Source organism: Streptomyces sp. SID12501 (genome assembly GCF_010550245.1).
Lineage (GTDB): Bacteria > Actinomycetota > Actinomycetes > Streptomycetales > Streptomycetaceae > Streptomyces.
Map to the genome: position 1 here is coordinate 115,343 of NZ_JAAGLU010000022.1, position 57,671 is coordinate 173,013.

General features: G+C 71.2%; 41 protein-coding genes (2 of these 41 running past the window's edge). 14 read left to right on the forward strand and 27 right to left on the reverse strand.

Annotated features, from left to right (window positions below):
• Both G3I71_RS26075 and G3I71_RS26080 read right to left on the reverse strand, forming a co-directional pair.
• A protein-coding gene (locus tag G3I71_RS26075) for a helix-turn-helix transcriptional regulator (RefSeq protein ID WP_164317965.1) crosses the window boundary here: on the reverse strand, positions 1–466 show its 5' portion. The gene continues 260 nt to the left of window position 1, outside the view; 466 of the gene's 726 nt are visible here — the first part of the coding sequence; it begins with the start codon at positions 464–466; its stop codon lies off the left edge, out of view.
• 67 nt (positions 467–533) lie between these two features.
• Positions 534–1,211 carry a TetR/AcrR family transcriptional regulator gene (locus G3I71_RS26080; RefSeq protein WP_164317867.1) on the reverse strand — a complete coding sequence of 226 codons (678 nt, stop codon included), beginning with the start codon at positions 1,209–1,211 and terminating at the stop codon, positions 534–536.
• Positions 1,212–1,316: 105 nt separating this feature from the next.
• Here G3I71_RS26080 and G3I71_RS26085 point away from each other — a divergent pair, with 105 nt between their 5' ends.
• From G3I71_RS26085 to G3I71_RS26095, 3 genes are all read left to right on the forward strand, one after another.
• A complete protein-coding gene (locus G3I71_RS26085) occupies positions 1,317–2,468 on the forward strand; it encodes an acyl-CoA dehydrogenase family protein (RefSeq protein WP_164317869.1) in 1,152 nt (383 codons plus the stop codon).
• A gap of 86 nt (positions 2,469–2,554) precedes the next feature.
• Entirely contained in the window at positions 2,555–2,842 is a 288-nt protein-coding gene (locus tag G3I71_RS26090; RefSeq protein ID WP_164317871.1) for a YiaA/YiaB family inner membrane protein, read from the forward strand.
• Between the two features lie 132 nt (positions 2,843–2,974).
• Positions 2,975–3,622 carry a TetR/AcrR family transcriptional regulator gene (locus G3I71_RS26095; protein ID WP_164317873.1) on the forward strand — a complete coding sequence of 216 codons (648 nt, stop codon included), beginning with the start codon at positions 2,975–2,977 and terminating at the stop codon, positions 3,620–3,622.
• Here G3I71_RS26095 and G3I71_RS26100 read toward each other — a convergent pair.
• A complete protein-coding gene (locus tag G3I71_RS26100) occupies positions 3,613–4,074 on the reverse strand; it encodes a MaoC family dehydratase (protein WP_164317875.1) in 462 nt (153 codons plus the stop codon). The genes G3I71_RS26095 and G3I71_RS26100 overlap by 10 nt on opposite strands.
• Before the next feature lie 134 nt (positions 4,075–4,208).
• Between G3I71_RS26100 and soxR the strand changes: the two genes are divergently transcribed.
• Positions 4,209–4,724 (forward strand): redox-sensitive transcriptional activator SoxR, encoded by a 516-nt coding sequence (gene soxR / locus G3I71_RS26105; RefSeq protein ID WP_164317877.1) that lies wholly within the window; start codon positions 4,209–4,211, stop codon positions 4,722–4,724.
• Here the strand turns inward: soxR and G3I71_RS26110 are convergent.
• From G3I71_RS26110 to G3I71_RS26120, 3 genes are all read right to left on the reverse strand, one after another.
• The gene (locus G3I71_RS26110) at positions 4,678–5,745 is read right to left on the reverse strand and encodes an RNA ligase (ATP) (RefSeq protein WP_164317879.1); all 1,068 of its coding nucleotides are present in this window, start codon (positions 5,743–5,745) and stop codon (positions 4,678–4,680) included. The genes soxR and G3I71_RS26110 overlap by 47 nt on opposite strands.
• A gap of 210 nt (positions 5,746–5,955) precedes the next feature.
• Positions 5,956–6,123, reverse strand: coding sequence for a hypothetical protein (locus G3I71_RS26115; RefSeq protein WP_164317676.1), 168 nt, complete (start codon positions 6,121–6,123; stop codon positions 5,956–5,958).
• A gap of 84 nt (positions 6,124–6,207) precedes the next feature.
• Positions 6,208–6,813 carry a hypothetical protein gene (locus G3I71_RS26120; protein ID WP_164317881.1) on the reverse strand — a complete coding sequence of 202 codons (606 nt, stop codon included), beginning with the start codon at positions 6,811–6,813 and terminating at the stop codon, positions 6,208–6,210.
• A 417-nt stretch (positions 6,814–7,230) separates the two neighbouring features.
• Here G3I71_RS26120 and G3I71_RS26125 point away from each other — a divergent pair, with 417 nt between their 5' ends.
• Positions 7,231–10,035 carry a penicillin acylase family protein gene (locus G3I71_RS26125; RefSeq protein WP_164317883.1) on the forward strand — a complete coding sequence of 935 codons (2,805 nt, stop codon included), beginning with the start codon at positions 7,231–7,233 and terminating at the stop codon, positions 10,033–10,035.
• 44 nt (positions 10,036–10,079) lie between these two features.
• On the opposite strand, the gene G3I71_RS26130 is transcribed toward G3I71_RS26125, so the two are convergent.
• Positions 10,080–11,447 (reverse strand): serine-threonine protein kinase, encoded by a 1,368-nt coding sequence (locus G3I71_RS26130; RefSeq protein ID WP_164317885.1) that lies wholly within the window; start codon positions 11,445–11,447, stop codon positions 10,080–10,082.
• A gap of 78 nt (positions 11,448–11,525) precedes the next feature.
• Positions 11,526–12,764, reverse strand: a complete 1,239-nt coding sequence (locus tag G3I71_RS26135) for an exo-beta-N-acetylmuramidase NamZ domain-containing protein (RefSeq protein ID WP_164317887.1) — start codon at positions 12,762–12,764, stop codon at positions 11,526–11,528.
• Between the two features lie 196 nt (positions 12,765–12,960).
• On the opposite strand from G3I71_RS26135, the gene G3I71_RS26140 reads away from it, so the two are divergent.
• From G3I71_RS26140 to G3I71_RS26150, 3 genes are all read left to right on the forward strand, one after another.
• Positions 12,961–13,725, forward strand: coding sequence for an SDR family oxidoreductase (locus tag G3I71_RS26140; RefSeq protein WP_164317889.1), 765 nt, complete (start codon positions 12,961–12,963; stop codon positions 13,723–13,725).
• A complete protein-coding gene (locus tag G3I71_RS26145) occupies positions 13,722–15,407 on the forward strand; it encodes a class I adenylate-forming enzyme family protein (protein WP_164317891.1) in 1,686 nt (561 codons plus the stop codon). The genes G3I71_RS26140 and G3I71_RS26145 overlap by 4 nt, the downstream gene beginning before the upstream one ends.
• Before the next feature lie 82 nt (positions 15,408–15,489).
• Positions 15,490–16,083 carry a TetR/AcrR family transcriptional regulator gene (locus G3I71_RS26150; protein ID WP_164317892.1) on the forward strand — a complete coding sequence of 198 codons (594 nt, stop codon included), beginning with the start codon at positions 15,490–15,492 and terminating at the stop codon, positions 16,081–16,083.
• Between the two features lie 75 nt (positions 16,084–16,158).
• Here G3I71_RS26150 and G3I71_RS26155 read toward each other — a convergent pair whose 3' ends face one another.
• The 3 genes from G3I71_RS26155 to G3I71_RS26165 form a co-directional block, all read right to left on the reverse strand.
• On the reverse strand, positions 16,159–17,373 hold the full coding sequence (locus tag G3I71_RS26155; protein WP_164317894.1) for an acyl-CoA dehydrogenase family protein: 1,215 nt from the start codon (positions 17,371–17,373) through the stop codon (positions 16,159–16,161).
• Between the two features lie 6 nt (positions 17,374–17,379).
• The gene (locus tag G3I71_RS26160) at positions 17,380–18,417 is read right to left on the reverse strand and encodes a phosphotransferase family protein (RefSeq protein WP_164317896.1); all 1,038 of its coding nucleotides are present in this window, start codon (positions 18,415–18,417) and stop codon (positions 17,380–17,382) included.
• Positions 18,418–18,576: 159 nt separating this feature from the next.
• Positions 18,577–18,879, reverse strand: coding sequence for a hypothetical protein (locus G3I71_RS26165; RefSeq protein ID WP_164317898.1), 303 nt, complete (start codon positions 18,877–18,879; stop codon positions 18,577–18,579).
• A gap of 151 nt (positions 18,880–19,030) precedes the next feature.
• Here G3I71_RS26165 and G3I71_RS26170 point away from each other — a divergent pair, with 151 nt between their 5' ends.
• The gene (locus G3I71_RS26170; RefSeq protein ID WP_164317900.1) at positions 19,031–19,981 is read left to right on the forward strand and encodes an NADP-dependent oxidoreductase; all 951 of its coding nucleotides are present in this window, start codon (positions 19,031–19,033) and stop codon (positions 19,979–19,981) included.
• Positions 19,982–20,036: 55 nt separating this feature from the next.
• On the opposite strand, the gene G3I71_RS26175 is transcribed toward G3I71_RS26170, so the two are convergent.
• Genes G3I71_RS26175 through G3I71_RS26190 form a run of 4 tightly spaced genes read right to left on the reverse strand, consistent with a single transcriptional unit; the run spans position 20,037 to position 22,231 of the window.
• Positions 20,037–20,375: a DUF202 domain-containing protein gene (locus G3I71_RS26175; RefSeq protein WP_203731392.1), complete on the reverse strand. Its 339-nt coding sequence runs from the start codon at positions 20,373–20,375 to the stop codon at positions 20,037–20,039.
• Entirely contained in the window at positions 20,372–20,764 is a 393-nt protein-coding gene (locus G3I71_RS26180; protein WP_164317902.1) for a DUF202 domain-containing protein, read from the reverse strand. The genes G3I71_RS26175 and G3I71_RS26180 overlap by 4 nt, the downstream gene beginning before the upstream one ends.
• An 11-nt stretch (positions 20,765–20,775) precedes the next feature.
• Entirely contained in the window at positions 20,776–21,345 is a 570-nt protein-coding gene (locus tag G3I71_RS26185) for an NUDIX hydrolase (RefSeq protein WP_164317904.1), read from the reverse strand.
• Positions 21,311–22,231 (reverse strand): DMT family transporter, encoded by a 921-nt coding sequence (locus G3I71_RS26190; protein ID WP_164317906.1) that lies wholly within the window; start codon positions 22,229–22,231, stop codon positions 21,311–21,313. The genes G3I71_RS26185 and G3I71_RS26190 overlap by 35 nt, the downstream gene beginning before the upstream one ends.
• A gap of 354 nt (positions 22,232–22,585) precedes the next feature.
• Between G3I71_RS26190 and G3I71_RS26195 the strand changes: the two genes are divergently transcribed.
• The 4 genes from G3I71_RS26195 (at position 22,586) to G3I71_RS26210 (ending at position 26,670) form a co-directional block, all read left to right on the forward strand.
• Entirely contained in the window at positions 22,586–23,536 is a 951-nt protein-coding gene (locus G3I71_RS26195) for a hypothetical protein (protein ID WP_164317909.1), read from the forward strand.
• 70 nt (positions 23,537–23,606) lie between these two features.
• Positions 23,607–25,172, forward strand: coding sequence for an APC family permease (locus G3I71_RS26200; protein WP_164317911.1), 1,566 nt, complete (start codon positions 23,607–23,609; stop codon positions 25,170–25,172).
• Positions 25,173–25,283: 111 nt separating this feature from the next.
• The gene (locus G3I71_RS26205; protein ID WP_164317913.1) at positions 25,284–26,060 is read left to right on the forward strand and encodes a molybdopterin-dependent oxidoreductase; all 777 of its coding nucleotides are present in this window, start codon (positions 25,284–25,286) and stop codon (positions 26,058–26,060) included.
• Entirely contained in the window at positions 26,044–26,670 is a 627-nt protein-coding gene (locus G3I71_RS26210; protein WP_164317915.1) for a cytochrome b/b6 domain-containing protein, read from the forward strand. Before G3I71_RS26205 ends, G3I71_RS26210 begins: the two co-directional genes overlap by 17 nt.
• 232 nt (positions 26,671–26,902) lie before the next feature.
• Here the strand turns inward: G3I71_RS26210 and G3I71_RS26215 are convergent, their stop codons facing one another.
• The 4 genes from G3I71_RS26215 to G3I71_RS26230 are packed head-to-tail and all read right to left on the reverse strand — an operon-like array spanning position 26,903 to position 30,780.
• The gene (locus G3I71_RS26215; RefSeq protein WP_164317917.1) at positions 26,903–27,931 is read right to left on the reverse strand and encodes an L-idonate 5-dehydrogenase; all 1,029 of its coding nucleotides are present in this window, start codon (positions 27,929–27,931) and stop codon (positions 26,903–26,905) included.
• 49 nt (positions 27,932–27,980) lie between these two features.
• The gene (locus tag G3I71_RS26220) at positions 27,981–28,757 is read right to left on the reverse strand and encodes an SDR family oxidoreductase (protein ID WP_164317919.1); all 777 of its coding nucleotides are present in this window, start codon (positions 28,755–28,757) and stop codon (positions 27,981–27,983) included.
• Between the two features lie 10 nt (positions 28,758–28,767).
• On the reverse strand, positions 28,768–30,165 hold the full coding sequence (locus G3I71_RS26225) for a gluconate:H+ symporter (protein ID WP_164317922.1): 1,398 nt from the start codon (positions 30,163–30,165) through the stop codon (positions 28,768–28,770).
• 45 nt (positions 30,166–30,210) lie between these two features.
• A complete protein-coding gene (locus G3I71_RS26230; protein ID WP_164317924.1) occupies positions 30,211–30,780 on the reverse strand; it encodes a gluconokinase in 570 nt (189 codons plus the stop codon).
• 96 nt (positions 30,781–30,876) lie between these two features.
• Here G3I71_RS26230 and G3I71_RS26235 point away from each other — a divergent pair, with 96 nt between their 5' ends.
• On the forward strand, positions 30,877–31,578 hold the full coding sequence (locus G3I71_RS26235; RefSeq protein ID WP_164317926.1) for a FadR/GntR family transcriptional regulator: 702 nt from the start codon (positions 30,877–30,879) through the stop codon (positions 31,576–31,578).
• Here G3I71_RS26235 and G3I71_RS26240 read toward each other — a convergent pair.
• The 8 genes from G3I71_RS26240 to G3I71_RS52330 form a co-directional block, all read right to left on the reverse strand.
• Positions 31,575–32,036: a YchJ family protein gene (locus tag G3I71_RS26240; RefSeq protein WP_203731395.1), complete on the reverse strand. Its 462-nt coding sequence runs from the start codon at positions 32,034–32,036 to the stop codon at positions 31,575–31,577. The genes G3I71_RS26235 and G3I71_RS26240 overlap by 4 nt on opposite strands.
• A 31-nt stretch (positions 32,037–32,067) precedes the next feature.
• Positions 32,068–33,471 carry a M1 family metallopeptidase gene (locus G3I71_RS26245; protein WP_164317930.1) on the reverse strand — a complete coding sequence of 468 codons (1,404 nt, stop codon included), beginning with the start codon at positions 33,469–33,471 and terminating at the stop codon, positions 32,068–32,070.
• A 92-nt stretch (positions 33,472–33,563) separates the two neighbouring features.
• Positions 33,564–37,439, reverse strand: a complete 3,876-nt coding sequence (locus tag G3I71_RS26250; RefSeq protein WP_164317932.1) for a Pls/PosA family non-ribosomal peptide synthetase — start codon at positions 37,437–37,439, stop codon at positions 33,564–33,566.
• 272 nt (positions 37,440–37,711) lie between these two features.
• Positions 37,712–38,953 carry an RICIN domain-containing protein gene (locus G3I71_RS26255; protein ID WP_239149356.1) on the reverse strand — a complete coding sequence of 414 codons (1,242 nt, stop codon included), beginning with the start codon at positions 38,951–38,953 and terminating at the stop codon, positions 37,712–37,714.
• A 140-nt stretch (positions 38,954–39,093) separates the two neighbouring features.
• Positions 39,094–56,766, reverse strand: a complete 17,673-nt coding sequence (locus tag G3I71_RS26260; protein WP_164317934.1) for a hypothetical protein — start codon at positions 56,764–56,766, stop codon at positions 39,094–39,096.
• Positions 56,767–56,773: 7 nt separating this feature from the next.
• Entirely contained in the window at positions 56,774–57,115 is a 342-nt protein-coding gene (locus G3I71_RS26265) for a hypothetical protein (RefSeq protein WP_164317936.1), read from the reverse strand.
• Between the two features lie 5 nt (positions 57,116–57,120).
• Positions 57,121–57,579 carry a YbaB/EbfC family nucleoid-associated protein gene (locus G3I71_RS26270; protein WP_164317938.1) on the reverse strand — a complete coding sequence of 153 codons (459 nt, stop codon included), beginning with the start codon at positions 57,577–57,579 and terminating at the stop codon, positions 57,121–57,123.
• A 70-nt stretch (positions 57,580–57,649) separates the two neighbouring features.
• Positions 57,650–57,671, reverse strand: the end of a protein-coding gene (locus G3I71_RS52330; protein ID WP_164317940.1) for an AAWKG family protein. The gene runs 2,660 nt beyond the window's last position; the window shows 22 of its 2,682 coding nt (coding positions 2,661–2,682); its start codon lies off the right edge, out of view; it ends in the stop codon at positions 57,650–57,652.

Here is a 57,671-nt window from a genome sequence, read left to right on the forward strand (position 1 = left end):
TGAGCGCGAACCCGGTGTCCTGGCGCAGCAGCCCCCGCCCGGTCAGGGCGTCGGTGAGGGCGATGCCGAGCCGTCCGGCGAGGTGGTCGTAGCAGGTACGGCCGCGTGCCATCGCGGACCCGGTGCCGAACTCCCGCAGCGTGCGCGGGCGTTGGGCTGCGGAGGGGCCGACATGGGCGGCCAGGTCCTCGACGAGCTGGGCCACACCGGAGTCGGCCAGCCGCACGTAACGGTGTCGCCCCTGGCGCTCCTCGGTGAGCAGTCCACCGGCCACGAGCTTGCCCAGGTGCTCGCTGGCGGTCGACGCGGCGACCCCGGCATCGCGCGCGAGTTCTCCGGCGGTCCAGGCCCGCCCGTCCAGCAGCGCCAGCAGGAAACCGGCCCGCGTCTCGTCCGCCAGCAGCCCGGCCAGCGCCGCGAGACCGGACGCGCGGCCCGGCCTACCCGTACTCCTCGCATCCCTCATGGCGGTCATGGACCCAGCATGGGGTACGCACACTTCGGCGCCCACCGAAGTGTGTGCGGCGAGCCGTCTACCCGGGTCGCCTCAGCTGCTCGTACTGCTGCGCCAGCCCGTCCAGCAGCGCCGTGAGGCCGGTCTCGAAGGCCCGCTCGTCGATCTTCTCCTGCTGCTCGGCGAGGAGGTGGGCCTGCCCGAGGTGGGGATAGTCGGCCGGGTCGTACGCGCTCTCGTCGTCCACGAAGCCGCCGGCGAAGGAGCCGAGCGCGGAGCCCATGATGAAGTACCGCATCAGCGCGCCGATCGACGTGGCCTGGGCGGGCGGCCAGCCCGCGTCGACCATGCCGCCGTAGACGGCGTCGGCGAGGCGCAGGCCCGCAGGGCGGCGGCCGGGACCGCGGGCGAGGACCGGAACGATGTTCGGGTGGTCGCGCAGCGCGGCCCGGTAGGAGACGGCCCAGTCGTGCAGCGCGGTACGCCAGTCGCGGGCCCGCTCACCCCCCTTGCGCCCCTCGGCCTCCTCGCCCCTCTCGAACATCGACAGGTCGACCAGCACGCTCACCGAGTCCGCGACCGCTTCCAGGAGCTGGTCCTTCGTCCGGAAGTGGTTGTAGAGGGACGGCCCGCTGACCCCCAGCTCGGCCGCGAGCCGACGCGTCGACAGGGCGGCCAGCCCTTCCGCGTCCACCAGCGCCCGTGCCGTCTCGACGATCAGGTCGGTGCTGAGGAGGGGCTTGCGCGGTCGGGCCATGGCGCACATAGTAGGGCTGCGGCTTTAAACTAGCAGTGCTAATTTAAAGGGCCTCGCGATCCGACGTCTATGTGTGTCTATGCATGTTTATTGGGGTGTCTCGTCATGAACCTGGAACTGAGCGAGGAGCAGACCGCCGTGCAGCGGCTCGCCCGGGACTTCGTCGAGCGCGAGATCACCCCGAACGTCGTCGCCTGGGACCGTGCCGAGGACATCGACCGGTCGATCGTGAAGAAACTGGGCGACGTCGGGTTCCTCGGGCTGACCGTCGACGAGGAGTACGGCGGCTCGGGCGGCGACCACCTCACGTACTGCCTGGTCACCGAGGAGCTCGGCCGAGGGGACTCCTCCGTGCGTGGAATCGTCTCCGTGTCCCTGGGGCTGGTCGCCAAGACCGTCGCGCACTGGGGGACCGAGGAACAGAAACGCCGCTGGCTGCCCGGGCTGACCTCCGGGGCGTACGTCGGCTGCTTCGGCCTGACCGAGCCGGGCATCGGGTCCGACGCGGGCAACCTCACCACGCGGGCGGTGCGCGACGGCGACGACTATGTGGTCAACGGCACCAAGATGTTCATCACCAACGGCACCTGGGCCGACGTGGTCCTGCTCTTCGCCCGCTCCACCGACGCGCCCGGACACAAGGGCGTCTCCGCCTTCCTCGTACCGGCCGACACCCCCGGACTGACCCGCCGTACCCTCCACGGCAAGCTGGGCCTGCGCGGTCAGGCCACCGCCGAACTGGTCTTCGAGGACGTGCGCGTGCCCGCCTCGGCGATGCTGGGCCCCGAGGGCAAGGGCTTCTCCGTGGCCATGTCGGCGCTCGCGAAGGGCCGGATGTCGGTCGCAGCCGGATGCGTCGGGATAGCCCAGGCCGCCCTGGAGGCGGCCGTCCGGTACGCGGGCGAGCGTGAGCAGTTCGGCGGGCCGATCGCGCGGCACCAGCTGGTGCAGGAGCTGATCAGCGACATCGCCGTGGACGTCGACGCGGCCCGGCTGCTGACCTGGCGCGTCGCCGACCTGATCGACCGCGGCCTGTCCTTCGCCACCGAGTCGTCCAAGGCCAAGCTCTTCGCCTCCGAGGCCGCCGTCCGCGCCGCGAACAACGCCCTCCAGGTCTTCGGCGGCTACGGCTACATCGACGAGTATCCGGCGGGCAAACTACTGCGCGATGCCCGCGTGATGACCCTCTACGAGGGCACGAGCCAGATCCAGAAACTGCTGATCGGCCGTGCGCTGACGGGCGTATCGGCCTTCTGAGGCCCGCTCCCTCCGAGTCGGGTTGAGTACCTGTCTGAGTACTTCGGCGGATGTGGCGCGGGGCACGTCCGCGCACCCTTGTCCCCATGAGTGAGACACCGGTCAAGCAGCAGAGCACGGCGGCCTTCTACGGCCAGGCCGTCGCGTCCTTCGGTATCGCCATGGGGGCGACGGCCATCGGCATCTTCCGGCTCCAGGCCGACTCCTGGGTGCGCGGCTTCCTCGGGATCGCCGTCCTGTACCTGGTGACCTCGGCCTTCACCCTCGCCAAGGTCATCCGCGACCGCCAGGAGGCCGGGCAGATCGTCAGCCGGGTCGACCAGGCCCGGCTGGAGAAGCTGCTCGCCGAGTACGACCCCTTCGAGAAGCACTGACCCCGAAGCACTGACCCCGAAGTGCTGATCCCGGAGTACTGATGCGGAAAGCCCTGAGCGGGCACTCTAAGCGCTCGCTCACCCGCGGCGGTACAGTGGGAGGTCACTGTCGGTGGAAGGGGCGAACGGGCGATGAGTACGGCGGAGGAGACGGCCGGCGGCGAGGCGGCGCCGTGGGGTGAGGTGACCCCCGACGCGGCCCGGCGGCTGCTCGTCGCCGCGGTGGAGGCCTTCGCCGAGCGCGGCTACCACGCGACGACGACCCGTGACATCGCGGGCCGCGCCGGCATGAGCCCGGCCGCGCTCTACATCCACTACAAGACCAAGGAAGAGCTGCTCCACCGGATCAGCAGGATCGGCCACGAGAAGGCCGTCGACATCCTGCGTACGGCGGCGCGGACCGAGGGCACCGCGAGCGAACGGCTGGCGGAGGCCGTCAGTTCCTTCGTCCGCTGGCACGCCGGAGGGCGCACCACCGCACGGGTCGTGCAGTACGAACTCGACTCCCTCGGCGCCGACGCCCGCGCCGAGATCCTCGCGCTGCGCCGCCAGTGCGACGCCGAGGTGCGCGGGATCCTCGAGGACGGGATGGAGACGGGCGAGTTCGACGTGCCCGACGTACCGGGTACGACCCTCGCCGTGTTGTCGCTGTGCGTCGATGTGGCCCGCTGGTTCAACGTCAGCGGTTCGCGTACACCGGACGAGGTCGGCGCGCTCTATGCCGACCTCGTGCTGCGGATGGTGGAGCCGGGCAGCTCCCGCTCAGCGGCTCACAGGTAGTACCGCGACACCGACTCCGCGACGCACACCGGCTTTTCGCCGCCCTCGCGCTCCACGGTGAAGGCGACGGCCACCTGTACTCCGCCGGTGACGTCCTCGACCCCGGCGATCCGGGCGGTGGCGCGCAGACGCGAGCCGACCGGGACGGGGGAGGGGAAACGGACCTTGTTCGTCCCGTAGTTGACGCCCATCTTCACGCCCTCGACCTTGATCAGCTGCGGCCCGAAGAGCGGCAGCAGCGACAGGGTGAGATAGCCGTGCGCGATGGTCGTCCCGAAGGGGCCGGTTGCGGCCTTCTCCGGGTCCACGTGGATCCACTGGTGATCGCCGGTGGCGTCGGCGAACAGGTCGATCCGCTTCTGGTCGACCTCCAGCCAGTCGGTGTAGCCCAGCTGCTCGCCCACCGCCGCCTTCAGGTCGTCCGCACCCGTGAAGATCCTCGGCTCTGCCATTCCCGGCCTCCTCGCCACTGTGTCCCAGTAACCGCACTATGTCTAAGCAACTGCTTAGCATGGTCGGCCGGGGATTCCCTGTCAACGGACCACGGCCGACCACCGTGGGCAGGGCTGTGGGTAGGGTTCGAGGGGTGCCCCAGATTCCCGAGAAGATCCACGAACTCACGGTCGGCCAGCTCGCCGCCCGCAGCGGCGCCGCCGTCTCCGCCCTGCACTTCTACGAGTCCAAGGGCCTCATCACCAGCCGCCGCACCTCGGGCAACCAGCGCCGCTACGGCCGTGACGCGCTGCGCCGGGTCGCCTTCGTCCGGGCCGCGCAGCGCGTCGGCATCCCGCTCGCCACGATCCGCGAGGCGCTCGCCGAGCTCCCCGAGGAACGCACCCCCACCCGCGAGGACTGGTCCCGCCTCTCCGAGAACTGGCGCTCCGAACTCGACGAGCGCATCAAGCAGTTGAACCGGCTCCGGGACCACCTCACCGACTGCATCGGCTGCGGCTGCCTGTCCCTGGAGGGCTGTGTCCTGTCCAACCCGGACGACGTCTTCGGCGAACGCCAGGCGGGGTCCCGCCTGATGGTGGAGAGGAAGGGCGCCGGTCCGGTTACTCGTACTCCGTCCCACCCTTGCGCGTCAGATACGCCGGACTGACCGCCTTGGCGATAGCCCGCCCGCCGGTCACCGCGCTGTACCGCTCGACGGCCGGCCGGATCACGACCCCCTCCCGCAGATGCAGCCCCCGACCGGACACCGTCTCGCGCCCGCTCGCGATCTCCAGGACCCGGTCGATGTCGTACGGACCCTCGAACAGCCTTGGTACGAGCGGCAGTCGGCCCTCCAGCAGCACCTCCGCGTCCAGCCAGCGCACCTCCCCGTCGACCTCCACCGACACGTCGAACACGGCGTACCCCAGCGTCTCGCGCCGCCCGTCCGCGCCGTACGTCAGGTCCTGCACGCCCGCCCCGAAGACCTCGCCGAAGATGCCGACCCGGCGGGCCCCGAGCCGCTCGGCGAGGTGGGCCGCGGTCTCGGCGACGCCGTGTGCGGTCACCGCACGCCAGTACAGATTGCGCGGATCCTCCTTCAGGGCGAGGGACTTGGCGCCGAATCCCTTCGAGGAGACCTGGACGCGCCCGTCGTCCGCGAGATACGTGAGCAGGCAGGCCGAACCGTGCAGCTTCTCGGTGAGGACGACCGGCTCGCCCGGTGTGAAGATGCCGGGGTAGCGCTGGATGTTCTCGATGTCGACCCAGCTCAGGAGGTCGGGCGCGGACTCGACGTCGCCGTTCATGGTGGGCGGGATCGGCGGCACCCATTTGACGATGCCCAGCCGCTCCGCGAAGTCGGTGCCCTCGGCTGCCGCCTGCGCGAGGTCGACGCCGTCGAGCGAGCGGGGTCGGCAGACGATGCCCTGCGAGAGCTCGCCGCGCAGCCGCACCGCCTTGACCCGGTCCGACCTGGTCCCGGCCAGCCGCCCGGTCAGGCCCAGCTCCTCGACGAGTTCGTCGGGCAGAACGGACTGCTCGGGGATGTACACGGCCGCTTCGCCCGTCCGGTAGGCCCCTTTGGCCACGACGGCGCGATACAGGCCCACCTGGGCCAGTTCGAGTGCGTCGGCATTGGGGTGTTCGTGGACGGTCAGGACTTCGGCGGTGACGCGCAGCGTCGACATCGGGGGCTCCTCAGGTGGGTTTCATCGCCGCCAACTCTCCTTGTGGGAAAGGGGTGGAGCCATGGATTTTGTTGCTGCTATGGGCTCCGCCGGGGGTGTGGGTCTCTGTCTGCGGGCCCGGTGGGGGCTGGTCGCGCCCACGCGGCGGAGCCGCACATCGACACAGGCCCCGCGTTCCTTCAGGGCGCGTGTACTCCGCCGGCCCCGCCGTCACCAACTCGGCGTTGCGCCGACCGGAACGGTGACCCGCGACCGGATCTCCGTCAGCGTCGCCGAGACCGCGCGCGGCGACAGGGTGTCCTGTCCGCAGGGGGACTTGGGGCGGACGTGGATGTCCGTGGCCCCGGCCAGGACGGTATGGGCGGCGGAGTCGGCCATGGCTCCGGCCACCACTGACATCAACAGGCACCGACCAGCCGGTTCGATCGGGGGTGCGGCATCCCCGGCGCACCCCCGCCGTGCTCAGGCCGATGCGAGCAGCAGCCGTCCGCGCCTGGACTCCGCCAGGGCCTCGGGGGTCAGGACGGGCCGCGGCACCACGATGCCGCACTCCGTGCAGACGGGACCCGACGACGGCTCATGGGCCAGGTCGTACTTCCAGGAGAGGCGCTCCCCGTCGCAGACCGGGCACTCCGAGCCCGGTTCGCGCTCCAGGGCGGCGATCAGCCGTCGCAGCACCTCGGCCAGCGATTCGTGGGGGTGCACCCCCGGGTCGTCGCACCAGGCCACCCCGAACCCACCCCAGGTCAGCCGATGCCAGTCGTCCACGCTGCCGGGCCGGCGCAGCCCGTCGAACTTCTCCTTCTTGCGGCGCTTCGCGAACTCCACCTCGTAGGCCATCCACACCGAGCGCGCTTCCTCCAGCTCGTCCAGTGCGGCCACGAGCCGCGCTGGATCGGGGGAGCGGTCCTCCGGGCCGAACCCGGCCCGGGAGCAGAGATGGTCCCAGGTCGCCCTGTGCCCGTAAGGGGCGAATCGCTCAAGGCACTTACGGAGCGAGTACCGCCGCAGTGCCAGATCGCACCGCGGGTCCCGCACCTGTCTCGCCAGACTCCGGAAACCGGCCATCGCCTTGCACCTCCGTCACATCTGCACCTGTACTTCGGTCACTTCGGCGTCGTCGAACGGACGTCGCCGAATAGACGTATCGACACGCCATTCGGCTCCATCTGTTTTCCGATGACGGCCATAAGCCGTTCGCCGGGCCCCCTCGGGACCGACGTCAACGGCTCTAAGCCGTCCGCCGGACCACCCTTCACGGTTACCTCCTGAAACTGTCGGCCTTCTGTGCAACGCCTGTTGAGCACGGCGCCGGACCGTGCGTGCGTCCAGCGCCCCGAAGTGCCCCCGCACCCCTCCAACGCAATTGCTGTACCACGTTGTTCAAAAGTGACGCATGTTCATCTTCTATAGCGGGGATACCGGCGGTAACCTCTGGCCCACTCCGTTCGGAGTGGCCCACCCCCCCGGTCCGGAGGAGCTGCCATGTCTCGGCGCACCCCAGGCAACACCGTCGATAGAACCTTCGACAGACTGAGAACTCCCCGCGGACTCTTCGGGTTCCTGAAGACCGCGGCTGTATGCACACTCATAGCCGGTCTTCTGTCGCCGCTCTCTCCGCTCTCCCCGGCGACCGAGGCTCACGCGGCGGCGGCGAACGACTACTGCGGAGGTCAGTGTTCCGACATCCTGCCGCCCGGGCAGAACGGCAACGCGACCCTCGCGCAGATCCTGCTGAACCAGGCCTTCGGCTCCCAGCCCGACCATGCCGAAGACCAGCTCGGGCCCTATGCCAACCTGGCCACGGGCTACACCGGTCTCACCAACACCACGATCAACAACTTCTTCAACGACTCCTCGTTCGGGGTCGCCGCCGACCAGGTCGCCTCCACCCTGGCTCCGGCCGGCCGCACCGACGTGACGATCGTCCGTGACAAGAAGACGGGTGTGCCGCACATCACAGGCACCACCCGCTACGGCACCGAGTTCGGCGCCGGGTACGCCGCGGCCCAGGATCGCCTCTGGCTGATGGATGTCTTCCGGCACGTCGGACGCGGACAGCTCACGCCCTTCGCGGGCGGCGACCCCTCCAACCAGGGCCTCGAACAGGAGTTCTGGCGCCACGCCCCGTACACCGAGGCCGACCTCCAGGCCCAGATAGACAACGCGGTCGCCACCAACGGCGCCCGCGGCCAGCAGGCGCTCGCCGACGTCAACGCCTACGTCGCGGGCATCAACTCGTACATCGACGCCTCCGACAGTGGCCGCTACTTCCCCGGCGAGTACGTCCTCACCGGCTGGAAGGACTCCGTCACCAACGCGGGCACCATCCAGCACTTCAAGACCACCGACCTGGTCGCGCTGGCCTCCGTGATCGGAGCGCTCTTCGGCTCCGGCGGCGGCGGTGAGGTCAACAACGCGATCTCGCTGATGGCAGCCCAGTCCCAGTACGGCGTCGCCGAGGGCACCAAGGTCTGGGAGGCCTTCCGCGAGCGGAACGACCCCGAGGCCGCCCTCACCGTCCACAACGGCGAGAGCTTCCCCTACGCGACCACGCCCGCCGACCCGCAGGGCGAGGCCCTGCCGGACGCCGGCACGGTCGCCGAGGAACCGCTGGTGTACGACCGTACGGGCAGCGCCGCCACCACGACCGCGACCACTGCCTCCACGACGGCCACGGCCACGGCCCTCACCTCCGCCAAGCGCGGTATGTCCAACGCCCTGGTGGTGAGCGGCGCCAAGACGGCCAGCGGCCACCCGATCGCCGTCTTCGGCCCGCAGACGGGCTACTTCGCTCCCCAGCTGCTCATGCTCCAGGAGATCCAGGGCCCGGGCCTCAGCGCGCGCGGCGCCTCCTTCGCGGGGCTGAGCATGTACGTCGAACTCGGCCGCGGCCAGGACTACGCGTGGAGCGCGACGACCTCCGGGCAGGACATCATCGACTCGTACGCGGTCGAGCTCTGCCAGGACGACGTCCACTACCTCTACCACGGCACCTGCACCGCGATGGAGAAGATCGAGCAGACCAACGCCTGGAAGCCGACCACGGCCGACGCCACGGCCGCCGGCTCCTACCGGATGCAGGTGTACCGCACCAAGTACGGCCCGGTGAGCCATCGGGCGACGGTCGGCGGAAAAAAGGTCGCCTACACCAACCTGCGTTCCTCCTACATGCACGAGGCCGACTCGATCATCGGCTTCCAGATGCTCAACGACCCCGACTACGTGAAGAGCCCGACGACCTTCCAGGCCGCGGTGCAGCACATCAACTACACCTTCAACTGGTTCTACGCCGACTCCACGCACACCGCGTACTACAACAGCGGCGACAACCCGGTGCGCGCGAGCGGAGTCGACGCCGAGTTCCCGGTCTGGGCACAGTCCGCGTACGAGTGGAAGAACTGGAACCCGACGACCAACACCGCCGACTACACGCCGGCCTCCGCCCACCCCAACTCGATCGACCAGGACTACTACATCTCCTGGAACAACAAACAGGCCAAGGACTACACCTCCGCCTCCTGGGGCGACGGTTCCGTCCATCGCGGCAACCTCCTGGAGGACCGGGTCAAGAAGCTCGTCGCGGCGGGCGGAGTGACGCGGGCCCAGCTGGTGAAGGCGATGGCCGACGCCGCGCTCACCGACCTGCGGGCCGAGGACGTGCTGCCGAAGCTGCTGAGGGTCCTCAACAGCTCGACGGTCACCGACACCACGGCCGCGGCGGCCGTCAGCAAGCTGTCCGCGTGGGTGACGGCGGGCGGCAAGCGTACGGAGACCTCGGCGGGTTCGAAGGCGTACGCCAACGCCGACGCCATCCGCATCCTCGACGCCTGGTGGCCGTTGCTGGTGCAGGCCGAGTTCCAGCCGGGCCTCGGCACCGACCTCTACACCGCCATCACCACCAACCTCCCCGTCGACGAGGCACCCTCGGCCGCACACGGCCCGACCGGGGCGCACGCGGGAAGCTCCTTCCAGTACGGCTGGTGGAGCTACGTCGACAAGGACATCCGGGCGGTCCTCGGTGACTCGGTGCAGGGCGGGCTGACGCAGAAGTACTGCGGCGGCGGCACGCTCAGCGGCTGCCGGGACATCCTGATCAGCACCCTGAAGACCGCGGCGGGCAAGACGGCCGCCCAGGTCTACCCCGGCGACACCCTGTGCGCGGCGGGCAACCAGTGGTGCGCCGACTCGATCGTCCAGCGCACCCTGGGAGGCATCAAGCACTACAACATCAGCTGGCAGAACCGGCCGACCTACCAGCAGGTCGTCGAGTTCACGTCACACCGGTGACAACTGGTAACAACCGGTAGTGACCGGGGTGTTGCGGCGGCGGGTCAGTGGATACGGCCCGCCGCCAGCACCACCTGCGCCAGCTCCGAATGGCAGATGTCGCTGTGGGCTCCCGACGGGGGCCCACCGCTCCTGACCACCGCCGTCGCGTCGACGTTCACACACCCGCTCACCGGCAGCTTCGCCGGCCGCAGCGCTTCGGCGATCGTCAACCTGACCGTCCCCGGCACCGCCTGGACACCGTCGTGGCCCATCGCGCCCCACTTGGGGCCCAGCGCCTTCGCGACGTTCAGGCCCAGGACGGACCGGTCGGCAGCGAGGACCCCCTGGCTGTCGCCCGCCGTGCGCGAGGCCAGCGGATAGAACGTGCCGAGCGCCCCGTCGTGCTGGGAGTAGCAGCACACCAGAGGCCCGTCGATACGGCTCTGCCGACCTCGCAACGCACCCCCGGCACGCGCGTCGTGCGGCAGTTCGGCCGCGAACGCGTAGTGCGAGAAGGCCCCTTGGAGCAGCGTCACGGATTTCACCGTGCGTACCTCCTCGGGCAGCCCGCGCAGCGCGAACGACACGAGCCGTGCGCCGAAGCTGTGCCCGACGAGATGCACCCGCACCCCGGGCGCCGCCTCGGCGAGCCGCCCGATCACCGGCCCGAGCCCCCGCTCACCGACGGTTCCGGCCCGCCGCTTCATCGCGTAGTACGTGGCCTGCCGCAACAGCTCCTGCGCGCCCTTCCACGGATTGGGCAGTCGGGGCAGCGCGAACTCGGCGCCGGCGCCCGGGGATTCGGGCCCGGCCAGGGCCAGCGCGAACTCCTCGCAGACCGCACGCGTGCTCCCCGCGAACATCTCGGGGTCGCCCTCCGGCTCGCCGTCCCCGAGGATGTCCGCCGCGAACCCCGTCTGCGGCGCCTCGGGTGACACCTCGACGAGCAGCCGCACCAGCCCGCCGAACTCCTCCAGGGCCTCGTCGCCGTCCGGCTGCTGGTCCAGCAGCCGGGCGATCTGCTCGACGACCGTGGCCCGCCCCGGGAAGGTCTCCAGGAGCGCGTGCCGGGTGCCCTTGTCGAGCCCGGGCCGACCGGTCGCCTCCGTTACGGCGGCGGTGGCGGTCATGGACCGCTGGAAGTCGGGGACGGGCTCGTCCGTGAAGCGCATCGACGGCCACACCACGCCCACGTAGCCGATCCTGGCGGTCGCGGGTGCGAGGGCGGGGATCGCCGCGAAGAACCTGCTGTAGAGCCCGGTCGCCATGGACCGGTCGTTGTTCCAGCCGTGCGCGAAGACGATGAGGTCGCGCACCTTGCGAGGGCCCACCTCCGCGAGCAGCCGGTCGCGTTTGCGCCCGTCGGTGTCGCCGTCCGCGTCGAACGTCAGCTCCCAGTAGGGAGAAACACTCATTTCCGGTTCCGCCATGACAAACCCCGTCCCCCGTGGTGTCGTGATGTGGGGCGTATCGTCCTGCTAACGGGGGTAGTTGGCCATACGTCACGCTCACTTGTAGATGAGGTACTTCTTACGCATGCGCCGGAACGCCGCCAACTCCTCCTGCCAGCCCGCCACGACCTCGTCGGCGCCGGCTCCCGCGTCGATCATCGTGCGCACCAGAGTGGATCCGGTCAGCTTGTCGATCCAGTTGTCCGAGCGCCAACCGAAGCCGCTCCACACCTTCTTGGCGGTCACCAGCAACGCGACCCCGGTACGCACCGGGTCGTAGGCCGCGGGGTCGTGCACATGGATCTGCACGCCCCCGACGGTCTTCCCCTGGAACTTGGAGAAGGTCGGCGCGAAGTACGCCTCCCTGAAGTGCACACCGGGCAGCCCGAGTTGCTCCGCCGCGACGGCCCACCGCCGGTCGATCCCCTCGGCTCCGAGCAGCTCGAACGGCCGGGTCGTACCGCGCCCCTCCGACAGGTTCGTCCCCTCGAAGAGACACGTCCCCGAATACACCAGCGCGGTGTCGGGCGTCGGCATGTTCGGGCTCGGCGGCACCCAGGGCAGCCCCGACGCGTCGTAGAACTCCGACCGCTTCCACCCCGACATCAGTACGGCGTCCAGCTCCACCGGAGCGGCCAGGAACTCCCTGTTGAACAGCCGCGCCAGCTCCGCCACCGTCATCCCGTGCGCCTGGGCGATCGGCTGCCGCCCGACGAACGTCGCGAACTCCTTGTGCAGCACGGGACCTTGGGCTGCCCGCCCGGTCACCGGGTTCGGCCGGTCCAGCACGAGGAAGGGCTTGCCCGCCAGCTGGGCCGCCTCCATGCAGTCGTACAGCGTCCAGATGTACGTGTAGAAGCGGGCACCCACGTCCTGGATGTCGAAGACGACGGTGTCGACGCCGGAGGCGGTGAAGACGTCGGCGAGCGGCCGGCCGCTCTTGAGATACGTGTCGTAGACGGGGAGCCCGGTCGCCGGGTCGTCGTAGCGACCCTCGGAACCGCCGGCCTGCGCGGTGCCCCGGAACCCGTGCTCGGGGCCGAAGACGGCGGTCAGATTCACCCGGTCGTCCGCGTGCATGACGTCGACGATGTGGCGTACGTCCCTGGTGACGCCGGTGGGGTTGGTGACGAGGCCGACCTTTTTGCCGGTGAGGGGGGCGTAGTTCCTGGCGGTGAGGTTCTCGAATCCGGTGCGGAGTTGTTTTGGGCGGTGTTGGGTGGGGGCAGCGGCTGTGCATGCCGGCAGGGACGCCGCGGTGGCTGTTGTCAGGAGGCCGCGTCTGGACAGGGGCATGGGGGTTCCCTCCGGGGGCTCGGCGGCTGTCCCTGGCACCGTAAGCGCTACCGCCTGTCGTTCGTAGGGTGCGGGCGCGTCGTGGCTTGTCGCGCAGTTCCCCGCGCCCCTAGGTGGGTCCTCTCACCCTTCCTTGCTACATACCGACCGGTTAGTCTGGTCGGGCGTTGGAGCCGTTTCGTGTCGAAGGAGACCGATGGTGGGTGTCGTGCAGGGTGCCGGAGTGGTCGTGACCGGGGCCGGAGGCGGGATCGGGGCCGCGCTGGCCCGCCGGTTCGCCGCCGGAGGAGCCCGGGTGGTTGTCAATGACCTGGACGCCGACAAGGCGGGAGCCGTCGCCGACGAGATAGGCGGAATCGCGGTACCCGGTGACGCCTCCGTCATCGTCGCCGAAGCCCGGGCCGCCCTCGGTGGGACCGTGGATGTCTACTGTGCCAACGCCGGGCTTGCCTCGGGTGGGTCGGAGGCGGCCGAGGAGGACGTCTGGGCGCTCGCCTGGGACGTGAACGTGATGGCGCACGTCCGGGCGGCCCACGAGCTGCTGCCGGAGTGGCTGGAGCGCGGCAGCGGCCGTTTCGTGTCCACCGTGTCCGCCGCCGGACTGCTCACCATGATCGGCGCCGCGCCCTACAGCGTGACCAAGCACGGCGCCTACGCCTTCGCGGAGTGGCTGTCGCTGACGTACCGCCACCGCGGGCTCAAGGTGCACGCCATCTGCCCCCAAGGTGTACGTACGGACATGCTGGCCGGCACCGGCAGCGCGGGCGACCTGGTGCTCACGCCGACCGCGATCGAGCCCGAGGCGGTCGCGGACGCGTTGTTCAAGGGGATCGAGGAGGACCGGTTCCTGATCCTGCCGCACCCCGAGGTCGCCGACTACTACCGGGCGCGGGCCGCCGAGCCCGACCACTGGCTGACGAACATGAACCACATCCAGCAGAAGTGGGAGGCCACCCGATGACCGACGCCGACACCGGGTCCCTGTACGGGGCGCAGCCCTGGCTGGCCCTCCTCGACGACGTCCAGCGCGGACCCATCAGCCCCGACGACTCGCTCGTCCACGCGCTGCGCCGGACCGCCGCCGAGGTCCCGGACCGCACCTTCCTCGCCTACTTCGACGGGCGGCTCAGCCACCGTGAGGTCGACGAGCTGAGCGACTCCGTCGCCGGGTATCTCGTCACCCGGGGGCTGGAGCGCGGCGACCGGGTCGCCGTCCTGCTGCAGAACTCGCCGCTCTTCGTGGTCGCCCTGCTGGGGGCCTGGAAGGCGGGCGCGACCGTCGTGCCCGTCAACCCGATGTACAAGTCGGGGGAGGTCACGCACGTCCTGCGGGACGGTGACGTGGCCGCGCTGATCTGCTCCGACCGGGCCTGGGAGTCGTACCTGAGGGAGACGGCCGCCGACTCTCCGGTGCGGATCGTGCTCACGGGCTGCGAGCTGGACTTCCAGACCCGCGGCGACACGCGCGTGCTCGCGTTCGAGCGGCTGCCGCAGGCCCCGGACGCCGAGGACCTGACGGCCGTCGCCCGGTACGGCCACAAGGCCCCCGATTCCGACAGCCGTGATCCGCGCCCCGCCGACATCGCGCTGATCAGCTACACCTCCGGCACCAGCGGCACCCCCAAGGGAGCCACCAACACCCACGCCAACATCATGTACAACGCGGAACGGCAGCGGACGGGCCTCCCGCTGCCCGAGGCACCCGTCTACTTCGCGATGGCGCCCCTGTTCCACATCACCGGCATGGTCTGTCAGCTCGGCGCGAGCCTGAACAGCGCGGGCACGCTCGTGCTCGCCTACCGCTTCGAGTCCGGTGTCGTCCTGGACGCGTTCGCCGAGCACCGCCCGCACTACACGGTCGGCCCGTCGACGGCCTTCATGGCCCTGGCCGCGCACCCGGACTGCACCCCCGACCACTTCTCGTCCTTCCACCAGATCTCCTCCGGCGGCGCCCCGCTGCCGCCGGCCCTGGTGGAGAAGTTCCGGGCCGGCTTCGGCCCGTACATCCGCAACGGCTACGGCCTCACCGAGTGCACCGCCCCCTGCGCCTCCGTACCGCCCGCGCTGGAGGCCCCCGTCGATCCGGTCTCCGGCACCCTCGCCGTGGGCGTGCCGGGCCCCGACACCGTCGTACGGATCGTCGACGAGCAGGGCGCGGAGGTTCCGTTCGGGGAACAGGGCGAGATCCTCGTACGGGGGCCGCAGGTCGTTCCCGGCTACTGGCGGCTCCCGGAGGCCACCGCGGAGACCTTCCCGGACGGGGAGCTGCGGACCGGCGACATCGGGTTCATGGACGCCGAGGGGTGGCTGTACGTCGTCGACCGGAAGAAGGACATGATCAACGCGTCCGGCTTCAAGGTATGGCCGCGTGAGGTCGAGGACGTGCTGTACACCCATCCGGCGGTACGCGAGGCGGCCGTCGTCGGGGTGCCCGACGGGTACCGCGGGGAGACCGTGAAGGCGTACATCAGCCTGCGGCCCGGCGCCGAGGGGGACCCGGACGCGCTCGCCGCGTACTGCAAGGAGAGACTGGCCGCCTACAAGTACCCGCGCCAGGTGGAGATCCTGCCCGACTTGCCGAAGACGGCGACCGGAAAGATCCTCCGTCGGGAACTGCGTACCCGCGCCGGGGACTCTCAGTAGGCATCCCGTTCGGCCGTTCAGGCCGATCGGTTATTCGGTTTTCCGGTTATCCGGTGGAACGTTTGGAAGGCTGGTGGCGGTAGTGCCCAGGACGACGGACGGCGACGGTACGCCCGTCCCGCAGCGGCTGCTGGCCGCCGCCACCCGGCTCTTCGCGGAACAGGGGTACGACCGCACGTCCGTGCAGGAGATCGTCGAGGCGGCCGGGGTCACCAAAGGGGCGCTCTACCACTACTTCGGGTCCAAGGACGATCTGCTGCACGAGGTGTACGCGCGCGTGCTGCGCGTTCAGCAGGAGCGGCTGGACGCGTTCGCGAACGCGGACGCGCCGGTGGAGGAGCGGTTGCGGCGGGCGGCGGCGGATGTCGTGGTCACGACCATCGAGAACCTCGACGACGCGATGATCTTCTTCCGCTCGATGCATCATCTGAGCCCGGAGAAGAACAAGCAGGTACGTGCGGAGAGGCGCCGTTACCACGAACGCTTCCGTGCCCTGATCGAGGAGGGCCAGGAGACGGGCGTCTTCTCCCGGGCGACCTCCGCGGACCTGGTGGTCGACTACCACTTCGGCTCCATCCACCACCTGTCGACCTGGTACAGCCCGGAGGGCCCACTGAGCTCGACGGAGGTCGCGGAGCAACTGGCGGACCTGCTGCTGCGCGCGCTGCGGCCCTGAAGGGGCCTTGTCCTCAAACGCCGGAGGGGGAACATCAGCCCCTCCGGCGTTTGAGGAGCGGGGGTTCGAGAGGAACTACACGTACTTCTTCAGCTCCCGTCGGGCCAGCGACCGCTGATGCACCTCGTCCGGCCCGTCCGCCAGCTTCAGCGTCCTCGCACTCGCCCACAGCTCCGCCAGCGGGAAGTCCTGGCTCACCCCACCCGCCCCGTGCAGCTGAATCGCCTTGTCGATGATGTCCACCACCGCACGCGGCGTAGCGATCTTGATCGCCTGGATCTCGGCGTGCGCACCCTTGTTGCCCACCGTGTCCATCATCCAAGCCGTCTTCAGCACCAGCAGTCGCAACTGCTCCACAGTGACCCGCGCGTCCGCGATCCAGTTGTGGACCACACCCTGCTGGGCCAGCGACTTGCCGAACGCCGTACGCGAGACGGCCCGGCGGCACATCAGCTCGATCGCCCGCTCCGCCATCCCGATCAGCCGCATGCAGTGGTGGATACGGCCCGGGCCGAGCCGCGCCTGCGCGATCGCGAAGCCGCTGCCCTCCTCGCCGATCAGGTTCGCCGCGGGCACCCGCGCCTCGTCGAAGACCACCTCGGCGTGGCCGCCGTGGGAGTGGTCCTCGTAGCCGAACACCTGCATCGCCCGCTTGACCGTGACGCCGGGGGTGTCCCGGGGGACCAGGATCATCGACTGCTGGCGGCGGATGTCGGCGCCGTCGGGATCGGTCTTGCCCATCACGATGAAGATCTGGCAGCGGGGGTTCATCGCCCCGGAGATGTACCACTTGCGGCCGGTGATGACGTATTCGTCACCTTCCCGCCGGATCCGCGTCTCGATGTTCGTCGCGTCGGACGACGCCACCTCGGGCTCGGTCATCGCGAACGCCGAGCGGATCTCGCCCGCGAGGAGCGGCTCCAGCCACTGCTTCTTCTGCTGTTCGTCGCCGAACTGCGCCAGCACCTCCATGTTGCCGGTGTCCGGAGCCGCGCAGTTCAGCGCCGTCGGCGCCAAGTGCGGGGAACGGCCGGTGATTTCGGCGAGGGGGGCGTACTGGAGGTTGGTGAGTCCGGCGCCGTGCCGGGCGTCGGGCAGGAAGAGGTTCCACAGGCCCTGGCGGCGCGCCTCGGCCTTCAACTCCTCGACCACGGCCGGGGTGTCCCACGGCGAGGCCAGCTGCTCGCGCTGCTCGTGCTCGACCTGTTCGGCCGGATAGACGTACTCGTCCATGAAGGCGAGGAGCTTGGCGCGCAGTTCCTCGGTGCGCGCGTCGAACGCGAAGTCCATGACGGATCAGCCTTCCTGGAGACCTGTGTGAAGTGTGGTCAGGCCGTGCTCGATGAAGACGGGGACCAGGTCCCCGATGCGGTCGAAGCCCGCGCCGACCGTCTGGCCCAGCGTGTAGCGGTAGTGGATGCCCTCCAGGATCACGGCCAGCTTGAACCAGGCGAACGCCGTGTACCAGGCGATCGCCGAGACGTCGCGCCCCGAGCGCGCCGCGTACCGTTCGATCAGCTCGGCAGGGGAGGGGTGTCCGGCGGCCTCGGCGGTCGTGGAGACCGGGGAGTCGGGCGCGCCCAGCGGCATGCTGTACATCACCAGCAGGCCCAGGTCGGTGAGCGGGTCGCCGAGCGTCGACATCTCCCAGTCGAGGATCGCCGTGATCCTGTCGTCCGCGTCGATCAGGACGTTGTCCAGCCGGTAGTCGCCGTGCACGATCGCCGGGGTGGGGGAGTCGGGCAGGGCCCGGCCGAGCGCCGCCTGCAACTCGTCTATGCCGGCCAGCTCGCGGTTGCGGGAGGCGTCCAACTGCTTTCCCCAGCGCCGCAGTTGCCGGTCGAGGAAGCCCTCGGGACGGCCGAAGTCCGCGAGGCCGACCTCGGCGGGGTCGACCGCGTGCAGCTCGACCAGCGTGTCCACCAGCGACAGCACCACATCGCGGGTCCGCGCCGGGCCGATCGGGGCGAGCTGCCCGGCCGTGCGGTACGGCGTGCCCGGCACGAACTCCATGACGTAGAACGGCGCTCCGAGCACCGACTCGTCCTCGCACAGCAGCACGGGACGCGGGACCGGTACGGCGGTCGGATGCAGGGCGCTGATCACCCGGTGCTCGCGCCGCATGTCGTGCGCCGTGGCCAGGACATGGCCCAGCGGAGGGCGTCGTACGACCCACTGGGTGGTGCCGTCGGTGACCGCGTAGGTGAGGTTCGAACGGCCGCCCTCGATCAGCCGGCCGGTCAGGGGGCCGTGGACCAGCCCGGGGCGTTCGCCGTCGAGCAGTACGCGCAGCCGGTCGAGATCGAGACCTGGCAGGTCGTCCGGGGGCATCATCGCTCCTACGCGTGCGGAAACAGGGCCTGCCTTATGATGCCGACCGGTCGGTATGTCGTCCAGTGGGTGAGCGAAAAGTGACCGGCGTCTCGCTTCCAGTGCGCGGAAGGAGACGCCGGCCGGGTGGGGCGGGGGAGCGGTGCCGGTGGCCGGAAACCGTCAGTGGTCGTCCCAGTGGTCCTGGTGCGCCGCGTGCCGGTGACCGTCGTGCAGGAAGTCGACATGGTCGCCGTGCAGAACGCTCGGGTGCCCGCAGCCGTCCCCGTGCGCGTGACCGTGGGCGTCGTGCGCCAGGTGCTCGCCGGGCTCGCACTCGTCCCAGTGGCCGCTGTGCGCGCGGTGCAGATGACCGTCGTGCGCGTAGTCCACGTGGTCGCCGTGCGGCACCTCCGTGTGGCCGCAGTCCTGGCCGTGGGCGTGCTCGTGGGTCGGGTGTTCCTGGTGAAGGGTGGGGGTGCTCATGATGCTCGCCTTCGGGTGTTCGACGGTGCTGACGTACTTGTGGTGACGCCGGACAGGCTGTCACTCAAACCATCCATATCAGGCTATTCGACTTGCGTGGCGTCCGCGCACCCCGGAAGGTCGAACATTAGGAAACCGGAGGGCCAGACATATGAAAGCCATTACCTACAGCCGGTACGGCGGTCCCGACGTCCTGGAGTACACGGAGGACGCCCCGGACCCCAAGGTCGGGCCCGACTCGGTGCTGATCAAGGTGCGGGCGGCGTCGGTCAACCCGGTGGACTGGAAGTGCCGCGAGGGCTATCTCGACGGCATCCTGGACCCCGTCTTCCCGGTGACACCGGGCTGGGACGTCTCCGGGGTCGTGGTGCGCCCGGGCGCCTCCGTCTCCGAGTTCGCCGTGGGTGACGAGGTCATCGGCTACGTACGCGAGGACTTCCTCTCGCGCGGCACCTTCGCCGAGTACGTCGCCGCGCCGGTGCGCACCCTCGCCCGCAAGCCCCGCAACCTCTCCTTCGAGGAGGCGGCCGGGCTGCCGCTCGTCGGGCTCACCGCCTATCAGGTGCTCGCCAGGTCGCTCGGCGTCCGCACGGGCGAGACCGTCCTGGTGCACGCGGCGGCGGGTGGGGTCGGCTCCGTCGCCGTCCAGCTGGCCCGCCGCCACCTGGGCGCGGCGCACGTCATCGGCACGGCGAGCGTGCGCAACCACGACTTCGTACGCGAACTGGGCGGTGACCCGGTGACATACGGCGAGGGCATGGCCGACCGGGTACGGAAACTGGCCCCGGGCGGAGTCGACGCGGTGTTCGACACCGTCGGCGGCGACACCCTGAAGGACTCCGTGGAGCTGCTGGCTCCCGGGGGCCGCCTGGTGTCGATCGCGGACCCGGGCGTCGTCGACCTCGGCGGTACCTACTACTTCGTACGCCCCGACGCCGTGGACCTCGCGCACCTCTCCGACCTGGTCGAACAGCACGTGTTCTCGCTGCATGTGTCCGACACGTTCCCTCTGGAGCGCGCGGCGGAGGCGCACCGGCTGAACGCGGAGGGCCGTACCAGGGGCAAGATCGTGGTGACGGTGGACTGGGCCGAAGAGGCCTGACAGCCAGCCATCCAGCCCGACCGCCCGACAGCCCGACCGGTGGCGGGCTCCGGCGTCAGAGGACGAGCGCCGCCCCGCACACGGCCAGGGTGACAGTGCACAGGGTCGCGGCCGTGGCGTGCCGGGCGGCGAGCGCCGGCGGACCGTCGTCGCCCGTCGTCGCGAGCGTCCGGATACGCCGGTGGGCGACGACGAGGAACCACAGCCACAGCACGCAGCACATCGCGCAGACGACGACCCCGGCCGCCGACGGCCCGCCGTGCAGCGCGGACTTCCCGGCGAGCACGGCGGCGACGGTGCTCGACAGCGTCGTACGCCGCCATGCCAGCCGGGTCCGCTCCGGCTGCAGCCCGGGATCCCGTACCTCTCCCTCGCTCACTCCGGCCTCGGTCATCTGTTCCCCCGGGCCAGTACGACGATCACCATGGCGACCGCGACCACGGCGACCGCGAGGCTCAGCAGCGTCGGGAAGCGGGACACCGGCAGGTCCTCGCCCCGCCGCATCGCCCGCTCGCACCGCACCCAGTGGTTGACGGCCCGCAGCGAGCACAGCACCCCGGCCGTCAGCAGCGCGAGCGCCAGCCCCACACGCCAGCCCCACCGCAGGTCGGGCAGGAACTGGTCCACGGCGAACCCGCCGCCGATCAGCGCCAGCGCGGTACGCAGCCAGGCCAGGAAGGTGCGTTCGTTGGCCAGGGAGAATCGGTAGTCGGGGGTGCGGCCCTCCTGGCCGATCCCCTGGGGGGTGAACCACATACGGACGTTCCGTGCAAAATCGATCACATGTAGGAACCTTACGTGCTCTTGGCCGACCGGTAGGCCGTGAGGTGCTCGTACGCAGCCAGTCCGTCCGGCACCCACTCCCACTCGGCCAGCCGCCGTTCCACCTCGGCCTCCGGCAGGAACGTGTGCCAGGCGACCTCCTCCACCTGGGGGTGGACGGGCAGCTCGCAGCGGACCTCGTACACCGCCGACCACCAGCTCCGGCCGGCGCCGTCGTCGTAAAGGAACTTGAAGAGGGGTTCGGGGCGGGGCAGGCCCGTGACGCCGAGTTCCTCCTCGGCCTCCCTCAGTGCCGCGTCGTCGTACGACTCGCCCGCGCCCACGACTCCGCCGACGAACATGTCGTACAGGGAGGGAAAGACCAGCTTGGTGGGGGTGCGGCGGTGGACGAAGAGCCGGCCTCGGGCGTCCCTGGCCTGGATGAAGACGCAGCGGTGCCGAAGCCCGCGTGCGTACGCCTCGCCCCGTGGGGACCGGCCGACGACCTCGTCGTTCTCGTCGACGATGTCGAGGATCTCGTCGGCGGGATCGGCGGGACCTACGGGATCAGCGGGAGTGCTCTCGTGGGAGTGAGTGCTCATGTCTGCCATCCAAGCCCATCGCCCTCGGCGCGCAGCCGCTCGGCATCGCCGGGTGGAGGCCCAGGAGGACGATGCCCACGACCACCGCCGCGAGGCCCGCCGCCTCCCATGCCAGTGCCCCGGTGTCGGTGCGCAGCCGGTCGCCGAGGAAGCCGACGCCGCAGATGATCCCGGCCAGGGGCTGGGCCGCCGTGAGGGCGGGCAGGGACATGCGCAGGGGAGCGGTTTCGAAGGCGCTCTGGACCAGGATCAGGCCGGTGAGACCGAGGAGCAGTACCCCGTACGGCTGCCAGCCGGTGAGGACGTGGGTCAGGCCGCCCTCCGAGAAGCGCTGACCGGTGACCCGCGTCAGGGCGTCCTGGACGCCGTAGAGGAGGCCCGCGGCCAGGGCCAGCAGGACCGGGCCGGCGCTGAGGCGGGAGCGCTTCGCGTACGTCGTGAGGAGCAGGGCGAGGCCCAGCATGGTGCCGATGATCAGCCAGTGGCGCCAGGGATCCGTGACGGCCGTGCCGCCGCGCGGTTCGCCCGCCACGATGAACGCCGTCACCCCGCCCGCGAGGAGCAGGAGGCCGGTCCAGCCCTGTCGGCCCAGCGGCTGCTTCGTCTGATGGCGGGAGAGGGCGAGCGCGAAGAGCAGGTTCGTCGCGAGCAGCGGTTCCACCAGGGACACCTCGCCCTGGCTCAGCGCGATCGCGCCAAGCACCATGCCCGCCACCATCAGACCGATGCCGCCGAGCCAGCGCGGCACCCGCACCAGGTCCAGGAGCAGCCGCGGGGAGAGGAAGTCGCTCAGGGGGGCCTGCCGGGCCACGTTCTGCTGGAGGACGAAGCCGAGGCCCAGACAGCAGGCGGCGCTCACGGCGAGAGTCAGAACCAGAACGGACACGCGGGGTACCTCGATGACGGGGCGGATTGTGGGGTGTGGTAGAGGCCGACTGTAACCGCCCCCGGCGGGTCCTGCCCCGGGGATGTGACGGAATCGTCGGGCCGGCAGGGTCACGTCCGTGTCCGGACGGTCACGATGTCACGACTTGACGTGAACTTTGAGGGGTTGAGGGGGCGTGCAGGGATCTGTCGTCCGTCAGGTCAACTGTCCTATACAGATGCGTAATTGACACGTGTCGCATACATATCCGGCCTTGACGTGAAGCATTCGTGGAGGGTTTGCTGTGCGTGATCAACCGATGGCCGTCGATCGATCGCCGTCAACAGACCGCGTCGTGTGAGGAAGTTCCCCGCGGTGTCTCCACCTCCACCACCCCTGGGCCGTGGCCGCAAACGTGCCGCCCAGGCCTTCGACGCCGCGCTCGACGACACCGAACTCGTCGCCGCGCGCACCGCGCTGGCCCAGGGGCGCTGGCAGGCCGTCCGCGCACTGCTCTCCACCACCGGCGACGACTGGGACCGCCGGGGGCACCGGGTCACCGTCCTCGCCCTGGAGTCCGGCACCGCCGCCTGGGCCCGCGACTGGCTCCTCGCCGAACCGGAGTCCGCCGACGCCTCCGTCCTGCTCGCCGCAGCCACCGTCCAGCGGGCCCTCGCCGGCAAGGACAAGCCGGTCCGGGCCCGCGACGCCTGCCACGCCGCCGCCGCGCTCGCTCCCGCCGACCCCACACCCTGGCTCGGACTGCTCCAGCTGGAGCGGAACGTTGGCCCCGAGGAGACCGTCGTGCAGCTCTTCGACGAGGTCCGGCACCGCTACCCGGACCACCACCACGCCCACCATCTGATGGTCGCGCGCCTCGCCGAGCGCCGTACCTCCGCCGGGCAGGACCCGCTGCACGAGGTGTACGACTTCGCCCACTGGGCCGTCGAGCAGGCCCCCGCCGACTCGCCGTTGGCGATCCTGCCGGTCGTCGCGCACGCCGAGCGCTACCGCGTCCTCGCCGCCGCAGGACTGGAGTCCGCCGACCCGGCGTCCTCCGGGCACTGGGTCGGGCGGCGGGCCCGCCAGGTGATGAAGGCGGCCTTCGACTGGTGGCTGGAGTGGGAGCGCGACGACCATCCGCGCCGCCTGATCGACCTCAACTTCCTTGCCCACGCCAAGTTCTGCGAGGGCCGGGGCGCGGAGGCCGCCGCCCTGTTCCACCGGATCGGCCCGCACCAGACGCCCGCTCCATGGTCCTACCCGGACCGTGACCCGCACACCGCCTTCCGTGCCGCCCGCGCCACCGCGCTCGGCACGGTGTAACGCCCCACGCACCACTGAGAAGTTCCGTCACCACTGAAAATTCCAGTACGCCCGAAAGGACAACCCCGCGATGACGACGGGCAGTTCGAGCACGAGCAGACCCAGTGCCGGCAGCAGCGAGAGCAGCGGCATCAGTACGTTCAAGGGGCAGGACCGCGCGCTGCGCGCCGACCGCCTCGGCACCGGAGGGCTGCTGCTCTCCGTCCTCGCCGCGACCGCTCCACTCATGGTGGTCGCAGGTGTCATGCCCACTACATTCGCAGTGATGGGCATCGTCGGCCAGCCCCTCCTCTTCGTCCTTCTCGGCGTCGTCCTCGTCCTCTTCAGCGTCGGGTACGCCGAGATGAGCCGCCACGTCCACAACGCGGGCGCCTTCTACGCGTATATCTCGCGCGGTCTCGGCGGCACCGCCGGGGCGAGCGCCGCGCTGCTCGCCCTCGTCGCCTACAACGCGCTCCAGGTCGGCATCTACGGCATCTTCGGGTTCGAGGTGTCGGGGGCGCTCCTTACCTACCTGGACATCGAACTCGCCTGGTGGATACCGGCGTTGGTGGCCGCGCTGGCCGTCGGTGCGCTCGGCTGGCTGAAGATCGACGTCAACGCGCGCGTCCTCGGCGTGCTGCTGGTCATCGAGGTCGTCCTCGTCGTCATCTTCGACATCGCCGCCGTCGCCGACCCGGCGAAGGAGGGCCTGTCGCTGCACGCCTTCAACCCGGACACCCTCACCGGCGCGGGAGTCGGCACCGCCCTGTGCTTCTGCATCGCCGCCTTCCTCGGCTTCGAACAGGCCCCCGTGTACGCCGAGGAGACCAGCAAGCCCCACATCCTCGTGCCGCGCGTGATGTTCCTCGCGGTCGGCGGTGTCGCCGTCTTCTTCGCCGTCAGCAGCTGGGCGATCACCGTCGCCACCGGCCCTTCCGGAGTCGTCGGGGCGTCCCAGAAGCAGAGCGCCGGGCTGCTGTTCTTCCTCACAGAAGAACGACTCGGCGGAACCTTCACCGACGTCATGCACATCCTTTTCGCGACCGGCATGTTCGCCGCGATGCTCAGCTTCCACAACGTCGTCGCGCGCTACGCCTTCGCCATGGGCCGGGAAGGGCTGCTCCCGCAGGCCTTCGGCCGGACGACCGGCACGAGTGGCGCCCCCGGCACCGGCTCGCTCCTGCAGACCGTCGTGTCCGTCGTGACCGTGCTGGGCTTCGCCATCGCCGACTCGGGTCCGGTCGGCGACCCGACCACTCCCGTGTTGAAGCTGTTCACCTGGGCCGGCAACCTCGGTGCCCTCGGTGTGATCCTGCTGATGGCCGCCGCCTCCCTCTCCGTCATCGTCTTCTTCGTCCGCCGCGGGGCGGCCGGTGCCCAGGCCTGGCGGCTGGCCACGGCCGCGATCTCCGGCATCGCGCTGCTCGGCATCGCCTTCTACACGATCAAGGACTTCGACGTCCTGGTCGGTACGGGCCCGGACTCCTACCTCAACTGGCTGCTCCCCGGCATCATCGGCGCCGCCGTGGTCCTCGGCCTGGTCCAGGGCCTGGTCCTGCGCTCTCGCAAGCCCGAGGTGCACGCACGGATCGGGCTCGGCAACGAGGCGTTCCAGCTGGACAAGGTGGCGGAGGCGGCGGAATCGTCCTCCTGAGCACCCTTTCCGGGGCCGCCGCCTGAGAAGACGGTGAGAAGCGGTTACGGAAGTCTGACGCGCACCCGCGATCCCTGGCTCGACAGGGGTCGCGGGTGTTCGAATGGACAGGTGAACTCCGAACGACCCGAAGAACCGGAAGAACCTGAACGACCCGAACGCCCCGACGAAGCCGAAGGGCGGGACCGGGGTACGCCCATCGGCCGCCGGGTCCTGCTCGGCACCCTCGGTCTGGGCGCTCTCGGCGTGGTGGCCGCGCCCACCCTCCAGCGCGGCATGGAGTCCTTCCTCGCCGGTGCGGCGGAGAAGGACCCGACCGGTCTGACCGGCCTTCTCCCGAACGGCGGCGGCTTCCGCTACTACTCGGTGACGTCCTCCGTACCCCACAAGGACGCGGAGAACTACCAGCTGAAGATCGACGGTCTCGTCGACAGGCCGGTCACCTACACCCTGGCCGACCTGCGGGCGATGCCCCAGACCAGGATGGTCAAGGACGTGCAGTGCGTCACGGGCTGGCGGGTACCCGGCACGCCCTTCGAAGGGGTGCGGCTGTCCCGGCTCCTGGACGCGGCGGGAGTGCGCTCCTCGGCCGGGGCGGTGCGCTTCACCTGCTTCGACGGCGCCTACACCGAGAGCCTCACCCTCGACCAGGCCCGCCGCGCCGACGTCCTGGTCGCGCTGCGCATGCAGGACAAGAACCTGAGCCACAGCCACGGCGGCCCGGTCCGCCTCTACGTCGCTCCCATGTACTTCTACAAGTCGGCCAAGTGGCTCTCCGGCATCACGGTCACCGAGAACGTACGGGCCGGTTACTGGGAGAACCGCGGCTACGACATCGACGCCTGGGTCGGCAAATCGAACGGACGCGACGATGAGCCTACGAGCTGACGCCCCGGCGCCCTCCGCCACCGAGGTACGCCGCTTCGGCCGCTCCCAGAAGTGGGTGCACCGCGCGACGGCCGCCCTGATGGGCGTGTGCGTGGTGACGGCGGCCTGTCTGTACATTCCCGTGTTCGCCGAGCTGGTAGGCCGCCGCGAACTGGTGGTCCGCGTCCACGAATGGGCGGGCCTCGCCCTGCCGGTACCCCTCCTGGCCGGCCTTGCCTCCCGCGCCCTCCGCGCGGACCTGGGCCACCTCAACCGCTTCGGCCCGCACGACCGGGTCTGGCTGCGCGCGGCCCTACGACGAGACAAGCGCACCACCTCGCGCCCGGCGGCCAAGTTCAACGCGGGCCAGAAGATCTACGCGTCCTGGATCGCGGGCGCCACGCTGGTCATGCTCGGCACGGGCCTGCTCATGTGGTTCACCCACCTCACCCCGTTGATGTGGCGCACCAGCGCGACCTTCGTCCACGACTGGCTGGCGCTCACCATCGGCATCGTCCTGGCCGGCCACATCGGCATGGCCCTGGGCGACCCGGAGGCCCGCCGAGGCCTCAGGACGGGCTCGGTGAGCAAGAGATGGGCGGACACCGAGCACCCCTTGTGGCGCCCCTGAACCGACGGTGCGGCGCCGGGTGCTCCAGAGGGGCGCGGGGCTGTGCCGATCCGAGGCTCACCCGCGTGGGCGACATCAGCCTCAACGGACCTTTGGCAGGGGCGCGAGGAACTGCGCGACCAGCCACGACGGACCCGCAGACAACGGACCCGCAGACAACGGACCCGCAGACAACGCACGCACAGACAACGCACGCACAGACAACCCCCCGCCCTCACCAGCGGAGCGCCCCTCACACACCCCCGAAGTCAAGCAGCACCTTGCACGACCTCCCCCGGTCCGCCGCCAACGCGAACGCCGACTCCGCCTCCTCGACCGGGACCACCGCACTGACCAGCCCGTCGAGCGTCGGCGCGGCCGCCAGCAGGGTCAGTGCGTCGTCGAACTCCGTGTCGAAGCGGAAGGCGCCCCGCAGTTCGATCTCCCGCGTGACGACGAGGTTGCCCGCGAAGGGGCTGGGGCCGGGCGGCAGCAGACCGAGCTGCACGACGACCCCGCCCCGGCGCACCAGGCGAAGGCAGGTGTCGAGACCGGCGGCCACCCCCGACGCCTCGACGGCCACGTCCACCTCGGCCGGCCACCCGGGATCGCCGGGATCGTCCGCCCGTACGACCGAGTCGGCGCCCGCGACCGCCGCGTACCGCAGGGCCTGCGGGAGCAGGTCCGTGACCGTCACCCGGGCCGCGCCGGCCGCCTTCGCCGCCGCGACGACCAGGCACCCGATGGGACCGGCACCGGTGACGAGGACGTGCCTGCCGGACAGGTCCCCGGCCCGGCGGACGGCGTGCAGGGCGACCGAGAGGGGTTCGGCCAGGGCCGCAAGATGCAGCGGCAGGCCTGCCGGTACGGGCCTCAACTGGTCGGCGGGGACGACCAGTCGAGCAGCGAAGCCGCCCTGGACGTGGGGTGTGCGGGCGGCGCTGCCGAGGTAGCGCGTGTCCCGGCAGACGTTGCGCCGGCCGGACACGCACTCCGGACACGCGCCGCACGGGGTTGCCGGGTGTACCGCAACCTCCGTACCCACAGCGGGACCTGACGAGTCGTCACCGTAGGAGACGACCGTCCCCACGACCTCGTGGCCCAGCACCATCGGTTCCTTGAGGCGGAAGTCGCCGACCCCGCCGTGCCGCCAGTAGTGCAGGTCCGAGCCGCAGACCCCGCCGTACCGGACGGCCACCAGTGCCTGACCGGGCCCGGGGGACGGCACCGGCAGCTCGTCGACCCGCAGGTCGCCCTCGCCATGGATCACGCAACCGAGCATCGGGAGAACCCCTTTCGTGTCAGCTTCCGTGTCAGCTTTCGGGTCCGCGTCACAGGACGCTGGTCATGCCGCCGTCGACGTACAGAACCTGTCCGCCGACGAAGTCCGCCGCCGGGGAGGCGAGGAACAGCAGCCCGCCCACCAGATCCTCCGTACGCCCCCATCGCCCGGCCGGAGTCCGTTTGCGCACCCAGGCGCTGAACTCCGGGTCGTCGACCAGGGGTTGGGTGAGTTCGGTTTCGATGTAGCCGGGGCCGAGGGCGTTGACCTGGACTCCGTGCGGGCCCCAGTCCGCGCACATGCCCTTGGTGAGCATCTTCAGCGCGCCCTTGGTGGCGGTGTAGGGCGCGATGCCCGGGCGGGCCACCTCGCTCTGCACCGAGCAGATGTTGATGATCTTGCCGTGGCCGCGTTCCGTCATCCGCCGGGCCGCCTCCCGGCCCACGAGGAACGCGCTGGTGAGGTTGGTGTCGAGGATGCGGTGCCAGTCGGAGTCGGTGAACTCCAGCAGCGGGGCCCGCAGTTGCATGCCCGCGTTGTTGACCAGGATGTCGAGCGGGCCGACCCGCTCCTCGATATCCGCGATCCCGGCGGCGACCGAGGGGCCGTCGGTGACGTCGAAGGCGGCGGTGCGGATCTCCCCGGGGAGCTCTGCGGCGGCCTTGGTGAGCCGGTCGCCGTCGCGCCCGTTGAGGACGACCGTGCAGCCCGCCTCCGCCAGCCCCCGGGCCAGGGCGAATCCGATGCCCCGGCTGGACCCGGTGACCAGGGCCGTACGCCCGCTGATGTCGAACAGAGGGTGACTCGTTCCCGTACGTCCAGACATTCCCGTACTCCTAGATCACGAGTGACAGCAGCAGGACCAGGCCGCCCGCGACCACGGAGATGATCGTCTCCATGACCGACCAGGTCTTGAGGGTCTGGCCGACGTTCAGGCCGAAGTACTCCTTGACCAGCCAGAATCCGGCGTCGTTGACATGACTGAAGAAGAGGGAGCCGGCGCCGATGGCCAGGACGAGCAGGGCCGCGTGGGTCGTCGACATGTCGGCCGCGAGCGGGGCCACGAGGCCGGCCGCGGAGACCGTGGCGACCGTCGCCGAACCCGTCGCCAGCCGGATCGCCACCGCGATCAGCCAGGCCAGCAGCAGGGCCGGGATCGACCAGTCCTCGGAGATGTCGAGGACCATCTTGCCGACCCCGGAGTCGATCAGCGTCTGCTTGAAGCCGCCGCCCGCGCCGACGATCAGCAGGATGCCCGCGATGGGCGCCAGGCCCGTCTCGACGATCCGGGAGATGCGTTCCTTGGTGAACTCGGCCGGGCGGCCCAGGGTGAAGATGCCCACGAGGACGGCGGCGAGCAGGGCGATCAGCGGGGAGCCGGCCACGTCGAAGACGCGCTGCACCATGTTCGTGGGGTCGTCGATGATGATGTCGACCAGCGCCTTGGACAGCATCAGGACGACGGGGAGCAGGATGGTGGCGAGGGTGGCGCCGAAGCCCGGACGCTTCTCCAGGTCCTCGGAGGGGCGCTCAGGGATCATTCGGTCGGGGGCGGACACGTCGACCCAGCGGGCGGCGACCCGCGAGAACAGCGGGCCGGCGATGATCACCGTCGGGATGGCGACCAGGACACCGAGTGCCAGGGTCACGCCGAGGTTGGCGCCGACCGCGTCGATCGCGATCAGCGGGCCGGGGTGCGGCGGGACCAGGCCGTGCATCACGGACAGGCCCGCGAGCGCCGGGATGCCGATGCGCATCAGGGAGTAGTTGCCGCGCTTGGCGACCATCAGGACGACCGGGATCAGCAGCACGACGCCGACCTCGAAGAACAGGGGCAGGCCGATCACCGAGGCGATCAGGACCATCGCCCACGGCATCGTCCGGCCCGACGCCCGCGCCAGGATCGTGTCGACGATCTGGTCGGCGCCGCCGGAGTCGGCGAGCAGCTTGCCGAGGATCGCGCCCAGGGCGATCAGGACGCCCACGCCGGCCACCGTCGAGCCGAGCCCGGTGGTGAAGCTGGCGATGGCCTTGTCGAGCGGCGCGCCCGCGAAGGCGCCCAGGGCGAGCGAGCCGATGGTCAGGGCCAGGAAGGCGTGCAGCTTGAACTTGGTGATCAGCAGGACGATGAGCGTGATGCCCGCGAGTACGGCGACGCCCAACTGGGCATGGCCGGCCGAGGTGATCGGCTCGACGGTGTCCGCTGCCAGCATCTCGACGCTGAGTCTGGTCACGGTGGTTCCCTTGCTTCTGGGGAGGGACTGTCGGGGGAGATGGGGCTACTGCGAAGGTGCGGGTTTCCCAGGCGCCTCGGGACCGTCCGGACCGCGCGGGCCCGCCGGCTCACCGAGCGCCGCCACGGCGCGGGCGGTGATCTCCTCGGGGGTGCCGGAGACGCTCACCGCGATGCCCGCCTCGTCCGCTTCGAGAGGCTGGAGGGTGGCGAACTGGGAGTCGAGCAGCGCCGTCGGCATGAAGTGGCCCTGCCGGTGCGCCATCCGGTCCTCGATGAGCGCCCGGTCACCGGCGAGGTGCACGAAGACGACGTCGGGTGCGGCGGCCCGCAGCCGGTCCCGGTACGACCGCTTCAGCGCCGAGCAGCTCACCACTCCGCCGAGTCCGGCCCGGCCGTGTGCCCACGCGCCGATGGCGTCCAGCCAGGGCCGGCGGTCGTCGTCGGTCAGGGGGGTCCCGGCCGTCATCTTGTCGATGTTGGCCGGGGGGTGGAAGTCGTCGGCCTCGGCGTACGGAACGCCGAGCCGTGCCGCGAGCAGGGGACCGATGGTGGTCTTCCCCGTGCCCGAGACGCCCATGACCACGACCACGTGGGGGGTACGCGTCTTCTGCATGAACGCAATGAAACGCATTAGGTAAGACAAATTCAAGCCCTCCGTATGAATAAGTCTGACTTTTTAAGAGTGTGACGCGCCCCGTACGCTGAGTGCATGAGCACACCCGGCCGAGGGCTGCACGGCCATGTACTGGACACCCTCGGACCCGCGATCACCGCGGGCGAGTACCCGCCGGGCAGCGTTCTGCGCACGGACGAACTGGCCCAGCGCTTCGACGTGTCACGCTCGGTGATGCGGGAGGCGGTCCGGGTCCTGGAGTCGATGCACCTGGTCGAGTCCCGCCGCCGGGTCGGCGTCACGGTCCGTCCCAGGGTCGAGTGGAACGTCTACGACCCGCAGGTCATCCGCTGGCGTCTGGCGGGCGCCGACCGCCCGCAGCAACTGCGCTCCCTCACCGTGCTGCGCTCCGCGATCGAACCGGTCGCCGCGGGCCTGGCCGCCAAGTTCGCCACCGCCGAGCAGTGCGCGCGGCTCACGGAGTGCGCGCTGGGCATGGTGGCCAACTCGCGCGGCCATCAGCTGGAGGGCTACCTGGTCCACGACGTGGCCTTCCACCGGGTGATCCTGGAGGCCTCGGGCAACGAGATGTTCGCCCGCCTCGGCGACGTCGTCGCGGAGGTCCTGGCGGGCCGCACCCACCACGAGGTCATGTTCGAGGACCCCGACCCGGCCGCCGTCACCCTGCATGTACAGGTCGCTGAGGCGGTCCGCGAGGGCGACGGCGAACGGGCCGAGCGGCTCACCCGGGAGATCGCGGTCGGGGCCCTTCAGGAACTGGACATCCTCGCGCCCTAGCCGGTCCGGCCGCTCTGTACGCCCTGTTCGCTCTGGCTGACGTCCCCGTCGACGTACACCCATGCCCCGTCGACCCGCTCGAACCGGCTCCGCTCCTCCAGCGAACCGCCCCGGTAGGAGGCCCGGAAGGTCACGGTTCCGGTGGTGTGGAACGCCGTGCCGTCGCCTGTTTCGATGATCTCCAGGCCCGTCCACAGCATCCCGGGGTCGAACCCGACGCCGGCGGGGCGGGTGCGCGGGTGCCAGGTGCGCAGGAGGTAGGGCTCGTCCCGCCGCGCGAAGGCGCTGTAGCGGGAGCGCATCAGGGCTTCGGCGGTGGGCGCCGCGGCCTCACCCCGGTGGAACCGGCCGCAGCACTTCTCGTACGTCTCCGTCTTCGCGAGACCGCACGGACACGCGGAGCTCTGAACAGGGATGGAGGGGCGTTGCCGCCGGGGATGCGGAGTACGTCGGGACATGCCCGCCATTCTCGCGCACCGTACCTACCCGCTACGCGGTGGACGGCGGATAGGAGGGCCGGGCAGGCACCCGCGGTCCGCCCCCCTTGACCGGCGGCGGCCCCTGCGTCCTCGGTGCGGGCAACGCGGGCAGCGCCCCCTCGTAGAGCCACGCGGCGAGCAGCTCGTCCAACGGCTCCGTCGCGAACCGCCCCACATACGACGTGAACGTGGCCGTACTCACCGACCCGCCCCGATGCAGCGCGACCCACCCCCGCAGCATCCGGAAGAACGCCTCGTCGCCCAGCGCGCACCGCACCGCGTGCACGGTGAGCCCGCCGCGCTGGTACAGCCGGTCGTCGAACATCAGCTTGCGGCCGGGATCGGCGAGCCGCAGATCCTGTGGCCGCCCGGACAGCAACCGATGGGCCACCGCGGCGAGTTGCTGCGCGCTGCGCCCGCCGGAGCGCTCGGACCACAGCCACTCCGCGTACTTGGCGAACCCCTCGTTCAGCCAGATGTGCCGCCAGTCCGCGATGGACACGCTGTTGCCGAACCACTGGTGGGCCAGCTCGTGCGCGACGAGCCGTTCCGAACTCCGGGCGCCGTCCACGTGGTTGGCACCGAACAGCGACAACCCCTGTGCCTCCACGGGCACATCGAGTTCCTCCTCGGTCACCACGACCGCGTACTCACCGAACGGATACGGCCCGAACAGCTCCTCGAAGAGCTCCATCATGGCGGGCTGGCGCGCGAAGTCCCGGGAGAACTCAGGGAGCAACTCCGCCGGAATATGCCCGTGTTGGGGCACCCCGCCAAGACCCGGGTCACCGAGCAGGACGGTCTGGTACTTCCCGATCGACAGCCCGACGAGATAACTCGACGTCGGCGCGGACTGCTCGTACACCCACGTGGTCGTAGAAGCCTTCGTCGTCCTCGTCAACAGCCGTCCGCCCGCCACCACCGAGTACGCGGAGGGCGTCGTGATCGAGATCTGGTAGGACGCCTTGTCGGCGGGCCGGTCGTTGCACGGGTACCAGGAGGGTGCCCCGACCGGCTGACTCGCCACCAGCGCCCCGTCCTCCAGCTCCTCCCAGCCGATCCCGCCCCAGGGGCTGCTGACCGGCTTGGGGTTGCCCGCCCAGTGCACCTCGACGGTGAACGCGGCCCCGGTCCGCAGCGGCTTCGCGGGGCGGATGCGCAGCCGGCCGCCCCGGTGCGTGTAGTGCGCGGCCTTGCCGTCGACCCGCACCCGGCCGATCTTGAAGTCGCCCAGGTTCAGCTGGAATTCGGCGAGCGAGGACCGGCCCGCTATGGCGTTGATGCGGGCCGTGCCCGCCAACCGGTTCGGGCCGGGGCGGTAGTCCAGCGCGAGTTCGTACCGGTGCACCCGGTAACGGGGATCACCGTTGGCCGGGAAGTACGGGTCCGAGCCCACTGTCTGCTGAACGCTCACTGCTGAGTCTGCTCCCTGCGCTGTGCTCGTACGAGGTGCCGGAGATGAACCCACCCCCGCTCCGGTACCCGAACGAGCCGCGCCCACTGTTTTCAGGAACGCCATGACTCGATCGGGTTGCCCAGCCAGCGGGTGTCGTCGGGAACGGACTCCGCCGCCATGACCAGCGACGCGGGACCCAGAGTGGACCGGGCCCCGACCGTGGAACCGGGCAGGACGATCCCGCCAGGACCCAGCGTCGCGCCCTCACGGAGGACCACAGTATCCGTCCGCAAGATCCGGTCGTGGAAGAGGTGTGTCTGCAGCACGCATCCCCGGTTCACGGTGGCCGCGTCCCCCAGGGTCACCAGGTCGGTCTCGGGCAGCCAGTAGCTCTCCACCCAGACCCCCTTGCCGATGCGCGCGCCGAGTCCGCGCAGCCACGCCGACATCACCGGCGTACCCGGCACGGAACCCACGAGCCACGGCACGGCGACGACCTCGACGAAGGTGTCCGCCAGCTCGTTGCGCCACACGAACCCGCTCCACAGCGGATGCTCTCCGGCCCGGTGGCGCCCCACGAGCGCCCACTTGGCGACGATGGACAGCACACAGGCGAGGGCCCCGACACCGAGCAGCACGAGCCCGCCCGCCAGCCAGAACCATCCACCGAGCACACTGAACGCGGCGACCGTCAGCACGGCCAGCCCCGCCGAGCAGAACACCGGCACGATCCGGAACAGCTCCACCACCGCCCGCGCCCACAGCAGATGCGCGGGCGGGTCGTACGTACGGCTCTGGTCGCCGCCGCTCGCCGACCGGGGCAGTTTCATCGGCGGCAGGCCCAGGTAGGAGCTGCCCTTCTTGGCCTTCTTCGGCGTGGCCGAGAGGACCCCGACCAGCCCGCCGTCGGGCACCGACCGGCCCGGCGCGGTCATCCCGGAGTTGCCCAGGAAGGCCCGCCGCCCGATCTCGGCCCGCCCGATCCGCAGCCAGCCGCCGCCGAGCTCGTACGGCGCGGTCAGGGTGTCGTCGGCCAGGAAGGCGCCCTCGCCGACGGTCGTCAGGCTCGGCAGCGCCAGCACGGTCGACACCTCGGCGCCGCGCCCGATCCGCATCCCCAGCAGCCGCAGCCACACCGGCGTGATCAGCCCGGCGTAGAGCGGGAACAGGGTCTCGCGGGAGCGGTCCATGAGCTGGGTGACCGTCCAGGCCTGCCAGCCGATGCGACTGTGCGTGGGATGCGTACCCTCGCGCAGGCCCAGACTCAGCAGCCGTACGGCGATCAGGAGCATCAGCGCGTACGCGAGGCCGAACGCCAGGGTGGCCGGCACCAGCGCGAGCGCGATGCCCCGCAGAGCGGTCCCGAGCCCGGCGTCCGGGTCGACGAACAGGCCCGTGACCAGCAGCGCGACCGCACCCGCCAGCAGCGGCAGCGCACTCAGCGCGAACCCGGCGACGCCGTACATCGCCCCCCAGGCCCGCCCGCGCCGCGGACGTTCCTTGGGCCAGTTCCGCTTGGCCTTGCCGAGCTTTACGGCCGGAGCGCCGGCCCACCGCTGCCCGGTCGGCACCGTCCCGACGACCGCCGAACCCGGCGCCACCTCGGCCCGCTTGCCGACCCGCGCCCCCGGGAAGAGCAGGCTGCGCGTCCCGACGACAGCGCCGGCACCCACCTTGACCTGCCCGATCTCCAGCCGGTCCCCGTCCAGCCAGTGCCCCGAAAGGTCCACCTCGGACTCGACGGCGGCCCCACGTCCCAGCTTGAGCATCCCGGTGACCGGGGGCAGCGAGTGCAGATCGACGTCCGCGCCGACCTTGCCGCCCAGCGCCCGCGCGTACCGCTCCAGCCACCCGCCGGTCAGCGAGGTCGCCCCGCTGAACTCGGCGAGCCGTTCGGCGGTCCACAACCGCAGATGCACACTGCCGCCGCGCGGATACCGCCCGGGCTTCACGCCCCGCAGCAGCAGCCGCGCCCCACCGGCCGCGAGGGCGAGCCGCCCGGGCGGGGAGAAGAGCACGGCGGCCCCGGCGGCCACCGCCCACCACGACGTGGTGGGCGCCCACGGATAGGCGCCGAACAGGTGCAGTACGTTCGCGGCGGCGGCCAGCGCGACCGCCCACCGGAGCCCGAGCAGCGTGAACAGTGGAAGCAGCACCAGAAGCTGAACGACCTTGGCGCGCAGGGGAACCGGCGCGATGACCCGTCCGCCGGTGTCGTCCTGTGAGGACTCCTCCAGGTGCCGGGCGAGCTTGCGGAGCACGGGCTGCTGGTAGATGTCGAGGACGGCGGCGCTCGGGTAGCGCGTCCGCAGCCGTGTGGTCAGCTGGGCGGCGCCGAGACTGCTGCCGCCGATCGCGAAGAAGTCGTCGTCCGCGCTGCCCACGGGGATGCCGAGGACCTCGCTCCACTGCTCGGCGACCCAGGCCTCGGTGCCGTACAGCACGGCGGCAGGGCCGGTCTCCAGCCCCTCCAGGGGCCACGGCAGGGCGTTGCGGTCGACCTTGCCGGACGTGCGTGTCGGCAGCTCGGCGACCGGCGCGAGCATCGGTACCAGTGCGGCGGGCAGCTCGGCGCGCAGCCGCTCCACGGCGGCGGCCTGGTCCCAGCCCTCCTGCGTCACGACATAGCCGACGAGCAGCTGGTTGCCGCTCCGGGCGGTCCGTACGGCGGCTGCGGCACCGGCGACCCCGGGCAGCCCCTGGAGCGCCGAGTCGACCTCGCCCAGCTCGATACGGCGTCCGCCGAGCTTGATCTGCTCGTCGGCCCGCCCGAGGAAGATCAGCCCCTCCGGCTCGGCCTTGACGAGGTCACCGCTGCGATAGGCCCGCTCCCAGCCGAGGGATTCGAGCGGAGCGTACTTCTCGGCGTCCTTCTCGGCGTCGAGATACCGGGCGAGCCCGACCCCACCGATCACGAGTTGCCCACTGGCGCCCATGGCGACGGGCTCCCCGGCCTCGTCGACGACGGCGAGCTCCCAGCCGTTCAGGGGCAGCCCGATCCGAATGGGCTCCTCCCCGGTCATCAGGGAGGCACAGGCGACGACGGTGGCCTCGGTGGGCCCGTAGGTGTTCCACACCTCGCGCCCCTCCGTCACCAGCCGCTGCACCAGCTCGGGCGGGCAGGCCTCCCCGCCGAAGATCAGCAGCCGTACGTCGTTGAGGGTCTCGGGCTCCCACAGCGCGGCCAGCGTGGGCACGGTGGAGACGACGGAGATCTCCTGCTCGACCAGCCAGGGCCCCAGATCGGCCCCGCTGCGCACCTGGGAGCGCGGTACGGGCACCAGGCAGGCCCCGTAGCGCCAGGCCAGCCACATCTCCTCGCAGGAGGCGTCGAAGGCCACGGAGAGCCCCGCCATGACCCGGTCGCCGGGCCCCACGGGGTCGTCGGTGAGGAACAGCGCGGCCTCGGCGTCCACGAAGGCGGCGGCGCTGCGATGGCTGACGGCGACGCCCTTGGGCTTCCCGGTGGAGCCGGAGGTGAAGATGATCCAGGCGTCGTGCTCGACCCCGGGCCGCCGCGCGGGCAGCTCGCTGCGGGCGCCGGGAACGGTGATCTCGTATCCGGCGCCGACGACGGCCCGCACGTCAGCTTCCCCGAACACCAGCTCGGCCCGCTCGTCCGGGTCCTCGGCGTCCACGGGAACGTAGGCGGCACCGGCGGCGAGGACGGCCAGGATGGCGACGTACAGCTCGTTGGTGCCGGACGGAACCCGGACCCCGACGCGGTCCCCGAGCCCGACCCCGGCGGCGCTCAGGCGGCGCCGTACGGCCTCGACCTCGACGGCCAGCGCCCGGTAGGTGAGCGCGGTGGTGCCGTCGTCGAGGGCCGGCTCGTTCGGGTACGAACGTACGGTGGCGTCGAAAACGTCGACGAGAGTGCGCGGCGAGGCGGCGGGCCCCGCGGAGAAACGTGCCTTGTCGCCGAACCGCTCGCGGATCTCTTCTTCGAGCAGACCGAGAGCACTGCTCTCGTGTGTGGCTGCCATCAGTCCTCGCGTCTCGTTCCCGGGAAACCTCCGGGTCGCTGGCGGGGCCCGCAGGTATGCCTGGGGTTGTCCGGCTCCAGCTACGTTCCGTAACAAGCCGGAAATTTTAGTACGAGCCTAGGCTCGCGCCAGTACGCATGCCAGGTGAGAGCGCCGCACGGGGGGTGCGCCGGGCGTGCCGGAGCCGTCGCCGACGCCCTGACCTGGTGATCTTCGGGGGCGTGCGGACGGACGAGATATCGCCCACACACCACGAAAAACGGGCCAACAGGTCAGCGGGCGGACCATTTCTGGTTGTCCTGGCCGTTGCACGTCCACAGCTGGAGCCGGGTGCCGTTGCCGGTCTTCTGGTCCTTCACATCGACACACTTGTCGGCCTGCGGATTGACCAGGTCGTGGGGCCCGGCGAGGATGAACTGCTGGGCCGGGTTGCCGCTGCACTTGGCGAGCTGGATGACCGCGCCGTTCGCGCTGGAGCCCCAGGCGACATCCATGCACAGGCCCATGGCGCGCACGGTGCCGTCGGACTTGAAAATCCACTTCTGCTGTGCCTTGCCGTTGCACGACCAGATCTCCAGCGGGGCGCCGTCCTTGGCCTTGTCGCCGACGATGTCGATGCACTTGTTGGACGCGTGGCTGAAGATGATCGCGCCGGGGACGACGACCGGGGTCGTGTCGGTCTTGGTGCCGCCACTGGTGCTGCTGTTGCTGCTCGAACTGCTGCCACTGGTCGTGCTCTTGGAGCCGGAACCCGAGCTGCTGCTCTTCGAACCCGAGGAGTTCTTGGTGGGGCTGGAGGCCGCGCCCTGACCCTTGCTTCCGGTGCTGCCCGTGTTCGCGGCCGCGCCGGCGCCCCCCGCAGCGCCGCCCGCCGCGCCCTTGCCGCCAGTGGTCGCGGGCCTCTGCGAGGCCGTCTTCGACGGCGACGGCCGGGCCGCGTTCGGCTTGGGGTCCGCCGACTCGAAGGCGCCCGGAGCCACCCCGCCCAGCGAGTCGCCCAGCACGGTGTCCGCGGTGCTGCCCCCGGCGGCGGTACGGGCCGCGGTGTCGTCGCTGTTGCGGGCGTTGATCAGGAACGGCACGGACACGAGGAGCGCGCCCGCGATGGCCGCGGCGGCCAGGATGGCTCTGGACGGGCGGCCGGGGTGGCCGTCCTGCGCGGTGGCGGCGGAGTTGCCGTCGGAGTCGTCGCCGAGGGTGACGACGTCGGGCACGGCGACAGCACCCGCCGCGTCGGCGCCGGCCGGGCTCTCGCCCTCCGACCGGGACCGCGCCTCCGCCTGTGACGCCGACTCCGGCTGCGACTCCGGGTCAGGTTCGGACTCGGGGTCCGGCTGTGGCTCCGGGGAGGAGACCGCTTCCGGTGCCGGCTCGGCCACGGGTTCTGTCACGGGTGGGGCAACGGCCGTGGAGAGGGGCGCTGTCGGGGTCGGGTCCGGCGTCTGAGCGGCGGCACCGGCGTCCGGCTCGGCGGCTGCGGACTGCCCTCGGGGGGCGTTCTGTGCGGCGGTCATGACGTCCTCCTGGCGGAGCGGCAGTGGGGGGCGGGGCCCACCGGGTACGGGGTCACTGAGTACTGGGTCACCGAGTGCCGGGGCACTGGGTACGGAAGCGCTGGGGACGGGAGTTGCTGCGGAGGTGCACAGGCCATGCCTCAGCCCTCCGGCAGGTGCTGAGCGGGCGTGGAGTACCCCACGCCGTCGAACTCGATCCGGATCGGTTCACCGGAGGTGGAGCCGTACCGGTGTTCGATGGGGCCCGGGCCGACGATCACGATATCCCGGCCCAGGGCCTGGGCCGTCAGCGCGGCCACCGTGGCGGCGTAATTCCCCGACTCCTTCCGGTTGAGGAGGAGTTGGAGCTGTTGTCTGGGATCGAGCGGCACAGCGGAGACGGTCAGCCGGTCGTCGAGCATGACGGCCTCTGCTTCCATGCCCGACGTCACCTCGATGCCCAGCGAGCGGATCTCGGCCATCGACAGGGTGTCGTCGCCGGCCGGCAGCCGGACCCCCGACGGGACGTCGGCGGGGTCCAGTTCCACCAGTCGCCCGCCCGCCCAGTGGTGCAGGGCAGCGGTGCTGTCGACGTTGTCCAGCCGTCCCGCCCCACCGGCCGGCCCACCGGACCCGGAGGCCGCGCTCACCGGCAGCGCGTTGAGCAGCGCGGCGGCGAACGAGCCGTCCGATGGCACCCGGCCCGGGGCTCCACCGGCCGGAGGCGCCGTACCGTCGGTGCCGGACGTGTCCTCCGGATCCGCAGGTGCCGGCACCGGGGGCTCCACATGTCCCGGTGCGTTCGGGGTGAGGCCGCGGGCCGGGGTGGTGTGGGCGGCGGGGTCCGGCCAGCGGGGTGGGGCGGAGGCCAGGGAGCCCGTCGGGACGTCGGTCGGCGGTGCCGTGCGGTCGGTCGCCATGAGAGTCGCGAGGGCGGGTAGGGCTCCTTCGGCGGCCGTCTGGAGGCGGGTCTGGGCGTTCAGACGGGCGTTGGCCGTCGTGATCCCCTCCGCGAGTTCCTGGGCGCGTCGATGGGCTTCCGCGAGCGCCTCCACGGCGGCACGGCGGCGCTCGGTCGCGTCGGCCAGCTCGGTGCGGGGCCGCTCGGCGTCGTGTTCGGCCGCCAGTTCGGCGGTACGCCGCTCGGGCAGGACACGCCGCTCGGCATCCTCGACGGCCTCCCGAGCGTTCCGCAGATCGGTGTCGATCCCGTTCAGGACCTTCCGCTCCTCGTCCCTGGTCACCCGCAACTCGTCGAGCGCCTGCCGGGCCTTGCGGGCCCGGGTCTCGTCCGGACGCTCCTCCCCGCCGCCGTCGGCGGGCCGGTTGCGGTTGATGTCGGTGGCGACAGAGTCCGCCCCCCGCACCTGGAGTTCCGCGGCCCGGATGTCCTTGTCGAGTGCGCCGATCCGCGCCGATCGTTCGCCGACAAGAGCGGCCAGGCGTTCCACCTCCCCCTGCCACCGCTCGATTTCCCGCTGGACGAACTCCCGTGCTTCCTGGGCCGCGGTGACCTCCCGTTCGGCGGTCTCGGCCGCGGTACGGGCCTCCTCCAGGGCCTCGGCCGCGAGGGCGGCCTCCCCTTCGGCGTCGGACAGCACGGTCCGGTGCGCCGCGCTCTCCCGACCGAGGGCGAACTCCTCCTCGCGTGCCTCCTGTTCGGCCGCCGCCGCGGCGGTCAGCGCGGTGGCCCGGCCGTCGAACCGGCCCCAGGCGGCCGTACCGGCCTCGCCGAGTCCCGAAAGGGTGCCGTCGGGGCCGAAGTTCCAGAAGGTGAGGGTGCTGTCGTCGGAGCGCAGGACGAGTTCGACGGGCTTGCCGACGCGTGCGGCGGCGCGGGACACGGCGAACAGGGCCCGGCCGAGATGTTGTTGCCCGGCGGTGGTGCCGGTGTCGCCGATGGCGAGCCACAGTTGGGCCGCCGGGTCGGCGGCGTCGATCTGCGAGGCCAGGAGGCCGGGCAGGGTCCGCAGTGGATGCCGCGTCCAGTCCCGCAGTTCGGGCGCCGCGACGACCGCCTCACCCCCCTGCGTGTCCGCGTCCGGCGTCCCGGCGGCCACGGCCTCGGCATCCGCCGCCGCCCGTACCATCGCGGGCAGGTCGTACACCTGCGGCTGGGTACGCGGGGGAGTGATCCCGTGGCCGAGGGCGTCCCGCTCCCCGATGCGCACCGTGGCGGTGCCGGAGACGTGCCGCACGCCCGCCGGGCCCCTAACGGTGAGGTACGCGTCGACCAGCGCCTCGTACGTCCGTGTGCCGCGCGCGCCGTCGGTGGGGGCGCTCGTGCTGCCCGTCTTGAGCCATTCGCGGACGCCGCCGCTGGTGCCCCCGGTACTGCCCACGGTCTGCGGCTGGCGGGCGAGCACGGGGACGCCGACGCCGCCGAGGGTGCGGTCGGGGTCGTCGGTGCTGTAGACGCCCTGGAAGCTGATTCCGCCGGTGGTGGCGCCGCTCTGGGACGAGCCGCCGGTGGCGGACGCGATACGGACGCGGTCGAGGGTGACGTCCGCGCTCTGCGTGACCCGGCGCGGGTTGTGCAGGGCGGCCGACAGGCGGGGCGGGGTGCCGGTGGCCGACTCGAAGGGCAAGGCGCCGGGCATGGTGTCGGTGAGGCCGGCGGCGGTGCGCGGGAGGTCCAGGGCGATCTCGCCGGCCTGGATGAGCTCGCCGATCCGCACAGCGCTGCTCTCGGTGGACGTCGACGTGGAGGGTGACCGCCAGCCACGGTCCTGACCGGGGGCGACGGTGTCCAGCGCGGTGGTCAGCTCCGACCAGGCGTTGAACTCGAACACCGGTGCCGGACCCATCGGTACGAACCGGGCGCCCCGTGGGGCCGGGGCCGTCGTGCCGACGGCCGGCGTCAGCGGCGCCTCCACCACCTCGGCGGCGGCCGCCTCACCGCCGGTGAAACGCAGGGTGACAGAGGCCGGGACGGTCGCCGTGCGGTCCGGGCGGGCGCTCAGGGCGCGTCTGATCCAGGTCCAGTTCTCGGTCGCGGCGTCCGCGTCCGTGTCGTACCAGGCGAGGACACCGCCCTGGAGGGCGCCGCCGACCAGGTTGGGCGGCCAGTCCGCGACGAGTTCGGAGCGCACGGAGGCGGTGAAGTCGTAGTCGAGGTCGAAGTCGGCGGCGCTGTCCGTGCGCAGCCAGAAACGGTCCTCGGCCGTGGACGCGGCCTTCGTGCCCTGGCTCCTGGTGCTGCCGACGCTCAGCCCGGGGCCGCTCCGGTCGGTACGGGTGTCCTGCCCCGGACGCGGGTATCGCGTGGTGGGGTTGAAGGTGAGGCCGTGCTGCGTGGTGCTGGTCGTGCCGGTGGTGACACCGGCCGGGGTGTGCCCGTGGTACTGCTCAAGTCCCGTACCCGGTCCGGCGTTTCGGCCGCGCACCCCGCGCAGTTCGTTCGCGTCGCCGCGCGGCCGGGCGGTCAGGGTGACCTCGACCAGACGGGCGCCGCCGAGCGCGAGGTGGCGGAAGTGGAAGCGCTGGGCGCCGCGCGGGCCGCGTCCGGGCAGGGCACGCAGACCGGCGGTGGAGGTGTAGTCGGCGATCCGGGAGGCCACGCCGGGCAGATAGGAGGAGTGACCGGGCTGGGTGACGCCCGGCGCCTCGGCCTCGACCAGCGCGGTCAGTTCGGCCCGCAGCCGGTCCCGGCGCTCGGCGAGGGCGGGCTGTCCGGCGGGGGCGGGGGGCGCTTCCTCGGTGGCCTCGTCGGCCGGTCCTTCGGGCGTGCCGGGGTCCGCCGGGTGGGTGGCGGGGCCGTCGGCCGGGCCCTCGCCGGGCGCGATGGTGGCCGGACCGCCGGCCTCGGCGCCGACCTCGTCCGGTTCGGCGGCGGGCACCGGCGCCAACTCGTCGAACTGTGTGACGGACAGCACTGCGGCCAGGCCCGGCTCCCCGGTGCGGGTGAAACGCTGGGGCAGAGGCAGCTCGGCCGGGGCGGGCGACGGGGGAGTGAGCCCCTCGACGCCGCTGAACCACGCGTCGTACCGGACGAGTTGACCGTCGGTCAGCAGGAACTGCACGGCCTGCGGCAGGTCGACGGCGACAGTGATGTCAGGTTCGCTGCCGTAACCGAGGGTGTTGCCGACCACGTTACGGGTGCCGCGCCGCACGGTGATCAGGATCGTCGCGTCGGCGCCGACCCGGTGCTCCATGCCGCTCTCCGTGGCCGTCCGGTTCACGGCGGTACTGGAGGAGACCGTGCCCGAGTCCTCCGTCCGGCTGGTGTACGTGTACTTCCCGGAGGGCCCGAAGACGGTGGGCGGGGCCGGTGTCGAGGCCGTCCCGGGGGCGGTCCCGGAGGGGGCGGGAGTGGCGGGCGCCGTGGCGGGTGTCCTCGTCCCGGTGACGGCGACCCCGGTCTGGTGTGTGCCGCTGACCGACTTCTGCTGGGCGGCGGAGTCGGTGGCGGCGACGCCGGTCTCCAGGTACTGCTTGGCGCTGTGCAGATGCCGCGCGTTGTGGAGCACACCGCGGATCTCCAGCGCGTACTCCTGGTCGGCGCCGAGCCCGGGCAGGGTGATGCCCTCGACGACGTACCCGCCCTTGAAGATCTGGTGCGCGCGGGCGACGAGGTTGCCCGGGGCCAGCGCGGCCTGCCGCACCTCGGCGGCGACGGTGGTCGGATCGCCGGCGCTCTGCCCGGCCAGGCTGGAGGCCACCGACCGGGCCGCCCATGCGACCAGCTCAGGGCTCGCCGCACCGACGGCGGCGGCCATGGACCCCAGCCGCCCGGTCTCCGGGTGCCCCGGATGGGTGCCCTCGAGGATCTGCCGCAGCGCCTCCTGGAGGACTCCCGAACCGCGGAACACGTCCACGATCGCGTCGTCCGGCAGTTTGACGATCCCTGGCAGCGGGCTGCCGTCGGGGCCGGTCATGGCCAGCCGTGAGTGATCGGCGTCCACCGGTTCGGACACGGTGTGCGCGGGGGCCGGCGAGGCGGGCTCGGACGCCGGTTCCAGGGTGCGGTGGTGGGGCACCGCGAGGGTGATGGTGCCGCCCACCGTCCGGGGCGGCGGCCCGGACGGCCTGGCCTCCTCCAGGAGGTTCAGCTGCAGATCAGCGAGGGCAGCCGTCCCGGGCGCCGGGGAGTCGGGCGGCGCGGACGGGGTCGGGACGGTGTGCTCGGCGAAGCGCACGGCGGGCTCGGCGCCCGGACCGTCGTACAGGTCGAGCGCGAACAGCGCCGGTATGTCGAAGACCTCGCTGCCCTGACCGGAACCGATGAACAACTGGTCGTGCGCCAGACCGGCGCCGACCGTGGCCGTGTGGCCGGTCTGCCGGCTGTACGAGTAGTCCGCGGCCCCGCCGAGGGTGCCCGAGCCTTTGATGTACGGAATCGCGAGGCCGGACGGCCCTTCGGTGTACGGACCCACGGGGCCGGACGGGCCGCCGCCGAAGCCCAGCGACCAGCCGTAGCCGGATGCCTGCTGCTCCGTACCGGCCATGCCGAAGGAGGCCAGGGAGACGTGCTGGATGTCGGGGAGGGTGCGGGTGTGGGTGCTCGGCAGGGCGGCGGCACCTGTACCACCTGCCGTACCTGTACCACCTGCGGTACCTGTACCCGTACCTGTGTTCGTGCCCGGGTCGCGGACGGCGGTGAGGTTCAGCTTGATGCGATGGGTGCCCGTGGTGGTGGGCCGTTCCAGCCACAGGGGGTGGCCGCCGTCGACCATGGCGTCGGTCGCGGCCCGCAGACCCAGGTCGGAGCGGGCCTGCTCGAAGCGCCGCAGATTGTTCAACTGGGCCTGCACCAGCTGCTCGTCGGGCAGCACAAGGTTGCGGACGTTCGTCTCCGGCGGCAGGAAACCGTTGGCGCGCAGCCAGACCTCGGCATGCCCGAAGAGCTCTTGAGGGCCGTCGACGGCCAGCGGGGCCGCGGTGATGCCGATGCTTTCGAGGTTCTCCAGTTCGGAGGGGAGCGCGCGCCGCTCCTCGAGGGCCGGCCGGTGCCCCCGGGCGGATTCCCGGGTCAGCAGCCGCAGTTGCATTCCGTTGTCCCAGGGCCCGAAGCCCTGCGGGGTCTCGCCGCCACCGGGCCGGACGAGGGTGACCGTGTGCCGGACGACGGCGGGGGTGAGGAGATGACTCCGGTTGGTGCGCAGGCCGTGCAGGACAGCGGCGGTGCCGCCGTTGCCGAGGGTGTCGCTGGTCTGCCACCGCACGCCGCCCTTGCCGACGAGGCTGCCCGCGACCTTGCCCGACGCGTCGGGGTGCTTCTTCGCGTGGTCTCCGGTGAACGCCGGGCCGACCCCGATGTCGACCCCGACGGCGTTGGTGATCCTGGCCTGGCCGTCGACCTTCACCGTCTGGATGAGATGGCTCTCCAGGTTGATCTTGGTGTCCAGGCTTTGGTGTGTGGGTGTTCCCGGTGTGACCGCCGTGGTGACCTTGAACATGCCGATCGCCCGGCCCCGCGAGTCCAGAAGCAGCGGCGAGAAGATGCCGCCCGACCGCTGCATGGGCAGGGTTCCGCGCAGCACGGGCTCGGCCAGGAACGCCTCCAGCTCCTGGGCGGAGGAGTCGCTCAGCGTGGACAGCTCGTCGTGGAAGGCGCTCAGCACGGACTCCAGCAACTGCTGCGGCTCCGCGACGGTGTCGACCCCCCACACCGGCAGATCGTCCAGCCCGGCCGCCGTCGGCAGCGCGGTCCCGGACGTGTCGGCCACGGCCAGATGCTGCGGGAACCAGACGGTGACCGGCCCGTGGGCCTGCGGCGGACTCCAGTTGACCGGTGGCGCCATCCGGGGCGTGTCGACCCGAACCTCCCAGTCCGACGTGAACTCGTACGCCTGCGACAGCTCGTTGCTGCGCTGGGCTGTGGTGGTCTGCACGGCCTGGGTGACCGAGGTGGAGAGCGACAGCTGATTGTGGGTCACGGTGAAGGAGGGCCCGATGTCCACGCCCCGCACCGATCCGGGTGCCGGCACGGGCACCGACCACGACCAGGGCATCGGCACGGTACGGACGTTGCCCGAGGACTCCGAATCCCCCGACTCCTGCGCACCGAACCCACGGCGCTCCACGCGGACATCGGGGTCGGTGACGTCGTGGATGCCGTAACGAGGCGACGGCACCGGCTCGCGCAGCCCCAACCGTACGTCCACGGTTCGTTCACGGCCGTCGACGGTGACTGTCACCCGGTGGCCCATGCTGCTGCGCAGATAGGGCAGCGCGAGCACCAGTTCGGCGCCGCCGAGCCGGTCCCGCAACTGGCGGAGCACCGGATGCTCCTCGGCCGTCGGGGCCGGGATCCTCAGGGCGCGGAGGATCTGTTGGTGAACGCCGTCCACCACTCGGGCGGGCAGCGGCTCGACCTGTACGAGGCCTACGTTGCCGTCGTGCCGACTGCCGTAGTCACGCACGAAGGGCGAAAGGGGCGGGGGAGCGAGCGGCTCGGCACCGGGGGCGGCATCGGTATCGGCCTCGGTGCGCGGCGCCGGGGACGCGTCGCCGATCAGCGCGTTGATCAGGGCCAGGTGGCGGGGGCGCAGGCCGCCGTGGGCGTAGTGCTGCTCCGCATCGGCGGCGGTGGCCTCGGTGCTGACGGACCGGGGTACGGGGAGTCCGTAGTCGCCCATCAAACTGCCCTGGACTCGGGGGCGTTGGGGTGCGGTGGCGTCGGGGGACTCGTCGCGCAGGCCCAGTTGGTGGCCGACCTCGTGGACGAAGTCCTGGCCGGTTCCGTCAAGTCGCCAGGTTCGGTGGGAGGTTCGGACACCGGAGGCCGGGTCGGCCAGCCTCACCTTCAGGTGGGCCTGTCCGCCGGGAGCTGCCGGTATGACGGTGACGTGGATGCGGTCGCCGTTGGGGAGCCGGTGGCCGGGGGTGTTGAAGACGCGTTCGACGCCCGCTGCCATCCGGTCCCAGACCGCCTGTCGGTCGGCCTCGGGTATGTCGTCGGTGTTGGTGAACTCCACTTCCACCGTCAGGTCGGTGACGGGATCGCCGTCGTGTGTGAAGCGGCGTACGTCGAACCCGGACCGTACGACGTACTGCGTGACCTTGCCGTTCGCGTCCCTCGGCCGGGACACCGGATCGACCCAGGTGTGCGAGCGCTCCACGGGGGAGGCGCCGGCACGGGCCGCATCCCACCCCGGAGGGGCCGGCGGCACCGGAGCCGGGGTGTCGGTCTGCTGCCGGCCGGCTGTCGGCGCGAGCGGATCGGTGCCCTGCCCCTGCCCCGCTTCCGTGGCGAAGACCCTTCCCAGCGCCTGCAGAACCTGGTCGTTGTCCGAATCCTGTGCCTGCGTGGTCAACCTGCCGAAGTACGCGCCGAGTGGGGAGTCGGTCCGGCCCGCGTCGGCGATCGCCCTCGCGATGACCTCCACCTGCTCCGGAGGCGGGGCCACCGACAGTGCGGCGGACTGGGCCCTCAGGGCCTCCAGATGCTCCTCATGGATGCCCGCCACCACCGCCAGCAGCCCGTCACGGTCGGCCGGGGACAACTCGGCCCACACCTCCTGCAACTCCATCGACCACTTGTAGTCGGGCTTGCCCGGAGGAGCCGGAGCGAGCATGGTGTCGATCGCGCCCATGGCAGGGTGGCCCTCTCCCAGGACACCCAGGATGACGTGGCGCGTCCTGTCGCCGAGTACGTCCCTGAGGCGGACCAGCTCGTTGTATCCCAGATACAGCGTCACCTCGTCGTCAGTGGTCTCCGAGGGCAGCGCCCCCAGCACACTGCGAGCGGTCTCCGCCTGGCCTGCATCCCGCCTTGCGGGGAGGTACTCGAACTCCTCGCCCCACTCGCTCTTGGCGACTATCGCCGCGGTGACCTTCTGCAACTCGTCGACCGCGGCGGAGTCGTCGTCGGTGCCGGCCAGCGGATCGTACGGGGTGGTGTTGGTCCGCACCGAGAAGTACGGACGCCCCTGCACCTGAAGCATGTTCGTGGTGTTCGCGCCCTCCGCCACGGCGGGCAGTGTGCCCAGCTGGTACACCTGCCGGAACAGGCCCTGGGTGAGGTTCCCCGCCTCGACGACGATGACCTCGCCGGGCCTGGCCGTCGCGATCAGCCCGGGAAGCGCGGGGTCGTCCAGCCGCACCTGCGTGAGCCACGGGGCCTGATGGCGGGGCGCGATGTCGACCGTCGCGTTGCCCAGCGCCAACAGGACGGCGGGCCGGTCGAGTTTCGCGCCGTGTATGCCCTCCGCCAGGGCGGCCAGTGTCGAGGCCCGCTCCGAGGGGTGCAGGTTGTGCAGGCCGTACGCCGGCATCAGCTCCATCCTGACGTCCCCGACCGCGTGCGCTATGGCCGTCAGACCCGCCGCGCGTTCCGGGGTGGAGGACTGATCGGCGATCATCCCGTCCAGGGCGGCGCCGGTCAGGCGCGGTACCTCGAACCGGTAGAGGGCGCTGTCCGGGATGCCGTCCGTGTCCTGGAGGTCGGTGACTTCGGTGTCCGCGTCCGGTCCGGTGCGGGTGTAGAGGTAGCGGTGGCCGCCGGTCCACGCGTAGGGCTTGAGCACGACCGCCCGGTCCGCGCCGGTGAAGTGCAGGAAGTTGGCGGCCAGTTCGTCGTCGTCGACCAGGGCGTCGTTGGCGGCGACGAGGACCAGGTGGCCGTTACGGGGCCGACTGGTGGCGTCGTACGCGACGGCCGGGTCGAAGGCGCCCGTCACCCACACGATGCGGTCACGCATGTCGGTCGAGAGGAGCACGGCGAGGCGCTGTTGGACGTTCTCCGGCGCGATCACGGTGACGCGGCCCTCGTATCCCAGCCCGGTGAGCGAGTCGACCATCATCGTGGCCGCCGCCTGATGACCGAAGTTCGCCGCGATGTCCACGACGACGGTCACGCCGGGCAGTTCTTCGAGACCGTCCCGTACACGTCGGCGCAGTGCCGCCTCCGCCGGGGTGACCGGGGCGAGCGGGTCGGCGCCCATGGCGGGGGCCGGGTTGGGACGCGGGGCCGCTGAATTCTCGTCGGGGTCACCGACCAGCGCGTTGATCAGGGCCAGATGACGGGGGCGAAGCCCGCCCTGCGCGTAGTCGGATTCCGGGGCGCCGTCGAGGTCGGGCACGGAGACGGAGTAGTCGCCCATCAAACTGCCCTCGACCTGCGGGCGTTGCGGGGCCGTCGCGTCCCGGGACTCGTCGCGCAGGCCCAGTTGGTGGCCGATCTCGTGGGTGAAGTCGAGTGTCGTACCGTCCGTGCGCCACACGTGGTGGGAGGTGGGCCGCCCGGTGGACGGCGCCACCAGCTCCACCTTCAGATGGGCGCGACCGCCCGGCGGCACGGGGACGACGGTGACATGGATCCGGCCACCGCCCGGAAGCCGGTACGCGGGCGCGTTGAACACCTGCTCCACACCGGCGGCCATCCGGTCCTGCACCAGTTGACGGTCCGCCTCGGACACACCGTCCGCGTGGGTGAACTCCACCTCCACCGTCAGGTCGGTCACGGGATCACCGTCGTGCGTGAAGCGCCGTACGTCGAAACCGGACCGGACGACGTACTGCGTGGTCGTGCCGTCCGCCGCCCTCGGCCTGGACACCGGATCCACCCAGGTGTGCGACCGCTCCACGGGGGTGGCCGCGCCGCGTGCCGCGTCCCAGCCGGGAGGTGACGCCGGCACCGGCTCCGGGGCGGGCTCGCGGTGCCCGGAAACGGTCGCGGGGCGGCCGGTGCCGTCCCCCGGCCTGGCCGTCGGCGCGAGCGGATCGGCTCCGGGGGCGGGGGGAACAGAGGGCGCGATGTCCGGGGCGGCGCGGTCGCTGCTCGCGGCGGACTCCTGGTCGGTGACGGGCTGCTCGGCCGCAGTGTCACCCTGGTCGGAACCCGCCCAGGCGGACAGGGGATCGAAATCGTCGAAGTTCCCGAAGTCTCCGAAGTCCTCGTCATCCTCATCGTCCTCGGCCGCAGCCGGGGCGGGGGGCTGCGCGGAGGCCGAAGTGCTCGCCTCGGGCCGGTGGGTCCTGGGCGGGACGGCGGTGGCGGCGGCCAGCTCGGGACCGGGGACCTCCGGGGCCGGATGCGCGGACGACGTGCTGACGGCCGGCGCTGGGGAGGCCGTTTCCGATGTCGGGGTCCGGTTGGCGGCACTCGCCTCCCGCGCGCCCGGGAACAGTGTTCCCAGTGCCTGGAGTACCTGGTCGTTGTCCGGATGCCGGGCCTGCTGCGTCAACCGGGCGAAATAGCCGCCGAGTCGAGTGTCGGGCCGAGCCGCCTCGGTGATCGCCGACGCGATGGCCGTGACGTGCGCGGGGGCGGGGGCCACCGAGTGCTGCGCCGACTCCCGCCGCAGGTCTGCCAGATGCCGTCGGTGCAGATCCTCCGCTGCCGCCAGCAACGTGTTCCGCTCGGCCGGGGTGAGCCCGATCCACTCGTCCTCGAGCCTGATCTTCCTTTCGTAACTCTGCTCACCCAACAAAGGGCCTGCCAGCAGCGAATCGATCGTCTCCTGGTCGGGGCGGCCCGTCCCCAGGGCGTTCGCGACGACGGCGTCGACCCCCAGGCCGAAGGCCTCCGAGAGACGGTCCATTTCGTCGACGCCCAGCCACAGCTTCTCCGCGCCGGTGTCGTTGTCCGCCTCCGAGTGCAGGTCCCGCAGCACCTTGAAGGCGGTCTCCGCCTGACCCGCCATCTTCCACGCGGAAGTGTCCGCCAGCCGCGCTCCCCAGTCACTCTCGGCGGTGAGCGCCTCGGTGACCCCCTCCAGCACGCCCACGGCCTTGCTGACGTCCGGGGGCACGGACTCGGCACGGTGGCCGAGCAGGTCGTACGGGGTGTTGTTGGTCCGCACCGAGAAGTACGGACGCCCTTGTACCTGAAGCGTGTTGGTGGTGTTGGCGCCCTCCACGACGGCGGGCAGTGAGCCCATTCCGTACATCTGCCGGAACAGGTCCTGGGAGAGGTTCCCCGCCTCGACGACGATCACCTCGCCGGGACGGGCCGCCGCGATCCGCTGGGGGAGCAGGGGATCGTCCAGCCTCAACTGCGTGAGCCACGGGGCCTGGTGGCGCGGCGCGAAGTCGACCGTGGCGTTGCCCAGGGCCAGGACGACGGCGGGCTTGTCGAGCTGCGCGGCGTGCACGCCCTCCGCCAGGGCGGCCAGAGTGGACGCCCGCTGCGACGGATGCAGGTTGTGCAGACCGTACGCCGGCATCAGTTCCATCGCGTCGCTGTCAACCGCGTGTGCCACGGCCGTCAGACCCGTCTCCCGTTCCGGGGAGAGCGCCGCGGCGCCGATCAGATCGTCCAGCGCCGTGCCGGTGGCAGGCGAGACCTCGAACCGGTACAGGGCGCTGGGCGGGATACCGGTCCCGCCTTCGAGGTCCGTGACCTCGGTGTCCGCGTCGGGGCCGGAACGGGTGTAGAGGTAGCGGTGGCCGCCGGTCCACGCGTAGGGCCGCAGCACTATCGCCTGGTCGGAGCCGGTGAAGTGGAGGAACTTGGCGGCGAGTTCGTCGTTGCCGATCAGCGCGTCGTTGGCCGCGACCAGGACCAGGTGGTCGCGCCGGTCACGGCTGGTGACGTCGTACGTGGCGGCCGGGTCGAAGGTGCCGGGCACCCAGTCGACGCGGTCGTTCGCCGAGGCGGAGAGCAGGCTCTGGAGTCGCTGCTGCACGTTCGCCGGGGCGATGACGGTGATCCGGCCCTCGTAGCCCAGCTCACCGAGCGACTCGATCATCATGGTGGCGGCGGCCTGATGCCCGAAGTTCGCCGCGTCCTCCACGGCCACCGTCACCCCGGGCAGGTTCCTGAGCCCGTCCCGCACCTGCCCCCGGAGGGCCACCTCGTCGGCGGTCGGGTCGGCCCCGCCGCGCGTCTCACCGATCGCGGTGAGCAGCGCCGGCCGCTGCTCCACGGGGGCGTCGAGCAGGCGGTGCCACAGCGCGTGTTCCGGGAGACCGTCCGGGACGCTCGACGAGGTGAGCGTGGCGGGCGCGAGCGGGTCGGCCCCGGGAACGGGGACCGGGTCGGAGATGGGGCGGGACTCGGTGGCGATGCGCGGCGGGGCGTCGGTGTCGACGTCACTGCCGATGTCGCCGACCAGGGCGTTGATCAGGGCCAGGTGGCGGGGGCGCAGGCCGCCCTGGGTGTAGTGCTGTTGGACGTTGGTCGCGGTGGCCTCGGTGCTGACGGACTGGGGTACGGGGAGTCCGTAGTCGCCCATCAAACTGCCCTGGACTCGCGGGCGTTGGGGTGCGGTGGCGTCCGGGTACTCGTCGCGCAGGCCCAGTTGGTGGCCGACCTCATGGACGAAGGCCTGGTCGGAGCCGTCCGTGCGCCACACGTGCTGGGACATGGGCCGGCTGTCCGACGTACCGGCCAACTCCACCTTCAGGTGGGCCTGTTGGCCCGGGGATACGGGGGCGACGGTGACGTGGACGCGGTCGCCGTTGGGGAGCCGGTGACCGGGGGTGTTGAAGACGCGTTCGACGCCCGCTGCCATCCGGTCCCAGACCGCCTGTCGGTCGGCCTCGGGTATGTCGTCGGCGTTGGTGAAATCCACCTCGACCGTCAGGTCGGTGACGGGATCGCCGTCGTGTGTGAAGCGGCGTACGTCGAACCCGGACCGTACGACGTACTGCGTGACCTTGCCGTCCGCATCTCTCGGCCGGGACACCGGATCGACCCAGGTGTGCGAGCGCTCCACAGGGGAGGCGCCGGCACGCGCCGCATCCCACCCCGAATGCGCAGGTACAGGTACAGGTACAGGTACAGGTACAGGCGCAGGTGTCTGCGGTACGTCGTCGATGGTCGGGTCGTAGGTACCGGGCGGCAGCACGGCGGTCGACACGATGCGGTCCAGGGCCGTCGACTGTGCGTCCAGTTCTACCGGGGGAACCTGCAACAGCTGGGCGAGCCCGGGATAGAGGTTCGGCAGCGCGGGGCTGCCCGCGGGCTGAGCGGTCGTGGGCCCAGGGTGCCAGTTGGCGTGCGCCTTGCCGATCACCACGACGTAGTCGTCATTGCGGCCGGCCCGGTCGCGCTGCACCGTGAGAGCCGCGTAGGCGTTGAACTTCACCGCCCGCTCGTGGCTCCCCCAGTCCCCTCGCATCGAGGAGGAGGCGGGGGTGCCGTCCAGGGCGACGACCCGGATTCCGTGCGCATGGGCGGCCTCCAGGGTCGCCACCAGCCCGGCACCGGGCAACGAGTTGTGCGCGGAGTCGTACAGCGTGGCCATTCTGCGCAGTTCGACGGGCATGGGCGCGTTGGGCGGAGACTGGAAGTACCTGTTGAGCGAGGGCTGGAAACTGTCGCCGCGCAGCGCCTCCACGTAGACCGTTCCGACACCCTGAGCCTGGAGCGCGGCCATGTTGTTGATCAGGAAGGGCCAGCTGGTAGAGGCGCTGTGCGTCTCCCCGAGGATCAGACCGTGGTGCACGTTCAGTACGGCGGTGGCGGCGGAGAGGGCGTCAGGCGCGGTCCCCAGGGCGGTGTCCACCGCGGTGAGGTCCGCCGGGGTCAGCGATGCGGGCCGGTTGTCCGACTGCCGCGTGATCTCGCCTTCCAGCGTCCGGGCCCGAGCCTCCTGTCCGCGCCAGAAACCCGCCGGCCGGTAGTCGAGCTGCCCCACCGCCTTCCACCAGTCGGCGTTGTCGAGCAGCCGCAGGTCCGGATGCGCGTCGTTGATGGGGTCCCTGATCTCGCTCCTGAGCACGGCCCGGGTCATCTGGTCCAGATTGCCGAAGGTGACCGGGTCCCAGTCGGTCTTGAAGGTGGTTCCGCCCTGGTTGAGACGGATGCCGGGCACCGGCCCGGTCTGGTTGATCGCGCCGCCGATCGCGGTCACCCTCGCGGCCTCCGCCCTGTCGGGCTTCATCCAGCGGTACGTCTTGTGCACGACGTTCCGCCGGGGCGGATAGACCAGGGACGGCCCGGCAGGGCTCTCCAACAGGTCAGGTGTCCGGGCCCGGCCGAAACCGAAGACCCCGCCGAGCAGCCGTGGCCGCCGGACGAGGTCGGCCTCGTCGACCTCCGACGACGGCGCGTCGACGCCCAGCGCCGCCAGATGGTTGATGCTGTCGGTCACCCAGGCATGCGCGTCGTGCAGTTGCCCCTGCGCCTCTGCCGACTCGCGGCCGTGCGAGGTCCCCTGGCCCGAGGCCCGCACCGCCTCGGCCGCCTCGAAGGCCACCTGCGCCCGCCCCAGCGCGGTCAACGCCGAGCCGTAGTCGGCCAGCGCCTGGTCCGCGTCGTAGCCGGCCAACTCCCGCCGGTACGCGTCCGGCGACTCGGCCGGATACTCCGTCGGCGTCTCCTCGTCCGCCGGTCCGGTGGGGGCCGCCCGGCCCTTCCCCTTGTCCACGGCGGGCGCCACCGCGTCCGTGTCCGGCGACGAAAGTCCGGCCGGTACGTCGACCGGCGCCTGCGACGTGGCCGTGACGGGGACGGGGGTGACCGGGGCCAGTGGGTCGGCGCCCACGGAGACCCCGGGAGCCGCGACCGGCCTCGACCCGGACCCGGACCCGGACCCGGACCCGGAACCGGAACCGGGGGTGACCGTCGGGCGGGACTCGGTGGCGATGCGTGTGGGGGCGTCGGTGCCGTCGGTGTCTTCGGCGGGTGTACCGACCGTACGGACGGAATCCGGTGCGGGGACAGTGTCCTGGTCCGGGTCGGCCTGGGATTCGGGGAGTTGGTCCCGCAGGCCCAGGCGGTCGCCGATCCGCTGGACGAGGTCCTGTGCCGAATCCGCCTTCAGGTGCGCGCGCCCGCCGGGAGGTACGGGGACGACGGTGACTTGGACGCGGTCCCCGTTGGCGAGCCGGTGTCCCGGCGCGTTGAAGACCTGCTCCACATCGGCGGCCATCCGGTCCAGGGCCGCCTGCCGGTCCGCCTCCGGCAGGGCGTCGGCGCCGGTGAACTCCACCTCCACCGTCATCTCCGCCACGGGCTCACCGTCGACGGTGGAACGGCGTACGTCGAAACCGGACGCGTCGGTGTCGGTGCCCGACTCCGTCGGAGCCGCCCCGCGCTGCGACGGCTGCGGTGCGGATGTCTGCGAGGGGGACTGCTGCGAGCCGTGCGTGGACGCAGGGGCAGGGGCAGAGGTGGGGGAGGAGCCGGGGACAGGCGTGGGGGCGCTGCCGGTCGGGACCGGGGTGGCCGCGACCGGCCCCGTGGCGGATTCGGCGCCGGACGGGGTGCTGGTGTCGGACGTGGAGCCGGACCCGGCCACGGACTCGGAGCCGGATTCCGGCGAGGGCTCGGACTCGGACTCCGTACGGGGCTGCGTGCCGTCATCCGTCGACGTGGTGCGGGCCGGTTCCGGAGCCCCGGAGCCCGTGTGTGCCGAACCGGTCGTCGGTACGGAATTGGAGGCCGGGATGTCCGACCCGGCGCCCTGGGTCCGGGTGGCGGGGTCGACGCCGGTGCCGGTCGTCCCCGGCGAGTCTGTGGCACCGGGCTCGGCGGATCCCTCCGGGTTGTCGGCCTCGCCCGTGTCGGAGGAGCCGTCGGTCTCCTGGTCGGTGCTCGTGCCGTCGGACTGGTTGCCCCGAGTCCCGCCGGAGGAAGGGGAGTTGCTCGTCGGAGCGCTGCCGGGGGAGGAGGAGGAGCCGCTGCTTCCCGTGGTTGATGCGGCCCCGGTGCCGGAGGACGTGGTGGACACCGTCCCCACACCGCCCAGAGCCCCGACGCCCCCCAGACCAGCGGTACTTGGGACACCGCCGGCAACGTCGGCACCGGTGACATCGCCTGTCGACAGGTCCACGGACCCGGTGCCGCTCCCGACCCCGGCCCCGACGCCCCTCGTGGCATCGCCGTCGGTGTCGCCGCTGTTGTCACCGCTCCTGCCGCCCTTGCCCGTGCTCTCGGCGTCCCCGGAGACCGGCAGCACGTTGACGCTGCCGAAGTCGAAGCCGGAGCCGAACTTGCCGCCGAGCGACGACGCCCCGTCGAACAGCGCCGAGGTGACCACGGAGCTCATGCCCGCGCCGACGAAGGTCTCCCAACTCCCTTCCCACTTACCGTTGAAGATCCCGTTGACGAAGATCTCCGCGACCGCCTCCGCACCACCGGCCACCAGGAACTCGTCCGCACCGCCGCCGACGCCCCGGACGAACCTGTCGCCCGTGGACGGCCTCGGCGGATTGTCGATCTTCGAGGTGATGTCGTCGGTGAAGTTCTTGGTGTTGCCCTTGTTGAAGGGGTTGGGCCCCGGGCCGTCGAGGAAGTTCTTGAAGCTCTTGCCGATGTTCTTGGTGACCGAGTCGAACACCCCGTGGAACGCGCCGGCGAGGCCGCCGAAGACGCCGTCCTGGAAGATCTGCGACCAGTCGAAGTTGTCCGGACGGCGGCCCTCCGGGGCCATCGTCATCATCGCGAGCCGGACCACGAAGGTCTGGAACGCCTCGTCGAACGCCTCGGACAGGCTCGGCATCACATGGGTGCGCTTGAGCAGCTGGTCCAGGGTGGACAGGACGGCCACCCTGCTGCGGGCCTTCGCCGTGGCCGTCTGGGTGGCGGCCGAACCGCCGGTGAAGAAGGACAGCGCCGCGATGATCGCCAACTCGATGAACAGGCGGACCAGTTCGGCGATGATCTGCCACTTCGCCTCCATGATGTCCATGGAGGTCTTCACCCGGCCGTCGCCGACGTCGTCCAGCTGCTTGGAGAACTCCCGCAGATAGTTCGTGCCGCCGTTGTCCACGAACAGCCGCATCGCCCGTACGTACTGCTGCCCGACCTGGGGCGGCAGCGTGCTGCCGACGCCCCGCACGGACTCCTCGATCAGGTCGGAGAGGTCGCGGACGTTCTTGCCGAGCCGCTTGTACGGCTTGTGGCTGGCGTACGCGAGATCCTCGTCCGCCTGGAGCATCTTCTCGCCGATGAGCACGAAGAGCAGGTTGTTGAGCTCGGGCGAGACCATGATGCTCATGGCAGGGTCAGTGCCTTCCGCCGCGGCGTCCCGCGGAGTTGATCGAGTCGATGACACCGCTCTGGGTGTTGCGGATGTTCTCGAGGTTGGCCATGGTGCCGTCGGCGACGCTCACCACCGCCTCGACCAGGGAGGTCCCGGTCTCGACGGCTGTCTTGCGCTCGCGCAGCTCCTGCGGGACGACCTCCTGCGCGAAGCTGTCGTCCTTGCCGGGCCAGCCGTGGGTGTCGTTCACGGTGGTGGTGAAGTCTCGGAGCATCTCGTGGGCGAGCGCGCCGATCCGGTCGATCTGCCGCACGCCCGCCGCGAGCCGGTCCGGCTCGGCGTAGTACGCGTTTCCCTCGGCCATGACAGTCAGTCCTCCGTGTCCTCGTTGATCTCGTCGCGCAGTCGGCTGGACGACGAACGGTTCGCCCCGGCCCGCGGGCCGTCGAGCACACCCGGGCCGAAGATCTTGTGCCAGTCGACGTTCACGCCAGGCAGTTCGGGCACCGCGTCGCTCGGGCGGGTGAACGGCTCGAAGGTGTTCATCACCTGGCGCGCCATCACCGCGCGGGCCTCCTGGACCGCCTCCAGGACGCTGGCCGCCAGCTGGGTGGCGGACATGGTCCGGTGCTTGCCATCCAGGAACTTCAGCTCGGTCAGGTCGCCCTGCGCGCTGACGGTGACCTCTACCGCGCGGTCGGGGGAGCGCACGGTGCTGGAGGCGTCGGCGAGTTCGCGTTCGGCCCGCGCCACGGCGGTCTGGGTCGTCTCCAGGTCGGCCATGGCCTGGGCGAGCCGCTGCTCGATGGTCTCCCGCATGTCGCTCATGACCCCGCCCCCCGCCCCGAGCCGTTCGGTACCCGCGGCACCCGCAGCCCCCTCGACGTTCTCCGCGTGCTCAACGTCCGATCACGGCGGGT

Coding starts and splice junctions, on each gene's coding strand:
- G3I71_RS26080 (WP_164317867.1), bottom strand. CDS start 1,211: ATGGCCCGACCGCGCAAGCCCCTCCTCAGCACCGACCTGATCGTCGAG.
- G3I71_RS26085 (WP_164317869.1), top strand. CDS start 1,317: ATGAACCTGGAACTGAGCGAGGAGCAGACCGCCGTGCAGCGGCTCGCC.
- G3I71_RS26090 (WP_164317871.1), top strand. CDS start 2,555: ATGAGTGAGACACCGGTCAAGCAGCAGAGCACGGCGGCCTTCTACGGC.
- G3I71_RS26095 (WP_164317873.1), top strand. CDS start 2,975: ATGAGTACGGCGGAGGAGACGGCCGGCGGCGAGGCGGCGCCGTGGGGT.
- G3I71_RS26100 (WP_164317875.1), bottom strand. CDS start 4,074: ATGGCAGAGCCGAGGATCTTCACGGGTGCGGACGACCTGAAGGCGGCG.
- G3I71_RS26110 (WP_164317879.1), bottom strand. CDS start 5,745: ATGTCGACGCTGCGCGTCACCGCCGAAGTCCTGACCGTCCACGAACAC.
- G3I71_RS26115 (WP_164317676.1), bottom strand. CDS start 6,123: ATGGCCGACTCCGCCGCCCATACCGTCCTGGCCGGGGCCACGGACATC.
- G3I71_RS26120 (WP_164317881.1), bottom strand. CDS start 6,813: ATGGCCGGTTTCCGGAGTCTGGCGAGACAGGTGCGGGACCCGCGGTGC.
- G3I71_RS26125 (WP_164317883.1), top strand. CDS start 7,231: ATGTCTCGGCGCACCCCAGGCAACACCGTCGATAGAACCTTCGACAGA.
- G3I71_RS26130 (WP_164317885.1), bottom strand. CDS start 11,447: ATGGCGGAACCGGAAATGAGTGTTTCTCCCTACTGGGAGCTGACGTTC.
- G3I71_RS26135 (WP_164317887.1), bottom strand. CDS start 12,764: ATGCCCCTGTCCAGACGCGGCCTCCTGACAACAGCCACCGCGGCGTCC.
- G3I71_RS26140 (WP_164317889.1), top strand. CDS start 12,961: ATGGTGGGTGTCGTGCAGGGTGCCGGAGTGGTCGTGACCGGGGCCGGA.
- G3I71_RS26145 (WP_164317891.1), top strand. CDS start 13,722: ATGACCGACGCCGACACCGGGTCCCTGTACGGGGCGCAGCCCTGGCTG.
- G3I71_RS26155 (WP_164317894.1), bottom strand. CDS start 17,373: ATGGACTTCGCGTTCGACGCGCGCACCGAGGAACTGCGCGCCAAGCTC.
- G3I71_RS26160 (WP_164317896.1), bottom strand. CDS start 18,417: ATGATGCCCCCGGACGACCTGCCAGGTCTCGATCTCGACCGGCTGCGC.
- G3I71_RS26165 (WP_164317898.1), bottom strand. CDS start 18,879: ATGAGCACCCCCACCCTTCACCAGGAACACCCGACCCACGAGCACGCC.
- G3I71_RS26170 (WP_164317900.1), top strand. CDS start 19,031: ATGAAAGCCATTACCTACAGCCGGTACGGCGGTCCCGACGTCCTGGAG.
- G3I71_RS26175 (WP_203731392.1), bottom strand. CDS start 20,375: ATGACCGAGGCCGGAGTGAGCGAGGGAGAGGTACGGGATCCCGGGCTG.
- G3I71_RS26185 (WP_164317904.1), bottom strand. CDS start 21,345: ATGAGCACTCACTCCCACGAGAGCACTCCCGCTGATCCCGTAGGTCCC.
- G3I71_RS26200 (WP_164317911.1), top strand. CDS start 23,607: ATGACGACGGGCAGTTCGAGCACGAGCAGACCCAGTGCCGGCAGCAGC.
- G3I71_RS26210 (WP_164317915.1), top strand. CDS start 26,044: ATGAGCCTACGAGCTGACGCCCCGGCGCCCTCCGCCACCGAGGTACGC.
- G3I71_RS26215 (WP_164317917.1), bottom strand. CDS start 27,931: ATGCTCGGTTGCGTGATCCATGGCGAGGGCGACCTGCGGGTCGACGAG.
- G3I71_RS26220 (WP_164317919.1), bottom strand. CDS start 28,757: ATGTCTGGACGTACGGGAACGAGTCACCCTCTGTTCGACATCAGCGGG.
- G3I71_RS26230 (WP_164317924.1), bottom strand. CDS start 30,780: ATGCAGAAGACGCGTACCCCCCACGTGGTCGTGGTCATGGGCGTCTCG.
- G3I71_RS26235 (WP_164317926.1), top strand. CDS start 30,877: ATGAGCACACCCGGCCGAGGGCTGCACGGCCATGTACTGGACACCCTC.
- G3I71_RS26240 (WP_203731395.1), bottom strand. CDS start 32,036: ATGTCCCGACGTACTCCGCATCCCCGGCGGCAACGCCCCTCCATCCCT.
- G3I71_RS26250 (WP_164317932.1), bottom strand. CDS start 37,439: ATGGCAGCCACACACGAGAGCAGTGCTCTCGGTCTGCTCGAAGAAGAG.
- G3I71_RS26255 (WP_239149356.1), bottom strand. CDS start 38,953: ATGACCGCCGCACAGAACGCCCCCCGAGGGCAGTCCGCAGCCGCCGAG.
- G3I71_RS26260 (WP_164317934.1), bottom strand. CDS start 56,766: ATGAGCATCATGGTCTCGCCCGAGCTCAACAACCTGCTCTTCGTGCTC.
- G3I71_RS26265 (WP_164317936.1), bottom strand. CDS start 57,115: ATGGCCGAGGGAAACGCGTACTACGCCGAGCCGGACCGGCTCGCGGCG.
- G3I71_RS26270 (WP_164317938.1), bottom strand. CDS start 57,579: ATGAGCGACATGCGGGAGACCATCGAGCAGCGGCTCGCCCAGGCCATG.